At 70.0% G+C, this 53,314-nt stretch carries 70 protein-coding genes and 1 other RNA gene (1 of these 71 cut by a window edge); 22 read left to right on the forward strand and 49 right to left on the reverse strand.

Features of this window, described 5'->3' with window-relative positions; translation table 11 throughout:
* The 11 genes from ACFWGN_RS17770 to ACFWGN_RS17820 form a co-directional block, all read right to left on the reverse strand.
* Positions 1–344 (reverse strand): D-alanyl-D-alanine carboxypeptidase family protein (locus ACFWGN_RS17770; protein WP_377618709.1); only part of this gene is annotated, 344 nt, incomplete at its 3' end.
* Positions 345–408: 64 nt separating this feature from the next.
* Positions 409–795, reverse strand: coding sequence for a hypothetical protein (locus ACFWGN_RS17775; protein WP_377618711.1), 387 nt, complete (start codon positions 793–795; stop codon positions 409–411).
* Positions 795–1,424, reverse strand: coding sequence for a hypothetical protein (locus ACFWGN_RS17780; RefSeq protein WP_377618713.1), 630 nt, complete (start codon positions 1,422–1,424; stop codon positions 795–797). Before ACFWGN_RS17780 ends, ACFWGN_RS17775 begins: the two co-directional genes overlap by 1 nt.
* Positions 1,425–1,427: 3 nt before the next feature.
* The gene (locus ACFWGN_RS17785) at positions 1,428–2,333 is read right to left on the reverse strand and encodes a hypothetical protein (RefSeq protein ID WP_377618715.1); all 906 of its coding nucleotides are present in this window, start codon (positions 2,331–2,333) and stop codon (positions 1,428–1,430) included.
* Positions 2,326–3,501, reverse strand: coding sequence for a hypothetical protein (locus ACFWGN_RS17790; RefSeq protein ID WP_377618716.1), 1,176 nt, complete (start codon positions 3,499–3,501; stop codon positions 2,326–2,328). Before ACFWGN_RS17790 ends, ACFWGN_RS17785 begins: the two co-directional genes overlap by 8 nt.
* Positions 3,501–4,346: a hypothetical protein gene (locus ACFWGN_RS17795; RefSeq protein WP_377618719.1), complete on the reverse strand. Its 846-nt coding sequence runs from the start codon at positions 4,344–4,346 to the stop codon at positions 3,501–3,503. The genes ACFWGN_RS17790 and ACFWGN_RS17795 overlap by 1 nt, the downstream gene beginning before the upstream one ends.
* Entirely contained in the window at positions 4,346–7,177 is a 2,832-nt protein-coding gene (locus ACFWGN_RS17800) for a phage tail tape measure protein (RefSeq protein ID WP_377618721.1), read from the reverse strand. The genes ACFWGN_RS17795 and ACFWGN_RS17800 overlap by 1 nt, the downstream gene beginning before the upstream one ends.
* A 230-nt stretch (positions 7,178–7,407) precedes the next feature.
* On the reverse strand, positions 7,408–7,923 hold the full coding sequence (locus tag ACFWGN_RS17805) for a hypothetical protein (RefSeq protein WP_377618723.1): 516 nt from the start codon (positions 7,921–7,923) through the stop codon (positions 7,408–7,410).
* A gap of 3 nt (positions 7,924–7,926) precedes the next feature.
* Positions 7,927–8,697 carry a phage tail tube protein gene (locus ACFWGN_RS17810; RefSeq protein WP_377618725.1) on the reverse strand — a complete coding sequence of 257 codons (771 nt, stop codon included), beginning with the start codon at positions 8,695–8,697 and terminating at the stop codon, positions 7,927–7,929.
* Positions 8,698–8,702: 5 nt separating this feature from the next.
* Entirely contained in the window at positions 8,703–9,113 is a 411-nt protein-coding gene (locus ACFWGN_RS17815) for a minor capsid protein (protein WP_377618727.1), read from the reverse strand.
* Positions 9,106–9,459 (reverse strand): hypothetical protein, encoded by a 354-nt coding sequence (locus tag ACFWGN_RS17820; RefSeq protein WP_377618729.1) that lies wholly within the window; start codon positions 9,457–9,459, stop codon positions 9,106–9,108. Before ACFWGN_RS17820 ends, ACFWGN_RS17815 begins: the two co-directional genes overlap by 8 nt.
* Before the next feature lie 37 nt (positions 9,460–9,496).
* Between ACFWGN_RS17820 and ACFWGN_RS17825 the strand changes: the two genes are divergently transcribed.
* Positions 9,497–10,057, forward strand: a complete 561-nt coding sequence (locus ACFWGN_RS17825; RefSeq protein ID WP_377618730.1) for a hypothetical protein — start codon at positions 9,497–9,499, stop codon at positions 10,055–10,057.
* Here ACFWGN_RS17825 and ACFWGN_RS17830 read toward each other — a convergent pair.
* The 32 genes from ACFWGN_RS17830 to ACFWGN_RS17985 form a co-directional block, all read right to left on the reverse strand.
* On the reverse strand, positions 10,054–10,380 hold the full coding sequence (locus ACFWGN_RS17830; protein WP_377618732.1) for a hypothetical protein: 327 nt from the start codon (positions 10,378–10,380) through the stop codon (positions 10,054–10,056). The two genes, ACFWGN_RS17825 and ACFWGN_RS17830, sit on opposite strands and share 4 nt — an antisense overlap.
* Positions 10,377–10,781, reverse strand: coding sequence for a Gp19/Gp15/Gp42 family protein (locus tag ACFWGN_RS17835; protein ID WP_377618734.1), 405 nt, complete (start codon positions 10,779–10,781; stop codon positions 10,377–10,379). The genes ACFWGN_RS17830 and ACFWGN_RS17835 overlap by 4 nt, the downstream gene beginning before the upstream one ends.
* Before the next feature lie 18 nt (positions 10,782–10,799).
* Positions 10,800–11,192 (reverse strand): hypothetical protein, encoded by a 393-nt coding sequence (locus ACFWGN_RS17840; protein WP_377618736.1) that lies wholly within the window; start codon positions 11,190–11,192, stop codon positions 10,800–10,802.
* Positions 11,192–12,112 carry a phage major capsid protein gene (locus tag ACFWGN_RS17845; protein ID WP_377618738.1) on the reverse strand — a complete coding sequence of 307 codons (921 nt, stop codon included), beginning with the start codon at positions 12,110–12,112 and terminating at the stop codon, positions 11,192–11,194. The genes ACFWGN_RS17840 and ACFWGN_RS17845 overlap by 1 nt, the downstream gene beginning before the upstream one ends.
* 39 nt (positions 12,113–12,151) lie before the next feature.
* Positions 12,152–12,736: a hypothetical protein gene (locus ACFWGN_RS17850; RefSeq protein WP_377618740.1), complete on the reverse strand. Its 585-nt coding sequence runs from the start codon at positions 12,734–12,736 to the stop codon at positions 12,152–12,154.
* 80 nt (positions 12,737–12,816) lie between these two features.
* Positions 12,817–13,512 (reverse strand): hypothetical protein, encoded by a 696-nt coding sequence (locus ACFWGN_RS17855; protein WP_377618742.1) that lies wholly within the window; start codon positions 13,510–13,512, stop codon positions 12,817–12,819.
* Between the two features lie 2 nt (positions 13,513–13,514).
* On the reverse strand, positions 13,515–14,936 hold the full coding sequence (locus tag ACFWGN_RS17860) for a hypothetical protein (RefSeq protein WP_377618744.1): 1,422 nt from the start codon (positions 14,934–14,936) through the stop codon (positions 13,515–13,517).
* Positions 14,937–15,127: 191 nt separating this feature from the next.
* Positions 15,128–16,621, reverse strand: coding sequence for a terminase large subunit domain-containing protein (locus ACFWGN_RS17865; RefSeq protein ID WP_377618746.1), 1,494 nt, complete (start codon positions 16,619–16,621; stop codon positions 15,128–15,130).
* The gene (locus ACFWGN_RS17870) at positions 16,578–16,871 is read right to left on the reverse strand and encodes a hypothetical protein (RefSeq protein ID WP_377618747.1); all 294 of its coding nucleotides are present in this window, start codon (positions 16,869–16,871) and stop codon (positions 16,578–16,580) included. The genes ACFWGN_RS17865 and ACFWGN_RS17870 overlap by 44 nt, the downstream gene beginning before the upstream one ends.
* Positions 16,872–16,876: 5 nt before the next feature.
* Positions 16,877–17,221, reverse strand: coding sequence for a hypothetical protein (locus ACFWGN_RS17875; protein WP_377618749.1), 345 nt, complete (start codon positions 17,219–17,221; stop codon positions 16,877–16,879).
* A gap of 110 nt (positions 17,222–17,331) precedes the next feature.
* Positions 17,332–17,652 (reverse strand): HNH endonuclease, encoded by a 321-nt coding sequence (locus ACFWGN_RS17880; protein ID WP_377618750.1) that lies wholly within the window; start codon positions 17,650–17,652, stop codon positions 17,332–17,334.
* Positions 17,653–17,820: 168 nt separating this feature from the next.
* On the reverse strand, positions 17,821–17,973 hold the full coding sequence (locus tag ACFWGN_RS17885; protein ID WP_377618752.1) for a hypothetical protein: 153 nt from the start codon (positions 17,971–17,973) through the stop codon (positions 17,821–17,823).
* Positions 17,970–18,848: a hypothetical protein gene (locus ACFWGN_RS17890; RefSeq protein ID WP_377618754.1), complete on the reverse strand. Its 879-nt coding sequence runs from the start codon at positions 18,846–18,848 to the stop codon at positions 17,970–17,972. Before ACFWGN_RS17890 ends, ACFWGN_RS17885 begins: the two co-directional genes overlap by 4 nt.
* Before the next feature lie 56 nt (positions 18,849–18,904).
* Positions 18,905–19,063: a hypothetical protein gene (locus ACFWGN_RS17895; RefSeq protein ID WP_377618755.1), complete on the reverse strand. Its 159-nt coding sequence runs from the start codon at positions 19,061–19,063 to the stop codon at positions 18,905–18,907.
* Between the two features lie 117 nt (positions 19,064–19,180).
* Positions 19,181–20,140, reverse strand: coding sequence for an HNH endonuclease (locus ACFWGN_RS17900; protein WP_377618757.1), 960 nt, complete (start codon positions 20,138–20,140; stop codon positions 19,181–19,183).
* Positions 20,141–20,271: 131 nt separating this feature from the next.
* Positions 20,272–20,439 (reverse strand): hypothetical protein, encoded by a 168-nt coding sequence (locus ACFWGN_RS17905; protein WP_377618758.1) that lies wholly within the window; start codon positions 20,437–20,439, stop codon positions 20,272–20,274.
* Complete coding sequence (locus ACFWGN_RS17910; protein WP_377618759.1) at positions 20,436–20,714, reverse strand: hypothetical protein; 279 nt, start codon at positions 20,712–20,714, stop codon at positions 20,436–20,438. The genes ACFWGN_RS17905 and ACFWGN_RS17910 overlap by 4 nt, the downstream gene beginning before the upstream one ends.
* Positions 20,707–21,483 carry a hypothetical protein gene (locus ACFWGN_RS17915; RefSeq protein ID WP_377618761.1) on the reverse strand — a complete coding sequence of 259 codons (777 nt, stop codon included), beginning with the start codon at positions 21,481–21,483 and terminating at the stop codon, positions 20,707–20,709. Before ACFWGN_RS17915 ends, ACFWGN_RS17910 begins: the two co-directional genes overlap by 8 nt.
* Positions 21,480–22,067, reverse strand: coding sequence for an exonuclease domain-containing protein (locus ACFWGN_RS17920; protein WP_377618763.1), 588 nt, complete (start codon positions 22,065–22,067; stop codon positions 21,480–21,482). The genes ACFWGN_RS17915 and ACFWGN_RS17920 overlap by 4 nt, the downstream gene beginning before the upstream one ends.
* Positions 22,064–22,222: a hypothetical protein gene (locus ACFWGN_RS17925; RefSeq protein WP_377618765.1), complete on the reverse strand. Its 159-nt coding sequence runs from the start codon at positions 22,220–22,222 to the stop codon at positions 22,064–22,066. Before ACFWGN_RS17925 ends, ACFWGN_RS17920 begins: the two co-directional genes overlap by 4 nt.
* Positions 22,219–22,554, reverse strand: coding sequence for a hypothetical protein (locus ACFWGN_RS17930; protein WP_377618766.1), 336 nt, complete (start codon positions 22,552–22,554; stop codon positions 22,219–22,221). Before ACFWGN_RS17930 ends, ACFWGN_RS17925 begins: the two co-directional genes overlap by 4 nt.
* The gene (locus tag ACFWGN_RS17935; protein ID WP_377618768.1) at positions 22,551–22,985 is read right to left on the reverse strand and encodes a hypothetical protein; all 435 of its coding nucleotides are present in this window, start codon (positions 22,983–22,985) and stop codon (positions 22,551–22,553) included. Before ACFWGN_RS17935 ends, ACFWGN_RS17930 begins: the two co-directional genes overlap by 4 nt.
* Positions 22,982–23,359: a hypothetical protein gene (locus ACFWGN_RS17940; RefSeq protein ID WP_377618769.1), complete on the reverse strand. Its 378-nt coding sequence runs from the start codon at positions 23,357–23,359 to the stop codon at positions 22,982–22,984. Before ACFWGN_RS17940 ends, ACFWGN_RS17935 begins: the two co-directional genes overlap by 4 nt.
* Complete coding sequence (locus ACFWGN_RS17945) at positions 23,356–23,649, reverse strand: hypothetical protein (RefSeq protein ID WP_377618771.1); 294 nt, start codon at positions 23,647–23,649, stop codon at positions 23,356–23,358. Before ACFWGN_RS17945 ends, ACFWGN_RS17940 begins: the two co-directional genes overlap by 4 nt.
* Positions 23,646–24,677: a hypothetical protein gene (locus ACFWGN_RS17950; protein ID WP_377618773.1), complete on the reverse strand. Its 1,032-nt coding sequence runs from the start codon at positions 24,675–24,677 to the stop codon at positions 23,646–23,648. Before ACFWGN_RS17950 ends, ACFWGN_RS17945 begins: the two co-directional genes overlap by 4 nt.
* 29 nt (positions 24,678–24,706) lie before the next feature.
* Positions 24,707–26,272 carry a ParB/RepB/Spo0J family partition protein gene (locus tag ACFWGN_RS17955; protein WP_377618775.1) on the reverse strand — a complete coding sequence of 522 codons (1,566 nt, stop codon included), beginning with the start codon at positions 26,270–26,272 and terminating at the stop codon, positions 24,707–24,709.
* Positions 26,273–26,275: 3 nt separating this feature from the next.
* Positions 26,276–26,680, reverse strand: a complete 405-nt coding sequence (locus ACFWGN_RS17960; RefSeq protein WP_377618777.1) for a hypothetical protein — start codon at positions 26,678–26,680, stop codon at positions 26,276–26,278.
* A complete protein-coding gene (locus tag ACFWGN_RS17965) occupies positions 26,677–26,862 on the reverse strand; it encodes a hypothetical protein (RefSeq protein WP_377618779.1) in 186 nt (61 codons plus the stop codon). Before ACFWGN_RS17965 ends, ACFWGN_RS17960 begins: the two co-directional genes overlap by 4 nt.
* 125 nt (positions 26,863–26,987) lie before the next feature.
* Positions 26,988–27,338: a hypothetical protein gene (locus tag ACFWGN_RS17970; RefSeq protein WP_377618781.1), complete on the reverse strand. Its 351-nt coding sequence runs from the start codon at positions 27,336–27,338 to the stop codon at positions 26,988–26,990.
* The gene (locus tag ACFWGN_RS17975; RefSeq protein WP_377618782.1) at positions 27,335–27,991 is read right to left on the reverse strand and encodes a hypothetical protein; all 657 of its coding nucleotides are present in this window, start codon (positions 27,989–27,991) and stop codon (positions 27,335–27,337) included. Before ACFWGN_RS17975 ends, ACFWGN_RS17970 begins: the two co-directional genes overlap by 4 nt.
* Positions 27,988–28,200, reverse strand: coding sequence for a hypothetical protein (locus ACFWGN_RS17980; protein WP_377618784.1), 213 nt, complete (start codon positions 28,198–28,200; stop codon positions 27,988–27,990). Before ACFWGN_RS17980 ends, ACFWGN_RS17975 begins: the two co-directional genes overlap by 4 nt.
* An 86-nt stretch (positions 28,201–28,286) precedes the next feature.
* Positions 28,287–28,607, reverse strand: coding sequence for a hypothetical protein (locus ACFWGN_RS17985; RefSeq protein ID WP_377618786.1), 321 nt, complete (start codon positions 28,605–28,607; stop codon positions 28,287–28,289).
* A gap of 141 nt (positions 28,608–28,748) precedes the next feature.
* On the opposite strand from ACFWGN_RS17985, the gene ACFWGN_RS17990 reads away from it, so the two are divergent.
* From ACFWGN_RS17990 to ACFWGN_RS18000, 3 genes are read left to right on the forward strand one after another with little or no spacing between them, the layout of a single operon-like run.
* On the forward strand, positions 28,749–29,207 hold the full coding sequence (locus tag ACFWGN_RS17990) for a hypothetical protein (protein WP_377618788.1): 459 nt from the start codon (positions 28,749–28,751) through the stop codon (positions 29,205–29,207).
* Complete coding sequence (locus ACFWGN_RS17995; RefSeq protein WP_377618789.1) at positions 29,207–29,659, forward strand: ImmA/IrrE family metallo-endopeptidase; 453 nt, start codon at positions 29,207–29,209, stop codon at positions 29,657–29,659. Before ACFWGN_RS17990 ends, ACFWGN_RS17995 begins: the two co-directional genes overlap by 1 nt.
* The gene (locus ACFWGN_RS18000; protein ID WP_377618791.1) at positions 29,656–31,122 is read left to right on the forward strand and encodes a recombinase family protein; all 1,467 of its coding nucleotides are present in this window, start codon (positions 29,656–29,658) and stop codon (positions 31,120–31,122) included. Before ACFWGN_RS17995 ends, ACFWGN_RS18000 begins: the two co-directional genes overlap by 4 nt.
* Here the strand turns inward: ACFWGN_RS18000 and ACFWGN_RS18005 are convergent.
* Together ACFWGN_RS18005 and ACFWGN_RS18010 are read right to left on the reverse strand one after the other, a co-directional pair.
* Positions 31,119–31,937, reverse strand: coding sequence for a hypothetical protein (locus ACFWGN_RS18005; RefSeq protein WP_377618793.1), 819 nt, complete (start codon positions 31,935–31,937; stop codon positions 31,119–31,121). The genes ACFWGN_RS18000 and ACFWGN_RS18005 overlap by 4 nt on opposite strands.
* Positions 31,938–32,025: 88 nt before the next feature.
* Positions 32,026–32,871 carry a hypothetical protein gene (locus ACFWGN_RS18010; protein ID WP_377618794.1) on the reverse strand — a complete coding sequence of 282 codons (846 nt, stop codon included), beginning with the start codon at positions 32,869–32,871 and terminating at the stop codon, positions 32,026–32,028.
* Positions 32,872–33,180: 309 nt separating this feature from the next.
* Between ACFWGN_RS18010 and ACFWGN_RS18015 the strand changes: the two genes are divergently transcribed.
* From ACFWGN_RS18015 to ssrA, 14 genes are all read left to right on the forward strand, one after another.
* Complete coding sequence (locus ACFWGN_RS18015) at positions 33,181–33,378, forward strand: hypothetical protein (RefSeq protein WP_225220356.1); 198 nt, start codon at positions 33,181–33,183, stop codon at positions 33,376–33,378.
* A gap of 37 nt (positions 33,379–33,415) precedes the next feature.
* Positions 33,416–33,784: a TadE/TadG family type IV pilus assembly protein gene (locus tag ACFWGN_RS18020; RefSeq protein ID WP_377618795.1), complete on the forward strand. Its 369-nt coding sequence runs from the start codon at positions 33,416–33,418 to the stop codon at positions 33,782–33,784.
* A gap of 167 nt (positions 33,785–33,951) precedes the next feature.
* Complete coding sequence (locus ACFWGN_RS18025) at positions 33,952–34,347, forward strand: pilus assembly protein (RefSeq protein ID WP_377618797.1); 396 nt, start codon at positions 33,952–33,954, stop codon at positions 34,345–34,347.
* A gap of 32 nt (positions 34,348–34,379) precedes the next feature.
* Positions 34,380–34,838 carry a pilus assembly protein TadG-related protein gene (locus ACFWGN_RS18030; RefSeq protein WP_377618799.1) on the forward strand — a complete coding sequence of 153 codons (459 nt, stop codon included), beginning with the start codon at positions 34,380–34,382 and terminating at the stop codon, positions 34,836–34,838.
* A gap of 173 nt (positions 34,839–35,011) precedes the next feature.
* Positions 35,012–35,662, forward strand: coding sequence for a hypothetical protein (locus tag ACFWGN_RS18035; protein WP_377618801.1), 651 nt, complete (start codon positions 35,012–35,014; stop codon positions 35,660–35,662).
* A gap of 110 nt (positions 35,663–35,772) precedes the next feature.
* The gene (locus ACFWGN_RS18040; protein WP_377618803.1) at positions 35,773–37,014 is read left to right on the forward strand and encodes a WxL protein peptidoglycan domain-containing protein; all 1,242 of its coding nucleotides are present in this window, start codon (positions 35,773–35,775) and stop codon (positions 37,012–37,014) included.
* A gap of 76 nt (positions 37,015–37,090) precedes the next feature.
* Positions 37,091–38,215: a peptide chain release factor 2 gene (gene prfB, locus ACFWGN_RS18045; RefSeq protein ID WP_377618805.1), complete on the forward strand. Its 1,125-nt coding sequence runs from the start codon at positions 37,091–37,093 to the stop codon at positions 38,213–38,215.
* Positions 38,216–38,370: 155 nt separating this feature from the next.
* Complete coding sequence (ftsE, locus tag ACFWGN_RS18050; RefSeq protein WP_377618807.1) at positions 38,371–39,231, forward strand: cell division ATP-binding protein FtsE; 861 nt, start codon at positions 38,371–38,373, stop codon at positions 39,229–39,231.
* 4 nt (positions 39,232–39,235) lie between these two features.
* Positions 39,236–40,147, forward strand: a complete 912-nt coding sequence (ftsX, locus tag ACFWGN_RS18055) for a permease-like cell division protein FtsX (RefSeq protein ID WP_377618809.1) — start codon at positions 39,236–39,238, stop codon at positions 40,145–40,147.
* Between the two features lies 1 nt (position 40,148).
* On the forward strand, positions 40,149–41,513 hold the full coding sequence (locus tag ACFWGN_RS18060; RefSeq protein WP_377618811.1) for a peptidoglycan DD-metalloendopeptidase family protein: 1,365 nt from the start codon (positions 40,149–40,151) through the stop codon (positions 41,511–41,513).
* 118 nt (positions 41,514–41,631) lie between these two features.
* A complete protein-coding gene (smpB, locus tag ACFWGN_RS18065) occupies positions 41,632–42,102 on the forward strand; it encodes an SsrA-binding protein SmpB (RefSeq protein WP_056650441.1) in 471 nt (156 codons plus the stop codon).
* Positions 42,103–42,107: 5 nt separating this feature from the next.
* Complete coding sequence (locus tag ACFWGN_RS18070; protein ID WP_377618813.1) at positions 42,108–44,021, forward strand: DUF2207 domain-containing protein; 1,914 nt, start codon at positions 42,108–42,110, stop codon at positions 44,019–44,021.
* 115 nt (positions 44,022–44,136) lie between these two features.
* Entirely contained in the window at positions 44,137–44,550 is a 414-nt protein-coding gene (locus ACFWGN_RS18075; protein WP_191803615.1) for a hypothetical protein, read from the forward strand.
* 127 nt (positions 44,551–44,677) lie between these two features.
* Positions 44,678–45,046: a transfer-messenger RNA gene (ssrA, locus tag ACFWGN_RS18080) on the forward strand.
* Between the two features lie 118 nt (positions 45,047–45,164).
* Here the strand turns inward: ssrA and ACFWGN_RS18085 are convergent.
* The 4 genes from ACFWGN_RS18085 to ACFWGN_RS18100 all read right to left on the reverse strand — a co-directional run bounded on the left by ACFWGN_RS18085 (position 45,165) and on the right by ACFWGN_RS18100 (position 48,522).
* The gene (locus ACFWGN_RS18085; RefSeq protein WP_377618815.1) at positions 45,165–45,824 is read right to left on the reverse strand and encodes a DUF4440 domain-containing protein; all 660 of its coding nucleotides are present in this window, start codon (positions 45,822–45,824) and stop codon (positions 45,165–45,167) included.
* 98 nt (positions 45,825–45,922) lie between these two features.
* The gene (locus tag ACFWGN_RS18090; RefSeq protein WP_377618816.1) at positions 45,923–46,285 is read right to left on the reverse strand and encodes a hypothetical protein; all 363 of its coding nucleotides are present in this window, start codon (positions 46,283–46,285) and stop codon (positions 45,923–45,925) included.
* The gene (locus ACFWGN_RS18095; RefSeq protein ID WP_377618818.1) at positions 46,278–47,237 is read right to left on the reverse strand and encodes a DUF4349 domain-containing protein; all 960 of its coding nucleotides are present in this window, start codon (positions 47,235–47,237) and stop codon (positions 46,278–46,280) included. The genes ACFWGN_RS18090 and ACFWGN_RS18095 overlap by 8 nt, the downstream gene beginning before the upstream one ends.
* A 238-nt stretch (positions 47,238–47,475) precedes the next feature.
* Complete coding sequence (locus tag ACFWGN_RS18100; RefSeq protein WP_377618820.1) at positions 47,476–48,522, reverse strand: LLM class flavin-dependent oxidoreductase; 1,047 nt, start codon at positions 48,520–48,522, stop codon at positions 47,476–47,478.
* Positions 48,523–48,564: 42 nt separating this feature from the next.
* On the opposite strand from ACFWGN_RS18100, the gene ACFWGN_RS18105 reads away from it, so the two are divergent.
* From ACFWGN_RS18105 to ACFWGN_RS18120, 4 genes are all read left to right on the forward strand, one after another.
* The gene (locus ACFWGN_RS18105) at positions 48,565–49,530 is read left to right on the forward strand and encodes a PfkB family carbohydrate kinase (RefSeq protein WP_377618822.1); all 966 of its coding nucleotides are present in this window, start codon (positions 48,565–48,567) and stop codon (positions 49,528–49,530) included.
* Positions 49,531–49,694: 164 nt separating this feature from the next.
* The gene (locus ACFWGN_RS18110; RefSeq protein ID WP_056650467.1) at positions 49,695–50,855 is read left to right on the forward strand and encodes an ROK family transcriptional regulator; all 1,161 of its coding nucleotides are present in this window, start codon (positions 49,695–49,697) and stop codon (positions 50,853–50,855) included.
* Between the two features lie 130 nt (positions 50,856–50,985).
* Positions 50,986–52,275: an extracellular solute-binding protein gene (locus ACFWGN_RS18115; protein ID WP_377618823.1), complete on the forward strand. Its 1,290-nt coding sequence runs from the start codon at positions 50,986–50,988 to the stop codon at positions 52,273–52,275.
* A 156-nt stretch (positions 52,276–52,431) separates the two neighbouring features.
* A protein-coding gene (locus ACFWGN_RS18120) for a carbohydrate ABC transporter permease (protein ID WP_377618825.1) crosses the window boundary here: on the forward strand, positions 52,432–53,314 show its 5' portion. Its footprint extends 71 nt past the window's final position; only the first 883 of its 954 coding nucleotides appear in the window; its start codon is at positions 52,432–52,434; the stop codon falls past the right edge of the window.

The raw sequence follows: 53,314 nt of genomic DNA on the forward strand, positions 1-53,314 counted from the left end.
CCGAGGTCGAGGGCCAGGCCCCACCCGTGGTTGGAGGTGCCGGGCACGGCGGCGGCTGCGGTGTTCTTGCGCCGCCACCATCGCTTGCCCTTCCACGGGCCGCGTTGGTCGTTGACGCCCTGGTAGGTCGGGTGCGGGTAGCGGTCCTCGAAGATCTCGACCTGACCGTTCGTGCCCCACTTGGGTCGGTACGCGTCGGTGACCTTCAGCGGCTTGCCGAACTCCCGGGCGAACGCCGCGGCGAGAGCCTCGAACGCCGCCGCGGCGTCAGCTCGAAGCAGGTGCCCAGTCGAGGTTCGAGTGAGCGCCTTGTCGGGGATCTCGCCGTTCGGGTAGGTAGCCATCTGGTGCCTCCTGGCATGACGAAGGCCCCGACGCGGTGCGTGTCGGGGCCCGTGGATGGTGTGGTCAGTCGGCAGTCGTGAGGTGCTCGTCGAGGCGCTTGGTCAGGGCGGCGTGCTCACGGCGCTGCTCGGCATCGCGTCCCTCGACGCGGACGTCGAGGCGGGCGAGGGCGTCGGTCTGCTGGCTCTGCGTCTTGCGGATCCCGCGGATCTCGGAGTCGTGGCGCTTCTGCCCGGCCTCGAGGCGGTCGAGGCCCGCGGAAAGGTCTCCGCGCATGGCAGTGAGTTCGTCGCGCAGGTTGGGGTACTCGGCGTCCGCGTGCTCGTTCGCGGTCTGCTCGCGCGCCTCGCGTGCGTCGCGCCCGATCCGGTCAAGCTTGACCTTGCCCAGGATGACGGCCGCACACGCCCCCAGGGTGGTGATGAGCTGGATCACGACGGCGTCGCTCATCACAGGTCCCGGTACCAGACGGCGGGCTGGTCCAGGCGCAGGGTGCCGTTCGCGACCCAGGACTGGGTGGCGATCGGGGAGCGCAGCGAGATGGCCCCGGTCGAGGTGTCGAACAGCATCGTGATGGGCGCGGCGAGGTTCGTGCCGTCGGGCAGGGCCTGGGCTGTGAGGATCAGGTCGCTCTCGCCCACGTTGGCGCGCATGTCGGCGGGAATGGCGATCGTTCCGATGCCGACCCACCCACCTCCCAGGCTGAATGCTCCTGAGGTGCGGGTCAGGCGGCCACGCATGGTCATGCGCCACCCGGTGGCGGTGACCTCCTGGCGGATGCGCAGGGTCGAGGTCCACAGGGCGATATTGACCACGAGGTCCGTCAGTGGGCCGGCCACACGGGTCCAGGTCGACCCGCCCGTGTTGGTCTCGGTGACGCCCGTGTCCGTGCGGCGCACGGTCAGGGGCTCCGTCGGCGTCGGGGCTACGAGCGCGGCGAGCGCGTCGCGGTCGGCAGCATTCGCGACCGGGACGATGACGCGCCCGTCGAGGGAGCTCGCGAGGGTGCGCATGTCGCCGTCAGGGTCGAAGACGTCGGTGCCGGCCGGAACGGTCAGGCCGGTGGGTGTGGTCGCCATTGGTCAGCGCCTCCAGTCGAGCTGTAGCTGCCCGGAGGCAGGGTCGGCGTCGACACCGGTGATGCCGACGTAGGGGGATCCAGCGACGGCGATGCCGCCCCCGTTGATGAGGTCTTGGCCCCAGGCAGTGGGGATGGTCACCCACTGGGGGCCGGCGTTCGGGGTCAGGGTGATGTCGTGCGGCCCCGCGACTCGGGCGACGTCCCCGGCGGGGCGGGCGGCGTTGGTATGGCGGTACAGGTGCAGGGCCTGGGCCGCGTTGTAGGACCCGATACGCAGGCGTGCACCGAGGCGGATGCGGGCGCCGGTGATCGTGGCGCCGGCGAGCTGGGCGGCGCCGTTACCGTAGAACCATGCGCCGCGGTTCTCGCGCGCGGATCCGTACCGGTACTGGATGACGTCGTTCCCGGCCCACGCCCAGGTGCCCCCGACCTGCCAGGCCCCGGAGTCCGTGGCGGTGATCGTGAGCGTGCCCGACGTCGTGGTCGGCGGGGGTGGGGGTGTGCCGCCCCCGGGGTCGGGGGTCGGTGCCGGGACGGTCGCCGCAGCAGAGGGCCAGATCCACGGCGAGGTGGACTGCCAGTCCAGGCGGACCAGGGCGCCGATGGTTGGTGCGGTGCCGACGTAGCGGCACTGCAGGACCCCGGCGTCGGTGGTGACCGGCACGATCCCGGCGGTAGCGGCGCCCTGCACGGTCCCGGTCAGCGGTCGCAGCCCTGTGGTGATGACCGGGCCCATGACGACGGCGGACCCGTCGACCATCAGGACGCGTACCGCGTCGCCCGCGGTGGGGATGTACCCGGCGGGCCACGATACGGGCGGGGCGGCGCCGTCGACGTTGACCGCGAACCCCGCTCCGGCGGGCACGACGACGCCCGCGCGCAGCCTCACGACGGACTGGTCACCCACGGCGAACCCGGGCTGCGACAGCCTCCAGCGCCTGCGCGCTCACGCGCACGGTCAGGGTCATTTTCTTCGAGGGTGTCGTGCCGGAGTCGGACGTCGCAGAGGTCATGCGCATTCCTACGACCCTCCCTTCCAGCGGCAGCTCGCCCGCGGTGGTGGCGGCGATGACGGTCACGCGGTCCTGGATCTGCAGCCCGGGGTGGGTCAGGCAGGTCACGGTCAGGTCGACCTCGCCGGAGGCGACCCTGTTCGCAAGGAGCGTCTCGGCGTCGGCGTCGACCCCGGCCTGCGTGGTCGCGATCGACCGGTGAAAGATCGGGACCTTGCCGAACGGCCCACCCCACCGCAGCGGGCCGCTAAGGATGTACGCGCGCCCCACCAGCGGGCGCCCGTCCGGCGTCTCACCAGTGCTGATCGCGGCGTTGTAGACCCCGTCGTCGGACAGGGACCGGGCCAGGCCCACGAGCACCCCGTCCTCACCACCAGCCAGGGTCCATACCGGACCCACGCCAGCGGTCGGGACGAGCTCCATCGCACCGTCGGGGCCCATGCGGTAGGTCGCGCCGATCACCGAGAGCAGGTCGTCGACGGCATCCATGCGACCGTCGCCGTACACCAGCGACCCGGGCACCGGCCCGTCGACGACGTCGGGGTGCGCGACGACCGGGCAGATGTCCTGCATAAGACGCCGCACCTCCGCGACGCACGTCGCAGCACGGATGACCTCCGCGTCGAGACGGTCCATGACCGCGGACGCGGTCTCCTCGTCGGCCTGGATCGTGACCGACCCGCCACCCGCGATCCGCACCGCGCGCCCGTCGCCGAGGTTGTACGTCAGCCACGTCTCGCGCGGGTCCGGGCGACGGATCCGCCACCACCCCAGCGGGACCCGCGTCCCGGACAGGCCCGACACCCACGTGATCTGCAGGCGTGACCCGCCCGGCCCCAGCGGATCCGACATGCCCCACGGCGCGAGCGACCCGTCAGGGTCGCCGACCGTGACCGTGGCCTGCCCCTGGACCTGCCGGTCCGCGTCCCACCCCAGCGACCAGGCCGAGACGTCCAGGTGCTGCGCGACAAGCACGCTCTCCCGCCAGGCGTGGACCTCGAGGCGGTCGCCGGTCGTGGTACCAGCGATCTCCGCGTCGAGCTCCTCGGATTCGACACGCATCAGGGAACCTCCGGATCTCGGGACCAGTCGATGTACGTGTCGCCCGGACGGGTGGCCTTGACAGCGTTGTAAGTGCGGGGGGACCACAGGGCCCGGACCTGGTCGTAGGTCCACCACGGGATCACGATCCGCATCGACGTCGGACGCACCTGCGTCACCGTCAGCACCCACTCGCGATGCCCGACGACGCCGCCCACGACAGGAGATTCGTCCAGGTCTGGGATGGCGACGTGCGCGACAGGATCGAGCGGGATCTCGACGGGCAGGCCGCGGATCACGACCTGGCCAGCCGAGTCGAAGAGCTCGTCCAGCGCCCGCACGAGCGCTCCCTGCGCCGCTGCGAGATCTTGCAGGACGATCGGCACCTGCGACGGGGCTTGACGGCGCCCGATCGACGCGACCGGGAGCCTGGCGCCCTCTGGCGTCGCCAGGTCGACGGGTTGACGTCGGGTGAGTCGTGACGCCGAGGCCGACAGGAGGCGGATCGAGTCTTCGCCATGTGTCGGGGACACGCGCACAGCGCTGCGGGGATTGAGCGGGTCCTGGATCCACGCCCAGCTCGACGGGACCGTGACCGTCGCCTCGAGCGGGGACGGCGTCACCGCGCCCGAGTGCACGACCAGGCGATACGTCGCCGGGACGTTCAGCGGCGGGACGTGGTCACGGAAGAAGTCGCCTCCCGTGACCACGACACGCTCGGCGCCGCGGACCCCGTGCCACGTTCGGCCCGCATCCCACGACACCTGCACGCTCACGACCGACTCACCCGAGCCAGACAGACCCGTCACCGTCACACCGACCTGCGGCGCCCCAGCGTCGGGCAGGACCTCCACAGAGATACCCATCAGCGCACCCTCCCCACCGTCTGCCTGGACCCTGCGTCGGATCGGTCACGCGCCCCCAGGAGCCCCGAAGAGACCTGAGCGGCACCCGCAAGCACGACCAGGCCGACGCGCTCGGCGAGGTAGTCCAGGTCCGCGCGCGCCAGCCGCGTGGGCCCCAGGTCAGCGGCAAGGAACGCAGGAGATGGCGCCGTGCCGCCCGTGGTTGAGACGTTGCCGCCGTTGGCGTAGCCCGGGAGCCGGTCGTCGTTGATCGCTCGCAGGAGCGCGGCATGCTTGCGAGCCTGCTTGGTCTTGACGACGAACTCCTCGGGCATCGCCAGAATCGGGACCGAGTCCTTGCCCGGGATGCCTCCGGTGACCGGCCCGCCGTCGGCCATCGCGCGCGCGTTGTTGCCGACGGCGTTGAGCTGCTCACCGCGCTGGTTCATCTGCATGGTGAACGAGAAGACTTTGCCGTTGAGGGCGTGCACCTGTTGGGTGACGCCGTCGATGCGGTCCCAGGCGTTGCCGCCAGCGACGACTTGGATCGACCCGTCGGGCAGGTGCCGGACCTCGTAGGCCAAGCCGCCGATCTCGACCGTGACCGCGCTGGCGTTCGACGAGATCGCGGTATCGACCTTGCTTGGCACGGCGCCGTAGGTGTCGATCAGTGCCCACGCCTGGTCCTCGGTGAGGCCCATCTGCGTGAGCTGGGCGAGGAGGGCCTGGCGGCCGAGCTCGTACTTCCCGGCGAGACTCTCCTGGGTCTCCCCGGCCCGAGCACCTGCTGCGGCCTCCGCGTCGAGCGCGGCGACCGCGTTCTGCAGCTGCCCTTCGAGCGCGGCGCCGGTGGTGACCGTGCCGTCCTGCGCGACCGAGAAGGCGTCCACGAGAGCCGTCGCTCCGTCGGCGGCGAAACCGACCGCGTCCAGGGACTGCGCCGCGCGCAGCGAGGCGTCGTGCAGCTCGGCCTGCATGAGCTGCGGGATACCGAACTCGTTGAGCTTCTGCTGGGCCGGGTCGATCCCGTTCTCGATCAGGTCCCGGCGCATCGTGTCGGCGACGTTCGACGTGGTCTCGTCGAAGCCACGCATGTCCTCCGCGAGCTGGCGGAGCCCGGAGCCGTCCTGGGCGCCCGGGAGCCACTCGTCCATCGCGTCGATGATGCTCGCGAGCGATTCGATCAGGTCAGCGATCGGACCAGCGACGAAGCCACCGAAGGCCTCGGTCCCGGCAGCCGCGCCCTCGACCAGAGATCGGCCCGTGTCCAGGCCGGCGTTCGCGACGTCGAGCAGGAACCCGACCACGGCCTCACGGTTCTCCGAGACGAACTCCGCGGCGTCGCCGAGAGGCTCGGAGAACGCAGCCGCGAGCGCCCCCTTGATGCCGTCGGCTGCGACCTCGATGTTCCGCTTTGCGGACTCCATCTTGGTCGCGTCGTTGTCGGAGAGGGTGTCGAACATGCGCTGCGCGGAGCCGGTCACGCCGTTGAGCTGGTCGACTGCGGTCGTGAGGTCCATGGCGAACAGGGCCTCGCCGAGGTCCTCGGCCTGGGTGCCGAAGAGCGCGATCGCGGCCGCGTTGCGGGCGACTGGGTCCTCGATCTCGCGGAGCTTGTCGAGCACGATGTCGAGGCCCTCGCGAGCCCCCTCGCCCCCGGCGGCGATCTTGGTCGTCATCTCCTCGGCGTTCAGGCCGAGGGCCTTGAATCCTTCGGCGCTGGCCTTGGACCCGTCGGTCGCGCGGATCTGGAACTCCTTGAGGGCGTCCGCGGCGAGGTCGGAGTTGCGGGCGCCGGCACCGAGCCCCTGGTTGATGAGCCCGAGAGCCTCTGCGCCGGTCAGGCCGAGGCGCTGGAAGAGGGAGGGGTACTCGGTGAAGGTGTCGAGCAGGTCCTCCTGGGCGTTGACGCCCTCGCGGGCGCCGGTCGCGAGCAGGTCGAACGCCTCGTCTGCGGTCTTGGCGAGGCCGGTCTTGAGGAGCTGTGTCACGGCCACCGAGACGGGGCGGACGTCCTCGTCGAGGACGTCCGCGATGCCGGCGAGGGACTGGATGACCTGCTGCGACTGGCGGACGGTCAGCCCCGGGTCGAGCAGGCCGCCCTGCAGGGCGATCCGGGCCGTGTCCATGTTGGACTCGATCGACTCGCCGAAGGTCCCGGCGTAGGCCTCGCCGGCGGCGCGGCCGAACTTCGCTGCCTGGCCCTCGGTGACGCCGGTCAAGGCCTCGAGGCGGTCCTGGCGGACCTCGACCTGCAGCCCGTCGTTGACCCCGTCGACGATCGCCTCGCCGATCGACTGGCCGATCTTGATCACGGCGCCGGCGATCGGGATCGCGGCGAGCCCGGCGAGGATGCCGGTCACCAGGGCCTTGCCGCTGCGGTCGCCGCCGTCCTTGCCTGCGCCCTCGGCGGCGTCTGCGACGTCGTCCAGGGCCGCCTCGGCGGGCGAGGTGTCGGCGTCCACCTCCATGGTCGCCTGGGCCGAGCGCAGGCCCTGCAGGGTGCGGTCGACGCGCTGCAGCTTGCTCTCAGCGCGGGCGATGTCCGCGTCGACCTGCAGCTCGCCCTTCACCGAGTTGAGGTACTCGAGGTCGTCGCGGATCTTCTGCGACTCGGCCTCGGCCTGGGAGATGTCAGCCTCGACGCGGGTCATCACGTCCATGGAGACGAGGTTCTTCGCAGCGTCCTCGACCCGGTCCATGCCGGCGAGCGCGTCCGTGGGGTCCGCGTCGACCTTGACCTTCGCGGGATTCTTCTCGATCCGCTGGGCCGCGGCCTTGACGTCCTTCTCCGCCTTGGAGATCTGGCCGGTATCGGCGGTGAAGAGGAACTCGAGCTCGCCAGCGCGCATGGCCTGTTACCTCCTGGGGAGTGCGTGGTGCAGTCGGCTGCGCGGGTCGTGGACCAGGTCGAGGATGAGCCCGCGGATCCCGACCCACGGCCGCGCGAGCACGGCCGGGTCGAACAAGTCGATGCGGTGCAGCTCGGACAGGTCTGCGAGGAGCAGGCCCCAGTGCCGGGTGATCGCCGTCCACGAGTCGTCGACGACGGGCCCCGTGATACGGGCGGGTTGCGGGACGCTCAGGCGGGCGGGCGTCCGGTAGTCCGCGAAGATCGGGAGGCCCTGCTCGTCGACGTCGATGGGTTCGCCGACCCCGTACCGGACCCACTGTTCCGGCGTGAGGTCGGCGAGGCTTTTGGGCCGTCGACCTCGTCGTCCTCCTCGGCGCCCGCGCCCTCGCGTGGGGACCACAGCAGCGTCGCGTAGACGTCAGCCACGCCCTTGCCGCGCGACCAGTAGAAGACGGCGTAGTACGCCATGCGGTCGATCGTCGTGGGGTGCACGCCGTCGGCCACCATCTGCGCGTAGACCCCGGGCCCGAGGGCCGGGTGGTCGTCCGGGCCGATCGTGTCGAGCACGTCCTGCACGTCGCTCGCGATCGGCCCCTTGGCGACCCCGAGGTTCACCTCGGCGCGCACCGCGCAGGCCAGGAGCTTGCCCATGTCCACCACGCAGGGCGGCCGGACCGAGTAGGTCCGGTCGCCCAGCGTGAGGACCAGCGGGGGCACGGCCCACTCCGAGAAGCTGACCGTCACAGGTCAGGCTCCGCGGGTGTACGCGAACGCGAGCGAGACGCCGCCGGGCGTGGTGACGGTGACCGCCGCCGGGCCCGCGGCGCCCGCGGGGACGATCGCGACGATCGTCGATCCGCCGATCACCTCGAAGTCGCCGGCGGAGACCGCGCCGAACTTCACGGCCGTTGCGCCGAGGAAGCCGCTACCGGTGATCGTGACGAGCTCGCCTGCGGCCGCGGCTGCGGGCGAGACCCCGGTCACCTGGGGCGTGGTCACGCCCCACCCCGCGAACGGGTTGGCGATCTCCTTGCGCTGACCCTTGCCGGTCAGCGTGATGTTCGAGCGCTCGACGGCGCCGTCGGCCCCGGCGTTCTGCCGACCGATCGACACCGTCGCCAGCCCCTCGAACGCGTCGTCCGGGTCCGGGGTGCCGGTCTCGGGCTTGTGGAAGTACTGCACCCGCACGACGGCGTCCTCGCCCTTGGCGGAGGGGCGCGTCGCGTCGTGGAACTTCTGCAGCTCGGGCAGGTACTTGCCCGTCACGGACGACCGGTTGCCCAGGACCGTGAGCGTGATCCCGAACGACTCGGAGGTCTTGTCAGAGTTGGGGGCGCCGAAGTCGTCGTAGGTCTGCACGTCCTGCGTGACCGGCGTCGGGGTGGGCTGGAGTTCGGACATGCGACGCACGTCGACGAAGTTCTCGGCGCCGCCGGGGTAGCCGAGGTCGATGCGCATGCCGTACTCGTAGGACTTGCCGAGGGTGGTCCCTGCCGGGACCGAGGGAGAGGTGGTCATGAGGTTCAGGCCTCCGGGTTGTCGAGGATGATCTGGTAGTTGTCCGTCCGCTCTTCGCGGCCGGACCCGTCGGCGCCCAGGACTGCCCAGGACAGCCTGTGTGCGCCGTTGATGCCCTCCACGCGGGAGAGACCGTGGAGCGCCGCGAACGTCTTGTCCGCGAGCTTGTCCGCCCCGTCCGGGGCGCCCTTGGGGCCGCGGTGCCTGACCTGCACGCGACGGGTCTTGAGCCCGTCGACCAGGTCGTCGGTGCCGCCGTAGACGCGCACCCCGACCGCCTCGTCGGGCGTCGCGCCGATCGCGCCGTAGAAGGTCCAGACAGTCGCGGCCGGGTTGATGCCGCCCGGCTTCCACGCCCACCCGCACCGCTGCGCGAGCAGCCGGCACACCAGCTGCGTCAGGTCGGAGTCATCCACCGAGCTCCTCCTGGATCTTGCGCGCCATGATCTGCACGAGCTCGCCCTGCATGTCCTGGGCCGCGGACTCGAGGAACTTCGACCGCCCAGACTCGTGCTGGTAGTCGAGGTCCTCGTGCTGGCGCGCGATGTACGGGTAGCGGTTCTTGCGGCCCGGCCGCTTGGGCGTCGTGTAGGACACGGCGACTTGCATGTCGTCGACGAGCACCTCGCCGGCGTCCTGCAGCGTGCCCTCGTCGAACGGGGCCCGAGCGTTCGACTCCGCCAGGAGCGCCTCGCCCGCCTTGCGCAGACCGGCCTGGCCGGCCTGCTCGACGGTCGAGAGCACTGGGAGGTAGAACTTCATCCCCTGACCTCCGTCCGCTATCGGTAGATTCAGGGCCATGCGAATCGAGAAGCTCGTGGCCACCTTCGTCGTCCTTGCTGCCCTGACCGCCTGCAGTCCCGGTGACGTTGAGGTGACTGCAGAGGAAACGCAGACGACGGAGACGAAGGTGACGATCACGACGCCGGAGCCGAGCGAGCCGGAGCCACTCGCGACTCGCCCGCCCCAGGAGTGCGGGACGCCCACGCCGCGCGGAAGTGATTCCCCGGTGGCGGATGCGGCAGCGACCGCGGTTCTTCCCGAGACGGTCACGCTTCGCCTCGGTACCCAGGTCATCGACTCGATCGACGAGGCTGGGATGGTCGAGGCCGTCGCGAGGATCTGCAGCGAGCCGCTCAGTAAGGACGAACTGACAGCCATCGCGACGACAATTGCCCAAGCGATCTACGCCGACCCATCGCACGAGACCGTTGCTCTGCTTAAGGTCTCGTCCTGGGTGCCGGTGTCCGATGGCAGCGATGCGCTCACCGAGGACCAGAGTCTTGACACCGACTACCAGACGTATCTCTGGGATGCGGACCCGTCGCTCCTCCCGAGCAACTGGACTCACAACCCCTAGGCGAGGGCCAGCGTCTGATACGCCGGCCAGCCGGGAGCCTCGTGGCGCCCGATCGCCAGGACCGCTGCCTCCCGCTCGCCGGTCATCCCCGGCCACACCGTGACGAGCGAGCCGAGCGGCACGACCTCGTCGAAATTGATGGTGACCTGAGAGGTCGAGACGACCTCGGCCCCATCGCTGGTGATGACGAGCTTCTGCTCGTCCTCCGCGAACGCGCGCACCTCGCGCGGGTCCCCGTGACCCGAGCCCATGCCCGCGTTCTCGACGAAGTCGCGGACGCGGATGGTGTGCGGGGTGAATCTCTCGGGGAGCCGTTGGGTCACGAGAGCCACCACAAGGGATCTGCGGGAGCCTCAGGCGCCATGCTGATAGTGAACGCCTGCTGCTTGCCGACTCCGAGGAGCTTGCGTTCGGCCTTGGTCAGGTAGAGATCGCCGGTCGGGTTGGCGTAGGTGACCGACTCAGCGAAGGGCCCGAAGGTCTGGGACCCCTGGGTAACCCCGGCCCGGGACCCGTCCGCCTTCATCGCTCGCTCGACCATGGCGCACGAGATCATCCGCCGGGCCGGCAGGTCGGTGACGTCGCCACCGTCACCGACCACCGGCACCTTCTCTGCGTCGAGGTGCACGGCAGCGTCCTCGAGCAGCGTCTGGGCTCGCTGGTGGGACTCCGCAGGGAGGCCCGGCCAGCGCAGCAGCAGCTGTTCAACGGTTGCGTATGCCATGGCCGGGCCTCCCGTCGCTCACCAGTCGGTCTCGGTGGCCACGGCCGGGGTGTCGCCCTCGTCCGTGTCCTCGTCGTCCTGGTCGCCGTCGCCCTCGTCGTCCTCGTCGCCGAGGTCGTTGTCGGCGTCGACGTGGTCGCCCTCGTCGCCGAGGTCGTCGTCCGCGTCCTCGGTCGCTGCCGCGATCGCCGTCTTGATGGCGTCGCGCTTGGCGCCCTCCGGGACCTCGACGCCGAGCGCCTCGGCGTAGGCAGCCCAGACCTCGGCGCGCGCGTTGCCCCGCGGCACCGCGAGCTCGCCGTCGGCTGCCTTCGTCTCCTCGGCGTCGCGCCACTCAGGGCCAAGGCCCTGAGCGGTCTCGTCGTCCACGTTCACGATGACGCCCGTTCGGGCGTTCACGAGGCGGCCCATCAGACGACCTTGTCCTCGATGACCGCGAAGCGGTTCGTGAAGACGTACCAGCCGTAGACGATCTCGAGGCGCAGGGCGATCTGGTTCTTGCGCTTGAGGTCGCCCTGGCCGTCCGGGTCGCCGAAGCGGATGATCTCGACGGGCAGCTCTCGCTGCACGCCCCACCGGATGCCGTTCTGGAAGTCGCCGACGATGGCGCGGACCTTCGTGTCGACGGCCTCGGGGGTGCCGGAGACGGTGTCGCCCTGGGCGACGGGCACGCCCATGAAGTCGGAGACGTTGGTGCCGAACCCGAGCTGCGGGTAGCGCTGGTCGCTGGTCTCGCCGGACCCGTCCTTCTTCTTGAGGTCGGCCAGCGCCCACGCGAACTTCGGGTCGATGGCGACGCCGTTGACCTGGGAGGAGGGCGTGCCGTTGATGAGCAGGCCGACGGCGGCGCGGAAGTCCTCGTCGGCGTCGGCCGTCGCCTGCTCGACCCGCTTGGTCGTGGCGGTGACGTAGTTGTCCCACCCGGTGATGACGCTGCCGGTCAGCGGGTTGATCCGGTGGTACAGGCCGAGGTCGAGGCCTCGCGAGAGCGCGACCTGGCCGGCGTCAGCGACCTCGGTCAGGATCCCGAGCTGGTAGTCCTCGTCCGCCCACTGCACCTCTTCGTTGAAGCGGAGCGTGACCTGGCCCTTGTGAGGCTTGGCCGTGACCGAACCGAAGCCGGTCGAGGTCGATGCCTTGTTGGCACCCTCCTCGACGTACTCCATCTTCGGGAAGTCGTTGAAGGTGATGAAGTCGACCTCACCGAAGCGCATCGGCTCGCGGTTCGAGAGGCGCGCCACAGTGGACAGGGACTTGGACTGCTTGATCATGCCGTCCGCGATGGTGCGGGGCATGAGGACCTTGGCATCAGAGCTGCCGAAAACGGTCATGGTCAGAGCCTCTTCTCAGAGAGTTGATGGAACGTGCGGTCAGTCGCCGGTACCGAACAGGCGACGCGCCGCAACGCGCGCCTCGTCGTCCCCGGCGGGGGTGGAAGGGGTGTCTCCCTGTCTGGGGATGACCGGCCCGCGGTGGGCCTTGGTGACGAGCGGCTTGAGCTCCTCGAAGTGGGCCTGCAGCTCCTCGCGCGTGGATCCGCGCAGAGCGGATGCCGGCACGGCGGAGTCCTTGACGATCTCGCTCGCCCAGGTCGCGGACTGTTCGCGGGTCTTGTACCCGTCGAGCTCCTTCTGCGCGGCGGCCAGGGCGTCGGCCTGCTTCTGGGCCTCGGTCTTGGACGCCTCGGTGAGCTTGTCGAACTCGGTCGCCTTGGTCTTGAGGTCGTCGTAGTCCGCGTACTGCGCCTTGGTGCGCTCGACGCGGGCCCCGATGATCTTGTCCAGGTCGGCCTGGGTGGCGGGCGGCGTGTACTTCGCGCCGTCGCCCTCACCGGAACCGCCCTCGCCGCCACCTTCGCCGGCGGTCATGAACCGCAGACCGCGGAGGTTCAGGTGCTTGGGGACGCCGATGTTCGGCGCCTGATAGCGAGGGAAGGTGCTCGTGTTGCTCGTCATGCTTGGTTCCTCCGTTAGCCCGTCGGCATGCACCCCGATTGACCGCTCGGGTAGGCGTATGACCCGCGGTTGCGGGTGGCTTAGTCGTCGACGAACGCGTCGACGGCGTCGCGCAGTTTGGCCGTGTGCTCGGCACGGTCGGCCGCCGACATGGCCGACGTCTTGCGCGAGGCCACGTAGGCCCGGACGTCGACCTCGGGCGCGTCCTCGTCCCAGGACGGGACGGTCGCGCAGTTGCAGTGACCATGAGAGGCAAAGTCGGCGACTCGCTCCCGATAGACGGCCCCCCGCTGGGCGAGGAACCGGCAGAACTTGCAGCCCCCGGATCGCGTCACGCGCTGCCACCCGACGGCCCGCGGGTCGCGCTCGGTCGCGCGCATGACCGTGAACCGAGCCGGCACGAGCACTCGCTTGCTCGAGGAGTCGAGCAGCGAGGGCAGCGCCAGCGCCGGCGTCGCGGTGTAGAGGTGCCCCGCGGAGAACCGCACCGAGGCCTCGACGACGTCTGCGGGCACCGGCTCTGCGACCTCGGCGCGGTAGCGACCCGGCACGCGCTCCACGGCACGCACGTCGTCGTACCAGTCGGCGGCCGCCGCAGCGCCGGCGTCGCCGTGCTGCGCGACCAGGAGCGGCAGGTACTCGAGGAGAGCATCGCGGGCGACGTCGGGCTTCTCGAGATCCAACGAGGCGAAGAACGCAGTGAGACTCTCGGAGAGCAGCGCCAGAATCCCCGCTTGCGCCTGACGCAGCTGCGCTACTTCGGCCTGCCCGACCATGGCTACTTCTCCTCGAGGCCCGCGGCCTCCGACTCGGGCATGCGGAGCGAGACTGGGACTGCGCCGGTGAACTCGATGCCTGGCAGGCCCACACGGGAAGCCACATCGTTCGGTGCGACACCAGCGCGGATTCCTGCGCCGAGCGCGTCGAACCTGATTTTGAGCAGTGCCGGGTCTTCCCCGCCGGAAGGCGGGACAGGTTCCGACGCGGGCGCTGTTGTGGATGCCCCCTGCCCGAGGGCAGCGAGTGCTTCCAGCCGGTTGCCCGCCTGAGCGCGCCGCTTGTCCGCGAGTAGGCGCGTGATCTGGGCGGAGGTGAAGCCGGCCATCTCGAGGCCGACCTCGGACTCACTGATCCAGGGAAAGACGGCCGAGACCTTGACGAGCGCGTCGGCCGCGGCGCCGGGCGACGTGAACTCGGGGTTGACCCAGTTGCAGTCGATCCGTCGGAGCTCCTCGGTGCCGTCGCCTCCGTCGCGTAGGCGAACGATCCGGCCGGCGACTCGTCGCAGGGTGGCCGACATGATCCGGTTCTGCCGCTTCGCGGTCGTGGTCAGGCGTCGGTCTGCTGCGTAGATCGACTCGGCGCTCGGCGGGTTCTCCGTGATGATGCCGAGCGAGTCGATCGGTACGCCGGTCGCGCCGGAGAACTGCGAGGCGTACATCCGGTACTGGTCTGTGAGCGGCTGCATGGTCATCTGCTGCAGCTGCTTGACGTCCGGGGCGTTGCCTTCTTCGTCTGCTGTGAAGCCGGTGATGCGGTCGACGGCCATCTGCCACTTGCCGCGCGCGAAGGCGTCCTCGGCGACGCGAGTGATGATGATCTTCGGGAGGGTATAGAAGTCAGCGCCGATCTCGCCGCGGACGATCGCCGAGAGTGCGTGATCGGTGATGTTCATGACTGTGCGCGAGATGCGTGAGCGACCGAAGGGGCGATCGAGCTGGGGGTCGAAGGCGAGCGGCTCGACGAGCACTTCGCGCAGCGGGTTGGGGCGACGGTCGACGGTCCAGGAGCCGGACGGCCGTCGCGTGCAGATCAGAACGACGTCCGGCAGGTAGACGTCCATCGCGGAGGGGCGCCCCTCTTTGTCGGTGTCGGTGATCGCCAGCGCTGCACTCACGGCACGGCGGCGCTTGTCCCAGATGGCGGTCGACCACTCGGCTGAGCGCGCCATGAGGGTGACTTCCGGCTCGCCGGCCGCCGTGTCACCTAGCGCCGTCGTGAGGAACGCGCACGAGTGCTTGTACGCCGACGTGATCGCCTGCGGGAGCTCGAGGTCGAACCGGTTCGCGTCCAGGATCGCGCCCAGCTCGAACGGGTCCTGCTCGCCGCCAGGCGAGACGAACGCATCGAAGATCGACCGTTCTGCGAGCGCGCTGACCGACTTCTCCGGCCAGTCAACAACCGCGCGGATGCGCGACATGGCCTCAGCCGGGATGTTCCCCGACGGCTTGAGCGGCATCTTCGCGTCGTAGTAGACCGAGCGGAGACGGTTCCGCGGGTACTTCGCCCGCCACTCGATGAACAGCGTTCGGATGACGTCGAGCTCCTGCTCGCTGACGTCGGTCATGATCCGGGGCACGCCATCGAGCGCGTTGGAAGGAGCAACGGTAATCACAGGGCCACCTGAGTCCTTCCTGGTTTGCGCTTGCTGGTCTTGGCGCCGAAGTGCGCCAGGCTCACAGCCTCGGTCGGGGTCTCGTCGCCGTCGCTTGTGGTGGCCTGCCAGCCCCAGGAGCCGCTCGTGCCGCGCTTCTTCTTGTCCGAGATCGCGACGCTGTCGTCGAGCGCGGCCTGCCCGTCAGAGGCGAGGTGGGTCGCGGTCCGCGCGCGAACCGCTTCGTGGAAGAGCGAGCACGCGCCGAAGTACTCCGTGGTCGTGGCCATCTTGATGAGCCGGTCAGGGACCCCGCGGGTGCGCAGAGCGTCGTAGAGCGCGACGGCGCCCGCACGTCCCGAGATCACGATCACGGCCGCCGAGCGCCAACGGAGAGCGAGCCAGTCGGCGAGCGCTCCGAGGCCTGCCTCGACTCCGCCGGACATGGCGTCGATGAGCTCGACGTGCACCCCGGTCTCGTGCTTGCGGGCGCCGGCCAGCGCGACGCGGTCGCCGTTCATCGAGAACGCGACCCCGAAGCTCTTGATGCCCTCGGGCGCGACGCGCACGCCGGTCGCTTCCCACTGGTCGGCGGGGATCAGTCGTGAGCCCGTCGTGTCGTCGTCCCAGATCCCGAGCGCCTCGCGCCGGAAGGACGCGTCGTCGGTCAGGTTCTCGCGCATACGTTCCATCGACTCGACGGGCGTGCGCTTGGGGAAGGAGACGTTGGCCTTGCGCCACTGCTTGTGGTCGTCGAGCGAGGGCCCGCCGTCGCGTCCGGTCTTGGGGTCCGCCGAGAACTCGACGTAGACCATGTTCTTCGCCTTGCCGGCGAGGGCCTTCTTGCGACGGTTCGCGAACTCCTCGCCGGGGTCTCCGGGCCGGGGCGGGGTGCCCATGAAGAACAGGAGCGCGCCCGCGGGCTGCCGCGACTGGTTCGTCGCGGCGACCATGTCCTCGAGCGCCTTCTCGGTGAGGATCTGCGCCTCGTCGAAGACCTCGACGTCGACCTCGTCGAAGCCTCGGCCGAAGCCCTGTTCGCGAGCGCCGAACATGATGACGGACCCGTTGCGAAACCGGATCTCCTGCTCGCCGTTGGTGTTGCGGGCCGGGAGCATGTGGGGGCGGATCTTCTTGCGCGAGGTCATGCCCTTGAGCGACCCGAACGTCTTGGTCGAGGTCTTGGTGCGGTGAGCCGACCACAGGACCGTTAGGCCCGGGTTCAGCAGGCACAGCGCGATCACGATCATGCCGACGAGGAACGTCTTGCCGACCTGGCGGGGGATGCTCAGGACGACGCCGCCTACCGTGGCCGCGTACTTCCCGTCCGCGCGCTTGCCGAGGGCGAGCGAGCCGATGCCGTGCTGCCACAGGTCGAACGCCACGCCGAGCTCGGAGCACTTCGCGACGACGCGGGGCCATGCGGTCGTGACGATCCCCTCGGGGAAGATGACGTGACGTGCGACCTCAGACAGCCGTGGGGTCGAACTCTTCGTCGTGGACGTCGCCACCGCCGGCCCCCTTGCCCTCGCCGCCCTCGCCCTCCTGCGCGGCCTCGGCTGCCTTGACGTCCCGGTCGATGTCGACCAGGCGGCGCGAGAGCGCTGCCAGATCCCGTGGCGAGGTGTGTTCGTTGTCGACGGCCTTGGCCAGGCGCAGCCGAAGAGCTCGCAGCATCTCGAGCGAGTCGCCGCTCTCCGCGGCGCGAGAGATCGCCGTAGCCGGGTCAGTCGATGCCTCGTCCGTAGGGGCGTCCTGCATGCTCATCAGTCGAGCTGCATGCGGACGATCGCCGCGCCCGTCGCGACAGCCGGCTCGAGTTCGAGCTTGACCCGGTCGCTGAGGTGGGCGTCGGCGTCGAGGATCACGACGTCGGGCGTGAGGCCACGGATGGCTCCCCACCAGGCAACCGAGGCGGGCAGGAAGCGGATGCTCCCGCCGGCCTCGAACCGCACGCTCTCGTCGCCGAGGGTCCAGGTAATGCGGCGCAGCTGCTCGAGGTTGCCAGCGGCCAGAGTCTCGAAGACCTGCCGAGACCGGGCGTGGGTCGCGGCGATGACGAGGACGGTCTTGCCCGTCTGGGCCAGGGGGACGAAATCGGCGAGGTTCATGCGTCCTCCCAGGTCAGGTGGCATTTCCGTGTGGAAAAAACGGACGGGGGGAGATTGGACGTATCCCCCCGGGGTGTCCTCCCCCCAGGGGGGAGGGGGTCCTCCCCGGGTCACCATCCGGGTGAGGCGACGATCTCGGAGCGCGCCTTGACGATGCCGGCCTTCTTCGCTCGAGCTTCGGCGAGCGTCATCGTCGACTTCCATCGGTTGCAGCCGCGGTGCATGAGTCGAAGGTTCGAGCGGTCGTACTCCGGGCCGCCGCGGTGGAGAGGGATGTCGTGGTCGATCGCCGCGGAGAGCGGGTCGGTCTTGCGGTCGAGGCTCTTGTCGACGTACTGGTCGCAGAGCGCGCAGTGCGTCTCCTCGGCAAGCACCCGTGCTTCGAGGGACCGCCACCTGCTCCCGTTCTTCTTGCGGAGGGGGCTGGGCAAGTTGACCTCCCGCCATCGCCGGTGACCCGTGCCGCGATCCCGTGGTCGATGTGTCGCACGGTCCGGGCGATGGCGGGAGGGGCTGGGTACGCGAAAGGCCCGGCAGCGTGAGCTACCGGGCCTTCGTGTCTGATTCTGGGGTCGGCGATAACACCGAACGGTGACAGCCTAGATCACAACGGTGTGGTTCGTCATCTCGACCGGCCAGGCGTGTCCGCACCAGCACCAGGCCTCGACGCGGCCTCCGACCCAGTGCATGGTCTGCCAGCGCGTGTGACGGTGCAGGCCCAGCCGCAGCAGCAGCCGATCCCAGCGGCTCACGATGCGAGCTCTTCGCGTGCCGTGCTCGCGAGGGCGGCGATGTCGGCCAGGACGTACAAGGCGCGGCCGCGGTGGTCGAGTCCCCAGAAGCGGATGCGTGGGGCGAGGGGCACGGCCATGGCGCGGTCGCGCTTGAGGACCTGGTTGATGGTGTTGCGCTTCACCGCGGGGCAGATTGCTCGGGCCTCCTCGAGCGTGACGACGACGTCGGGGTAGGTCTTGGGCAGGGTGGCCACGTGCCAGCGGTTCACGGCTTCGAGCTGTCGCCGGCTGCGCCACGTCATGCCGCACCCGGTGCACACGGCCTCGTCCGCGAGCCCCTGCACGGTCCACTCGTGGACGATGCTCCCGCCGCAGTGGACGCACGGGGCGGGCTCGCGCTCGGGGGCCAGGCCAGCGAGGCGCCGAACGACGGCGCGCGTCTCGCGGGCCTCCTGCAGGTACACGTCCCACGCGGGGTGGTTCTGGGCTGCCCACAGGGTGTGTGCCTCGAGGTAGGTGAGGGTGTCGTAGCCGCCGGGGCTGTAGCCAGACAGGGCGACCCAGTCCTGGACCCACGACTCGAGCAGGCTCAGGGTGCCGGCCTCGGTGCGCAGCGCCGAGGGTCCGTTCACGCTGATGCTGTCCTCGGCGACGTCGAGGGCGAAGGGCAGGCGCGAGTCGTCGACGACGGACGCCGGCCCGCTGACGTCGTAGCGGATCGCGCGGAGCCCCATGACCTCGCGGGTGACGTCGGGGAGCTGGCGCAGGTAGTCGCGGATGTCGGCGATGACCTTGCGCGCGGCCGCGAGGCACGGGTCGCAGATCGTGAGCACCGTGGTGAGGATGCGACCGCAGTCCTGGCAGCGGGCGAGCGGAGCAGGTGCGTCGGACAACGGGGACCTCCTGGTGGTGAGGGCAAGCTGATCGGCGGTGGCGGTGTTGGTGCGGGTCATGACATGCACCGGCGGCAGGGCTGAGGCAGGTGGTGCTCGGCGCAGTGGTTCTCGTCGCCGAGCGGGGAGGCGGGGCCGGTGTAGGCGTGCCAGGGCGAGCCGAAGGTGCCGGCGACCGGGACGCGGGGCGCGGGGCCGGCGTTCATCGGATCCACGGGGACAGGCTCGGGCCGGGGTTGGGCAGGAGCGGGCTTCGGTCCACCCTTGCCTCGGGATCGCTTCCGACGTCGAGTGCGTGAGCTGGACGAGGAAGACGGGCTGGAAGGGCGGGCTTAACCCAGGTGAGTCCCAACGTCTAACCCAACCCCAGCCCCTGCCCCTGACCCTGCCCCGGGCGCACCCACGCCCGCGCCCTCGTGCGCGCGCCCGAGGACACCTTTCGGAGCCTGGTCGACCACCTGGTTTCCACGTGGTCGACCAGAGGTGGTCGCCGAAGTGGTCCGCGCGGCGGTCACGGCAGGCTCCTCGGCCGGCGAGATGGTGATCTCTGCAGTTGCCGGGATGCCTGCGGCCTGGGCCTGCTCGACGGTCAGCGAGACTGGAGTCCCAGCGGTGACCGGAGCGGGCTCGGTGGCAGCGAGCGCCGTGGTGCGTGGTGCGGGTCGGAGGGTCATTTCGGCTTCGGTGGGGGTGCGCTTGCCCTTGCGGCGGTTGCAGTCGCCGCAGGCGACGACGAGGTTGGTGACGCCCTTGGCGGAGGTGGGGTCGACGTGGTCGAGGGTGGGGCGGTCGAGGGGGTCGGAGCGGGTGTCCTTGCGCTTGACGGTCTTGTGGCAGTAGCGGCATCGGGCGATGCCGGGCTTGGCGGGGTCGATGCAGTCCCGTGCCCAGACCGCGGCGACCATCTCGACGTCCTGCTGCTCCTTGCGCTTGGCGCGGGTCTCGCGGACGACGTCGCCGCGGTCGTACCCCAGGGCCCACCAGTCGTGGAAGCGCCAGTGGTTGGCGGGGACGGGCTCGCAGCGGGGGCAGTCGTGGCCGTTGGCGTGCCAGAGCCCAGCGTCCTCGAGGAGGAGGGCGAGCTTCCGGGCGACGGTGATGTCGTAGACCTTGGAGATCAGGTCGTGGATCGAGACGAGCCCGTCGGTCAGTGCCGCCTGGACGGAGGAGCCCGCCAGCGTCCACAGGCCGATCGCGGCGAGACCGTGGAGGTCGCCGTCGAGGACTGGGGCGGTGAGCTTCTTGACCTTGCGGTTGATGAAGAGCTGGTCGTCGACCATGAAGAACGGCACGGGGTGGACTCCTGGTCAGTCGGAGCAGCCGGCGCACTCGCCGGTTGCCGGGTTGATGGGCTTGTCGCACGCGGTGCAGCGCTCGAAGGGCGGGCGCTGGCGGGGCGGGAGGTTGAGGTCGGGCATCGGGTTCACCTCCCCTCGGTCGTGGGGTGGGTCGCGCGGTGCTCGGCGAGCAGCGAGGCGTGCACGTGCGCGGCCCCCTGCTCGTCGACCCGGCACCGGTAGGTCACGAGCGCGTGGCAGGCCGCGCACCACAGGGCCACGGACTCGATCGGCGGTGGCTTCGGCTTGCTCACTCGTCGCCCGCCGCGGGCATCGTCGGGGCGATGCGGTACTTGTCGTCGATGTAGTCACCGAGCCCGCGTGAGACGGTGATCATCTGCCCCTCGGGGCAGAACGTGATGACGCCGGCCCGTTGGGTCCGCTCGAGCTCGATGGAGGTCCACTCGGCCGCGATGATCCAGCCCTGGACGTAGAGCCCGTCCTGGTCGGGGTTGCTGGACTCGCAGAGCAGGGTCAGGCCCTTCGCGATGAGCTCCTTTGCGGCCGCCTCGGACTCGGTGTCAGCCACGGTCGTCCTCCTGCCCCTCGGAGGAGGCCGCGAGCGCCGGGGACGACGTGAGGTGCGCCTTCACGGCCCCGCCCGCGACGAGCGCACCGAGGGCGTTCTCGACAGCCCTCGCGCGCCGGAGCACGGCGTGCTCGTCGACGGCCTCCCCGCGGCCCGGGCCGACCCAGCCGTCGAGCCCGACCGCGTTGCCGTCGTCCCACACGTCGCCCAGCACGGCCGCGAGCGCCGCGAGGCTGAGCGCAGGGTCGGACGTCTCGTCCACCACGGGCGGGGCAGGGAGCACGGCCAGGACGCGTAGTGCGGCCTGGCGCGCCTCCTCGCGGTCATGGTCCGTCGTCGCGCCGGGGTTGATCGCGCGGGCCAGCGCCTCCACGTCCTCGCGTCGGGTGTCGGACACAGGGGCGGGTGCGGTGGCCACGGCTGCCGGGACCAGGAGGACGGCGTCGGCCTGCGCGATCGCGAAGGAGGACGGGAACGTGGTCCCGTCGGTCGTCACCCAGGAGTTCGCGCCGAGCCCATACCCGCCGAGCTTGAGCGCGAGGGAGGTACGCATGCCACGTTCGGTGGTGCAGCGGACAGCGGACCCGGGGGGCAGGGCGTCGAGCTGGGTCGCGGTGAGAGGGACTGGAGTCGGAGCGGCGTGGTCGGCCGCGTGGCCGATGTGGTCGTGGGTGACCTGCAGGCAGGTCTGGCACTGCAGGGTGCCCTTGCCCACGGTGAGGAAGCGGATGCCGCGGTACTCGATCGTGCGGCCGTCATTGGTGGTCATCTGTTCGTTCCCATCACTCGGTCGTAGATGTCGCGGGCCCAGCGGGCGTCGCCCATGGCGGTGTGGCGCTCGTCGGTGGTGGGCTCGACGCCGATCGCGCGGGAGAGCTCGTCGGAATCCCAGGGCAAGGCGGGAATGTCGAGCGGCGGCCAGGCGCCTACGCGCGCGAGGCCCGCGAGGTACCCGACGGCGAGGTTCTCGATGTCGATCAGGTGGTAGTGCCACTGCGGGCCGAAACCGTTCAGCTTGAGTAGCCGCTCGATCTTCGACGTGTCGAAGTCGGGGACGGCGCCGACGATGTGCGCCTTGCCGGCGTCGAAGTCGGGGGCCAGGAAGCGGGCGATCTGCTCGGCTGCACCGGCCTGGGTCCAGACGTGCTCGGCGTGGTTCGGCCACCGACGCTTGTGGTCTGCGAGGAACGAGTCCGGGAGGTCGGCGCACTTCTTGGCGTCGTGCTCGATGAACAGGTGCAGCTCGATCTCTTCGCCGGTCGAGTGGCGGCGGATCGCGGCGAACTCCCAGATGTCCGCGTCGAGGCCGAGGCCGGTCGTCTCGGTGTCGAGGAACACCAGCGGGGCGGTCATCGCGCACCACCGAACGGGCCGCTCGTCGCCGACAACCTTGCGTTGGGCGACGCCTGGTCAAGGTTGTCGTGCTCAACCTTGACCAGCGCCACGGCCGAGGCCGCGAGCGCCACGATGAGGAACAGCGCGAGGACACCTGCTGTGGCGCGGTTCACGCGGTCACCTCCACGCGGGTGAAGGGGACGTGGTTACGGTGCGACACCTCAAGGTCGCCGCGCTCGAACTCCGCGAGCATCCGGGCGCACTCCGAGGGGCTGTAGGTGCCGTCGCCGTACCCCTGCCCGATGAGGTTGCAGGGCCCGCGGTCGTTGTTGTGCCAGTCGAGCACCGTGTACTGCAGGGTGCCCTTGGGCTCGAACGGGGCCTGCTGGACGAGGACCGTGAAGTTCTTGCTGACGGCCTGGACCGTCCAGGTCTTGCGGGCGTCGTCGACGCGCACCTTCTGGCCCACTTCGGCGTTAGCTGGGGTGGTGAGGATCTTGCTCATGCGGTCAGAGCTCCTTGGGTGAGGGGGTACTCGCGGCCGACGTCGGCCGGGGAGAGCGGGATGAGGACGAGGCGGATGCGCAGCGGCCCGTTCGGGTAGGTGCGGTGCAGGTGGGGGCCGTCGAGCAGGCCGTCGCAGTCGTCGACGAGGACGCCGGCGTCGACCAGGCCGTCGACGAGGGCCTTGACGGTCGGGTAGAGGTTCCCGGTGTCGCGGCGGTGGTTGGTCGGGAAGCGGAACTCGGCGAGGACCCGGACGGGGACCAGGAACGGGCGCGGGAGACCGCTTGCGGGGCGGCCAAGCTCGGCGCCGAGCGCACGCCACGGGCGAGCACGACGACCGAAGACCTTCGTCTGACCGCGCAACGCGTTCATGTTGAGGAGGTCACCGGGCCACATCGCGCGCGGGATCTCGATCGCGTGGACGGTCACTCGTTGGCCTCGCGGACAGCGGTGCAGATCGGGTCCGTGCAGTACCGGTAGGGGCCCGCGTGGCCGGCGTCGTCATGCGCGCGCTCGACCGCCTGGTCGATGCCGTCGACCGTGCGCCACGCGTCGTCGTCGCAGGTGTGGGTGCAGCAGTCACCGTCGCAGTCGTCGCAGTGGTCCTTGGCGCACGTCGGCTCGCAGTCGCCGTTGCAGAGCGTCGCCTCGGGCCACGACGTCGAGAGGGTCCGGACGCCGCCGCCGATCCGGCGGGGCAGGACGTGCCCGGCGATCGTGATCGTGTCGTCCGTGACGGCCTCGACGGTGCCCTCGACGTACACCGCGAGCGCCGCGGGCTCGCCGGGCGTGTAGCCGGTCATCGTGTACCTCCGAGGGTGGTGTGGCGGCGGCGTCTGCTCTGCATGGCTGCGCGGCGGCCGGTGGTCAGTGCGGGTGTGTCGCCGAAGCGGGCGATGATGTCGGGCAGCATCGCCTCGGCCGCGGCGCGGGTCTCGGCGACGTCGTCGGGCGAGTGCTCGGCGCGAAGCTGCGCGAGGCGGGCGCGGCGATGGCGGAGCGCTTCGGCCTGCTCGTGGGCCAGTGCGGCGGCCTGGCGGCGGACCGCCAAGGTCATGTGCTCGTAGTCCTGGACGGACGGCAGCCGCTTCACGAGGCGGTCCGCAGCGGCTTGAGGACCAGGTGGCGCTCGGCGATCAGGCGCATCACGTCGCGGCGGCCGCGACGCTGGGCGACGGTCTGGACCGACGCGAGCTGGACACCGAGCCGGGCTGCGGCCCGCTCTTGGTCCTCGCCGGCCAGGACCAGGTGCAGCCACTCGTCGAGGTCTACCCCGGTGCGCTGCTCAACCGCACGGGTCGGCTCGGGTGCGGCCGGGTCGTCGATCGCGCCCTCGTCGAGGTCGAGCGGCATGGGCCAGCCGTGCTCAGTGGCCAGGTTGCGGGCGCGGGTCGCGGCGGCGCGCTCCCACTTCGTGCCGGACGGCGGAGCGACGTTCCACAGGGCGTCGAACGCGTCGCGCACCAGGCGTGCGTTGCGCGCGAGGAGCTGTTCGTGGCGGCCCTCGATCGACTTGTAGAGGGACTGCTCGTCTACGCCTGACCGCTCTCCGATCGCCCGGACGGACCAGCCGACCGAGTGCAGAGCCCGCAGGCGTCGTGCCGTCCCGTGGACCGGGACCAGGGCGCCGTCGGCGATGTCGTCCAGCGTCGGATACGGGACCGCGAGGAGCGCGGCGACCGTGCGAGCCCGAGCCTTGGTGCGCGGGGCGCCGCCGTTGCGGTCGGGGCGCCCGTACAGCAGCGGGTACACGAGCGAGGTGTCGAGCCCCGCAGCCTTCGCGACGCGCTTCCAGCCCATGCCTGCCGCCATCAGCGCCCGCACGTGCGAGGTCGCGGCTGTCGCGTCCACGTTCACGGGGGCCGAGATCGTGCGCAGCTCGTACTCCTTCGACGCGCGCGACGACGCGGCCCGGCACGGCGCGCACCGGCACCGATCCAGCCGCGCCCGGGCGTTCGTGCCGTGCTCGTGGTGGGTCTTGTGCGTGCACTCGCGCGTGACCCCACGAGCCTCGTAGCGTTCGGCCGCGGCCGCGGTGCGGGCAGCCGCCTGCAGGCGCTTCTCGCACGAGTGTCGGCGCATCGCGTACTCGACCATCCCCGCGGTCCGTGCCGTCGACACGAACCCGCACGTGGCGCACCCGGCGGCCATCAGGCAGCCGCCCCGGGCAGGAGGCCGGCGAGGGCCTCGCGCTCCTCGGTGGAGACGGCGTAGCCCAGCGCCTCGAGCAGGACGTACCAGGCCCGCACGGGCCACCGGTCCTCCTTTGTGACCTCGCGCCACTTCCACGCCGTGATCGGCTCGACCTGGGCCGCGAGCGCCGCGAGGAGCTTCTGCGGGGCCGTGGCCTGGCCGAGGGCCGTGGTCATGGCGTCGTAGAGGGCGTCGTCGGTGTCCGAGCCTGCGGCCTCGGCCGCGGCGACGAGGGCCTCGAGGTCGAGGCCGAGCCAGGGGCCGAGCTCGCCGGGGTCGACGTAGTCGCCGCCGAGGCAGACGTCCCACGCGTTGGTCGCGGCGGCCGCGGTGAAGGCAAGGATGGGGTCGAGCTGCGTGCGGATGAGGTTCTTCATCGCGAGGATCTTGAGGAGGTGCTCTCGGCGCCCGTCGGCGGTGGTCTCGACGAACTGCTTGATCGCCTTGGCGTGCTCGGCGTGCTGGGCGACCTGTGCGTCGCGCTCGGCCTGCTTGCGCTGGAACTCGGCGTCACGTGCTGCCAGTGCGGCGGTGCGGGTGTCGTGCTCGGCCTGCTCCTCGGGCGTGCGGGGGCGGTACAGGGCGACGCCCGAGGCGTTGGCGCCGCGGCGCACGAGGACGAACCCCGTGGTCTCGGGCGTCATGCCTTCGTAGCTGGCGAGGACCTCGGCAGGGTCGGCGGCCAGGCGGTCGACGTCGATGTACTGGCCGCCGCTCACCATCGTGAGGTCCTCGACCTCGGCGGGGCGGGTGTAGCTGTGCGGGTCGGCGACAACGAGCGAGCCGCCGTGCGCCTCGAGGTACTCGGTCAGGCGCGCTTCGCTCTCAAGGCGACGGATCTGCAGCCGGGCCGTGCGGGCGGCCTGGTCGAAGTCCGCGGTGCCGAACGCGGCGATGACCTTCGCGTGCTCCTCGGGGTGGGCCTCGAACTCGGCGATCGCCTCGACGTCCTCGAACGTCGCCGGGACCGGCGCGGCCGCGAGCGCCGCGAGGACGTCGTCGCCGGCGCGGGCGACCTTGGCGCGGCGCGAGACCCAGGTGTCGGAGCGGCCCAGGGTGGCGGCGAGGGCGTGCTGGGTTCCGGCGCCGGGCAGGTCGAGGATGCCCTGGACCATGACGGCTTCCTCGACGAGAGTCAGGTCGCGCCGGTTGAGGTTCGCGGAGAGCAGCAGCGTGGCGGCCTGGGCGTCGGTGAGGTTCCGGACGACGACGGGGACCAGGAGCATGCCGAGGTGCTGGGCTGCGGCCAGGCGCCGGTGCCCGGACAGCAGCTCGTAGGTGCCTTCGGTGGTGGTGGGGCGCACGACGAGGGGCTCGTGGATCGTGCCGTCGGCGCGGATCGCGGCCGCGAGCTCCTCGTCGACCTCCGAGCGGCCGGCCGGGTTCAGGGGGTGATGCACGAGGGAGGTGACGGGCAGCTGCGTCGGCGCGGCCGCGGGGCCACCGGTCAGGGCCGTGAGCGCCGGGCCGCCGTCGGGGACCACGGACAGGGCGGGCACGCTGGTGCGGATGATGGGAGCCATGGGTCAGGCTCCGAGGTTCTCGAGCGCGAGCTCGTAGTCGGCGTGCAGGGTGTCGAGACGGGCGATGTCGCGCTCAAGCTCGTCGGCGGCTTCGACGAGCTCGGTGATGGTGCCTTCGACGTAGGTGCGGCGTCGGGCCTGGCGTGTGGCCTCGTCGCGGAGCTCGGCGACGGCAGCGGCGGGGCCGCCGACGAGCTCGAGGCGGTCAGCGGACTCGAGGAGCGCGTCGCCGTCGTCGGGCAGGTTCTCGTAGGTGGTGTTCTCGAGGGCCAGGCTGGACCATGCGCTGCGCAGCGCGACGTGCTTGGCGAGGCGCGCCTGGTCGGTATCGAGCAGGCACAGGCGCAGGCGGGCGATCGCCACCGTGTGCGAGAGCAGGGGGGTGGGCTGGTCGGTCGTCAGGGTCACGGTGTCGTCCTCAGGTCGTCGGAGCAGGTGGGGTGCGTGGCGTGGTGGATCGTGTAGCGGCGTTCGGTGGTGGGGTCGAACGGGCGCTCGGCGGTGATGAGCCGGCACCCGGGGACTGCGGCGTCGACGGCGTAGTTCGCGTACTCGTCGGCTGGGTCGCGCGGGGTGGCGTCGAGCGGCATCAGCGCTCCGAGGGTGGGGTTCGCGGCGCCCGGGGCGGGCTTCGCGTACCGCTTCCACAGGAGCCGGCCACCGCACGAGGGGCACCGTCCCGGGCCGGGGCTCGGGACACCCGACCGACGCCGGCTCATGCAGGCGTCTGGGGTGCGATGCGCTGCCACACGTTGACGCGGGCGCGGTGCGCGGAGCGGCCAGTCGAGCGGCGGGTCTTGGGCGAGTACTCCTCGTCGCCGTCGTCGAACAGCACCTGCTCGATCAGGCCCTCACGGGCGGCCGCGGCGAACAGGGTCGCGCGCGGCGCCTCGGGGACGTTTGCGTCGTCGAGCTGGGCGCGCAGGTCGTTGATCGAGAACTGCGCCCCGACCGGCAGGGCGACCACGAGCGAGCGGAACAGGGCGCGGTGCTCGGGCGTGAGCGCACGGGCCGCGAGCGCCTGCCCGGTGGTCTTGAGTGCCTGGCCCTCGGCGACGGCGGTCACGCCGTCACCTCAAGCCCGACGTCTTCCTCGTCCTGCTCGGCGGTTGCGGGCGTGTGCGTGAGGCCCCAGACCGCGACGATGCACGACCCGGCCGCGGCAGCGTGACGCCCGGTGTGACCCGAGCGTCGGGTGCACACGTAGCCACGTGCGCTGCCATCGGGGTACCACCGGACGTCGCAGCTCTTGTGCCATCGACCGCAGGTCAGATCCCGGATCGGGTGCGGGGCGGGCTCGCCGTAGACGCGTAGGCCGTTGAGGTGCCACTCAGTCGGCGGCGCACCCCAGTACGTGTGCCCGGTGAAGACGCCCTCGGCGGCGTACTCGGGCGGGGCGAGGACCGGCGCGCTGTGCATCCCCTCGTGCCCCTGCGGCAGGCCGCACGTGCGGTGAAGCGACCAGTGCGGGTACGCGCACCGCACCGGATTGCCGGGCAGGATCACGCTGAGCGCGGCGAAGCCTTGTGCGTAGGTCTGCAGAAGGTCAGAGTGATCTGTCAGGTCTTGCTCGAACTTGATCTGGCGTGGCCTCACCTCCATGGCCACAGCCAGGAGATCGCGGCGGGTCTTGCGCTGCTCGGAGGTCAGCAGACGGTCGATCTCGTCCAGTGGGCCGGGCGCGGAGCCCAGGCCTGGCTGGGCCATATCGAGGCTCATGCGGCCACAGCCAGGCCACGATGGGCGCGGATCATGTCCTCAAGCTCGGAGAGCGAGGGGCCGCCGAACTCCGGGCGGTAGGCCGCGAGCGCCGCCGCTTCGACCGTGCGGGCGGCCTGAGCCGCACGCTCGTCGGCGAGGGCCTTACCAGCGCGGCGGATGCACTCGTCCTTCGTGCGTCGGACGGGCGTTGGGTTGGGTACCGTCATGGGTGCCATCTCCTATCGGGTGTGGTGAGGCCGGTCCCGCGCGCGTTCTTGGTGGAGTGAGCGCGGGGCCGGCCGTGGGGCGGGTGCTAGGCGGTGAGCGCGACGGGGCGCTCGTGCGAGGAGCCGGATGCGTGACCTGGGTCCGGCTCGTCGGATGCCGAGCGGGCGTCGTCTTTGGCTTCGTCGCCCTCGCGGTCGACGACGACGAAGACCTCCTCGAACGCGACGGGCACGTTCCTCAGGACGGCCGCGATGAACTTGTTCCCTGGGTCGGACTTGCCCGCGAGAACGCGTGAGATGGTCCCGTCGTTGAGTCCGAGGACCTTTGCAACTTCGACGTTCGTGTTCGCTCCGACGTCGTGGAGCCGCTCGGCGAGCACCTTGCCCCTGAGCGCAATCGCCACCATGGCAACTCCTCTGCCTTGTGCAGACCCCGAATCGGTTCTGCGTTAGAACCAACGTAGAGGAGGTTCTGCGCAGACGCAAGAGCGACTCTGTGTTGTAACAGACCACTTGCGGTCTGCGTCTGCGCAGAGTTAGATGTACCCATGGCTCAGAACAGATGGTGGGACTACGTCAGCGCGGCGATGGGTGACATGTCAGCCCTCGAGGCGGGGCGCAAGGCCGGCTTCGACTCCTCTGCCTTCACGCGCTGGAAGAAGGGGGCGAGCCCGGATGCAGCCTTCGTCGTGAAGTTCGCGCGTGCCTTCGACCTCAACGTCGTCGCGGCACTCGCCGCTGCTGGGGTAATCACCGACGACGAGGCCGGGCTTCGTGAGGTCGCTGTCGGTGCTCGCGACGCAGTGCGTCGCGCGTCCTCTGACACGCTCCTCGACGAGGTCGGTCGACGCGTCCGGGTAGGCGAGGCGGCCGAGCAGGCGGGCCGGGTCATCGAGGGCCGATTTGGTCAGATGGGCAGTGGCCGCGACTTCTCCGAGCAGGCCGTCGCGCACCATAGCGAGGTCTCGATCTTCGACGAGCAGAACCAGTCGGGAGAGACTCCGTAGTGCGCGAGCTGCTCCATCACGCACACGAGCAGGGCGTGTACGTGGAGTGGAGCCGGGCCATGGGGGAGAACCTGCGAGGCGTCTACGAGCACGACGTCCGGACGGTCACCATCAACGCGTGGCTCAACGGTGAGCAGGCGCGTTCCACCCTCGCGCACGAGCTCGGGCACGCCTGGTACGGGCACACGTGGACAAGCGCACCCCACGATGACAACGAACACGAGCGTCTTGCCAACGAGTGGGCGGCGAAGTTCCTCATCGACGCCCACGCCTACGCGACTGCTGAGCGAGAGGTTGGACCGCACCCCGGCGCACTCGGGGCCGCCTTGAACGTCACCGCGGACCTGGTCGTCGTGTTCCAGCGCATCGTCCGCCGCTCCGCGAACGTCCACGCGATCGGCTTTCCCCGGCCCTGGGTGGCGAACTCCTACCGGAAGGCTCGAGGAGCATGAACCACCTCCGCGCCGTACCTGACCGCCCTGCACGCGCCGTCCTGTATTTGCGCCAGTCGACTCACCGTGAGGAGTCAATCTCACTAGAGCTGCAGGAGACCGCCGGCCGCGAGTACTGCATCCGTCGCGGCTATGACGTCGTCGCCGTCGAGGCTGATCCCGGGATCTCCGGTCGAACCTGGCAGCGGCCAGCGGTCCTGCGCACCATGGCCATGGTCGAGGCACGTGACGCGGACGTCATCGTCGTCTGGAAGTGGTCGCGCCTCAGCAGATCGCGCCGCGACTGGGCGGTCGCCGTCGACAAGATCGAGGCGGCCGGTGGGCGCCTTGAGTCCTCCACCGAGCCTGTCGACACGACAACGAGCACCGGACGATTCACCCGCGGCATGCTCGCCGAACTCGCCGCGTTCGAGTCCGAACGCATTGGTGACACCTGGCGAGAGACGCACGCTCGACGGCGCAAGCTCGGCCTGCCTCACAACGGCTCGCCGCGTCTCGGGTACGCCTACGACCCCGCGAGCAAGTCCTACGCGCCCGACCCTGAGACGGCGCCGATCGTGCGCGAGCTCTACAACCGGTACGCCGCGGGGGAGGGGCTTGCCACCCTGGCAAAGTGGACCCGAGACCTGGGTATCGAGTCGCCCCGCACGCGCAAGCCTTGGACGCACCGGGGGATCGCCTACATGCTCGACGGGGGATGGCCCGCCGGATTCATGTACGTTCACGATCCCGACTGCACCGAGCCGCCCCGTAGCGGCGGTGACTGCCCGAACCGCGTGCACGTTCAGGGCTCGCACGAGCCGATCATCACCGAGGACGTTTGGCACGCCTACCAGGCAGCTCGCGCGCAACGCACCACGCTCGCGCCCCGACTGCACAACGCCGTTAGCGCACTCTCGGGCGCCGTCTTTTGCTTCGCATGTGACTACCGCATGGCGCTGCACCGCGGCAAGAACCAGACGCCCCGCTTCCGGTGCGCCAACAAGCAGTGCACCATGCCCGTGAACATCGCCTACCCCAAGGTCGAGGACGCGATCCGGGCGTGGTTGCCCACGGTGGCCGACCTCGTCGCACAGGCCGCTGACGCGCAGCCGGCTACCGGCGCGGCCGCCGCGATCGAGCGCGCCCGGTACGCACGGCAGATCACCGAACTCGAGCGCACCCTCACTCAGCTCACGATCGACCACGCCCAGCGGCTCGTACCGAGCAGCGCCTACACCGCCGCCCGTGACCAGCTCCTCACTGAGCAGCGAGCCGCGAGCGCCGCAATGGACGCACTTGACCGGGCGACGAGGGCGCTCGGAGGGTACGCCGCCTCGGCCGCAGGTCTTGTAACGGGATGGGACGTCATGACGTCGGCCGGGATCTCGCGCGTGCTGCGCGAGCTCTGCGTCGCGACGGTGTCCCGTGTGCCGGGCGTGCGCGGGGCGACCGTCGTCGTGCGAGGGGCCTGGGAGCGCTAGGGGCCGTCAGGAGCAGCAAACCCAGAGGTTAGCCGCTCGACGTCTTGAAGCAGCGCGGGGCGTCGATGAGCGCGCCAGGTGAGTTGTGAGGGGACCGGAGTCCAGATTGTCGACCACTCCTTCCCAAGCGTTGCCAGCTGTCCGAAGTAGCGAGTGTCGGTCGCAGCGCGAACGGTGATTGCGACGTATCCGACGAGCAACACTGTCACACCGAACCGATTGGGACGACCAACGCCGCCATAGGCGCCACCCATGCTGTGTGGGCCCTGTTGAGTCTTGTCAGTCCATCTGGCGAGCGAGACCGTGGTCAAGGCGGGCGGGCGACCGGCCACGCGAAACCGTTGAAGCTGTTCCGCGGTCCACGCGAGCGAGGCAGGGTCCTGGGACTGGTACAGGATGGCTGTCTTGACCGCCCAGGTCGCCAAAGACACGAGTGCCTCTTGCTCGAACGTGGCGTCGGTGCCTCGGATGAGCGCGAGAAGACTTGGCTTGGCGGAGTCCTCAAGCGCGCTCATCCACCCGTTATTGCATGGGCCACAGACGGACCTTGCGACTAGGTCCCCCAGGAGCTTGGCGCCCCCGACGGTCTCGACCTCTTGGTGGGCATGTTGACGGTCGGCGGTGATCCCGACGAGCCGTACCTGGTGGGGGGCGCCATCAGGGCGGTCGAGGGTGAACCCGTGCTGCTGCAGTTCTGCTGACAGCCACTTCGGCCACACGTGCTCACGGGTGAGAGGACGCCCGGCGCAGAAGATGCATGATCGGGTGCCCTGCGGCAGGTCCTCCTTCGTGGCCTGCCTCAGGATGCTCGTCATGCGGACGAGGCTACTGCCTGGAGCATCGATTCTGTGTGGTTCCGTCGGGTGATCACTACGTGCCACGAGGCTCGGCACCAGCAACGGTTCATGTGGCCTTGAGCAGGTCCAAGGCATCGGCCGTGCGTTCTGCACGCCTGCGTCCGAACGAGGGGTGCCGCAGCTGCGAGAGGGCCTGCTCGATCGCGTTCCCCGCGTACTCCGGCACCTTGGCCCGCAAGGCCTTGGACAGCAGAAGTTGCTGCTCCGCAAGAGCTGGGTTGTCCTCGACAGGCTCGGAGCTCTCAAGAGAAGCGATGTCACGAACCAACCTGATCAGCTTGGCCTCCGTGCCTGACAAGTCAGCGAGCTCGAAGTCCGTCGAGGTGTGTCGCATCGCTACGAGTCGGGAGTCGATTGAGTCGAGCCTCGCCATGATCTCGGCGTTCACCCGATCGCCGAGGTTTTCGCTGTCTGCGCTTTGAGCGGCAACTCGACCGCGGTCAACTGGCGTCTGCACGCTCTTGGGATCCGTGAGGGCAAGGCTGGCTGCTGCCTCGACAGACTCCGCACACTTTCGGGCATCGGCGACGTCGAACGAGTAGTCGAACACCCGAACGTCCTTGATGTCGAACGGGAGCCGGTCCTCCGTTGCCAGGCGGATGTGGACGACCGGCTTTCCGAAGGCATGAGCGAGGGCAACCTCGTAGTAGACGTTGGGGTTGGAGCCTGTCAGATCTGCAACGATCAGATCGCTCTCCAGGATGCTGGCGATCATGGTTGCAGTGATCTCGCCAGGGTTCGGACTGTGGTCCGCACGCTCGATCGACGACACGACCGTCGGTACAAGTGCAGGGGTCAGGATGTGCGCGAGGACCTTGTCGCTTCGTTCGCGGGTTTCAGACCCCTCGGCCCCGATCGGAGTGACGAAGAACGCGTGCAGTGGCTTGGTCATGCTCCGAGAGCGTAGTGGGTGAACTGATGCCTCTGAGGCAGGCAGCCCGGTGGTCCTTTTAGGCACGACGGTGTTCGCCATCTATCCGTCGATCGTGACCCTGCAGATCGGCCTCTGATCGTGGCCGACCGGGAGAACGGATCCCGAGAGTCTGCCGCTCCAGCGCCGGGCGCCCTGCCGAAGCCCCGGGTGAGGCATGCCGTCCCGGTACGTACCAGCCACGCCGATCGAGGGTGCCGTCGACGTGAACACTCGTCCTGGACGCCCGTCCAGGTGAGGAACCGAGAAGAGAACGAACGAGGAGCAGCCGTGCCACAGCAGGTAAAGGACTGGACGAGCAGACTGGTGCGCCGTGCCGGGGGCCGAGGCGCGGAGCGGGGTGACGTCCCGGGATGGGTTCTGGTGACACTCATGACGGCCGGGCTCGTCGTCGCCCTCTGGGCGGTGGCCGGACCCGCGCTCACGAGCACCTTCAGCGACGCGATCAGCAGCGTCAGCGGTCCCTGAGATGGGCCGAGACGCCAACCCGAGGGCGGCACGAGGGGTGGAGGACGGTTCTGCCGTCGTCGACTTCGTGCTGGTCTCGGTCCTCGTGGTGGCCCTCCTCCTCGGCGTCGTCCAGGTGGTGCTCGCGCTCCACGTGCGCGCCGTCGTGATCGACAGCGCGGCGGAGGGCGCGCGCCTCGCGGGGCGCGCTGACCGTACACCGGCGGACGGCGTCGAACGCACGCAGCAGCTGATCGATGCGGCGCTCTCCGACCGGTTCGCGCAGGACGTGACGGCGCGCGAGGTCGAGCTGCACGGTCTGCCGGTCGTGGAGGTGACCGTGACGGCACCCTTCCCGGTGGTCGGTCTGCTCGGTCCGGCCGGGACGCTGACGGTGAGCGGCCATGCGCTGGCGGAGGAGCCGTGAGATCCCGGGCGGGCTCGGTCCACGAGGGGTGCCCGTGCGGAGTCGCGAAGGCTGTCCGCTGCGGTGCCCACCCAAGGTCGGATCATGTCGACCGGGTGAATTTACGCCCTCGGTCAGGGGCCCGGGCGAGCGTCGACGCAGGAAACGCGCAGGTCGAGTTCCTCGGGGTGGCACTTGTCCTGATTCTTCCCGTCCTGTACCTGGCCCTGACCCTCGGTCGGATCCAGGCGGCAACCTTCGCGGTCGAGGGGGCCGCGAAGGAGTCCGCCCGGGCGTTCGTGACCGCGGACTCGGTGGCCGAGGGGCAGGCGCGCGCGGGGGTGGCCACCTCGTTGGCGCTCTCCGACCAAGGTTTCGAGGACGTCCTGCCCTCGGGCGTGCTCGAGCTCTCCTGTTCGACCGCCCCCTGCCTCGCCCCGGGGAGCGAGGTCGTGGCGGTCGTGCGCTACGACGTCGCACTGCCCTTCGTCCCCTCAGGAATCCGTTCGTGGGTCCCGCTGTCCATCCCGGTCCAGGCCGTGCACACCTCGCCTGTCGACACATACGCGGGGGCTCGGTCGTGAGGTGTTCCTGGGACGTCCTCGGACGTGGGCCTGTGCACGAGCGAGATGGTGAGCGCGGCCAGATCATGCTCCTCACCAGCATGTTCGTCGCGTTCGCGCTCGTCCTCGTGGCTGTCGTGGTCTCCGCGACGGCGGTCCACCTGGACCGTAAGCAGCTGTTCGACCTGGCCGACGCCTCGGCGCTCGACGCCGCCGACGCGATGCCCGCGGAGACCGTCTACCAGGGGGGCCTGGCGGACCCGGTCGAGGGAGGCGTCCTGGTCCTGAGCGACTCGGACGTCGAGTCGTCGGTCCGGTCGTTCCTCGGCTCTCACCCGGCCATGCTCGCGGGGCTGGACGACGTCGCGATCGTCGAGGCCACCACACCCGACGGGCGCACGGCGAGCGTCCATCTGGCGGCACGTTCTCGCCCGGTTCTCATCAGCTGGGTGACGCAGCTCTGGTCTGATGGCATCATCGTGCGTGCAGAGTCCAGTGCGCGAGCTTGGTGATCCACCCTCCCTTCCAACGAAAAAGTGTCGGGCGAGTGAACATGACAGAGTTAGCGCTAACATGATCGTTAACTTTCTTAACGAAAGGTGCGACTTTTGACTGGGGGCTGCCAAAACCGCTGGTTCGCCGCTATGGTGATCCGGTCCGACACCCTCCAACGACGGAGACTTACATGAATGCACGTGCAAGGAAGCAGTGGATCGCTGGCGGAGCGCTCAGCGCGATGCTGCTCGGGACCATCGCGATGGCGTCGTCGGCCGCGGCTGACGTGAACCAGGACGAGGACGTTCAGATCCAGGTCTCGGTCACCCCGGTCGGAGCGCTCACGCTCACGGTCGCCAACCCGTCCGTCACGCTGACCGAGTCCACCAGCGACGACGTCTGGGCCGCGGGCAACCGTGAGTTCACGGGCACCCTCGACGGCGTCAGCGTCTCCGACGACCGCAACGACGTGGGTGCCGACGCAGCCTGGAACGTCAGCGGACAGGTGAGCAACTTCGTGGCCGCGGGCCTGCCGGAGATCGAGTCCGCCAACCTCGGCTGGGTCCCCGAGTTGGCCAACCCGATCCCCGGCGACTTCAACGTCACGCCGGGCCAGCCGATCGCCGGTGAGCTCCAGGAGGTGCCGGCCGGCGAGGGCCCCGGCGGTGACTGGCTCACCGGTGGTGTGCAGGTCGGTGACCTCCTGGTCTCGGCCGGTTCGTCCGCCGAGGCCAACGGCCAGTCGTTCGGCGTCAAGGCCGGGCTCAACCTGACCGTGCCGAAGAACACCCCCTCCGGTGCGTACGCGTCGACGCTGACGCTCACGCTCATGGAGAGCTGACCGCTTCTCGCGATCAGTGTCACGGACGGTGACGACACAGGGCCGGCGGTTCTCCGTCGGCCCTGTACCGTCTCCGGAGCAGGTAGACCGTTCGAGGATGATCGGAAGTCGTGGTGAGCAAGGTGGTGCAGAAGGTGTCCGGTGGTGTCGCGACGTCCGCGGCAGGTCGTGGAGCAGGTCGGCTCCGCAGGAGCGTCCTGGGGTTGAGTGCCCTGCTGCTGGCACTGGCCGGCGGGATCAGCGTCGCGCACGCTGACGCGAAGGACCCGGGCGAGGTCAGGTTCTCGGTCACGACGGCGACGTCCGACGGACCGGACAAGCGACGGATCTTCGACTTCGTCGCAGAGCCGGGAGAGCAGATCCAGGACCAGGTGGCCGTGTCGAACCACGGGGCGGGACCGGTGACGTTCACCATGGTCGCCAACGACGGCCTCTTCACGCCCATGGGCAAGTTCGACATCCGGACCTCGGACCAGGAGCCTCAGGACTCGGGCGGGTGGTTCGAGGTCCAGCCGACCGTGGACGTGCCTGCGGGCGAGACCGTGGTCGTGCCGTTCACCATCACGGTCCCGGAGAACGCGACCCCTGGAGACCACCCGGCCGGCATCGTCGCCACCATCACGTCGGCGTCCACCGCCGCAGGCCCCGGGGTCGGTGTCGAGAGCCGGGTCGGTGTGCGCGTCAACCTCCGTGTGCCCGGTGAGGTCACTCCCTCGCTCGCGCTCACCGACGTCAGGGCGACGTACGAACCGTCGTGGAACCCGTTCTCGCCCGGCTCCGTACGGGTTGCGTACGGCGTGACCAACGACGGCAACCTCCGTGTCGGCGCCGACCAGCAGGCCCACGTGACCGGCCCGTTCGGCATCGGCGACACCACCATCGACCGGGGGACCGAGGACGTCGAGGAGCTGATCCCGGGGACCTCCCGTTCGACCGCGTTCGCGGTGGCGGGGATCTGGCCCGTCGGGCCCGTGACGACCGAGATCACCGTGACCCCCGTGCCCGTCGGCACGGGAGGGGCCGTGGACGTCCCGGTCGAGGCTCCGCTCGAGCCGGTCACGGTCACCGTGACGACCTGGGCGATCCCGTGGGTCCAGATCCTCCTTCTCGCCGCGGCGGCCGTCCTGGTGATCGGGCTGCGCGACAACCGCAAGCGCAAGAAGCAGCGCCTCGAGGCGCTGCTCGCCAAGGCGCGCGCCGAGGGGCGGGCTGCTGCTGGATCGGCAGACGTCGGCAAGGTGCCGAGCGGCGCCACCGCACCTTCGGCGGCGGTGCCGGCGACGTCCTCGGCCGGGACCGCAGACCACGGGGACACCTCGGTCGGGCCGGACGCTCCGTCGTCGGGCGCGTGACGTGACGGGTCGCTCGGCGCCCGCCACGGCGGGCACCGAGCCACGTGAGCCCCCGCGTCGCGTAACCTAGACGACCGTGGCCACCATCGACTTCCCGCACGAGATCCGCGCCCTCCGTACGACGCTCGGCACCATCAGCGCCGTGAGCAACCCGGACGCCCTGCGCGTCCAGATCGCGGAGCTCTCGGACAAGGCGTCGGCTCCCGACCTCTGGGACGACCCCGACGCCGCCCAGAAGGTCACGACGGCCCTCTCCCAGACGCAGTCCGAGCTGGACCGCATCACGAGCATGAGCGACCGGATCGACGACCTCGAGACGCTCGTCGAGATGGCGAACGACGACGACATCGACGACGCCGACCGCGCCGCGACGCTCGCAGAGGCCGCGGCCGACCTCGAACGGATCCGCACGGACCTGGGCGTGCTCGAGGTCAAGACCCTGCTCACGGGCGAGTACGACGCCCGCGAGGCCGTCGTGACGATCCGTGCGGGGGCAGGCGGCGTGGACGCGGCCGACTTCGCAGAGATGCTCCTGCGCATGTACCTGCGCTGGGCCGAGCGTCACGGCTACCCGACCCAGGTCCTCGACACGTCCTACGCGGAGGAGGCGGGCCTCAAGTCCGCGACCTTCGAGGTCAAGGCCCCCTACGCGTTCGGCAACCTGTCGGTCGAGGCCGGCACGCACCGCCTCGTGCGCATCTCGCCGTTCGACAACCAGGGACGTCGGCAGACGTCGTTCGCCGCGGTCGAGGTCATCCCGCTCATCGAGCAGACCGACTCGGTCGAGATCCCCGAGTCGGAGATCAAGGTCGACGTCTTCCGCTCGTCGGGCCCGGGCGGCCAGTCCGTCAACACGACCGACTCGGCCGTGCGCATGACCCACATCCCCACGGGGATCGTCGTGTCGATGCAGAACGAGAAGTCGCAGATCCAGAACCGTGCTGCCGCGCTGCGCGTCCTCCAGTCACGCCTGCTGCTCCAGCGTCAGGCCGAGGAGAGCGCGGCCAAGAAGGCCATGGCAGGCGACATCAAGGCGAGCTGGGGCGACCAGATGCGCTCCTACGTGCTGCACCCGTACCAGATGGTCAAGGACCTGCGCACGGAGTACGAGGTCGGCAACACCTCGGGCGTGTTCGACGGCGACATCGACGGCTTCATCGAGGCCGGCATCCGCTGGCGACGGGGCGCCGAGCAGGCCTGAGGCCCCCGGGCTCCGCGTGGAGCCGGCGAGGCGTCGCCCTGCCTGATCCGGGCGAGCCCGGCGTGTCAGCGGTGTCAGCCCTGTGGGGCGTGCCTACTCTCGTGGGCGACCAGCGAACGAATTCGCTTCCCCCACCGAGAGACTGGTCAACTGCTGTGATCCGATTTGAGAACGTCTCGAAGGTCTACGCCCGTGGCGCCAGGCCTGCCCTGGACGACATGTCCGCCGAGATCGAGCGTGGTGAGTTCGTCTTCCTGGTCGGTGCGTCCGGCTCGGGGAAGTCGACGTGCCTGCGCCTGGTGCTGCGCGAGGAACGGCCCACGCGGGGCAAGGTGTTCGTCGCGGGCCGCGACCTCTCGACCCTGTCGAGCTGGAAGGTCCCGTCGCTGCGTCGGCAGATCGGCGTCGTCTTCCAGGACTTCCGGCTGCTCCAGAACAAGACGGTCTTCGAGAACGTCGCGTTCGCGCTGCAGGTGACGGGCAAGCCGCGTCACACGATCGCCGTGACGGTTCCCGAGGTCCTCGAGATGGTCGGTCTGCAGGGCAAGGAGAAGAGGCGCCCGCACGAGCTCTCGGGCGGCGAGCAGCAGCGAGTCGCGATCGCGCGAGCCTTCGTCAACCGCCCCTCGATCCTGCTCGCCGACGAGCCGACGGGGAACCTCGACCCGAACACCTCGCTCGGGATCATGAACCTGCTCTCGCGCATCAACGGCACGGGGACCACCGTGGTCATGGCGACGCACGACTCGGGGTTCGTCAACCAGATGCGTCAGCGAGTGATCGAGCTCGCCTCGGGGGTCGTGGTCAGGGACCAGAAGGACGGCGTCTACGGCGCCGGCGTGCCCCTGTCCGACGACGACGCGCTGCGCGAGCCGTCGGGTCACCTCGCGGGGCGGGCCGGGTCGCACCTCGGGCCCCGCACGACGACGCTCGTCGCCCCGGGCGAGGACGTCACCGGGCGGCCCGGCGAACCCGAGCCCGCACCAGCGCAGTCCTCCGCCCGAGGGGAGTGGTAGTCCGGTGCGCGCTCAGTTCATCCTCGCCGAGATCGGGTCCGGCCTGCGTCGCAACCTGGCGATGACGATCTCGGTCGTCCTCGTGACCTTCGTGTCGTTGACCTTCGTGGGTGCGTCGGCGCTGCTCCAGATGCAGATCGACAAGCTCAAGGACGACTGGTACGACCGGGTCGAGGTCTCCGTCTTCCTGTGCCCGATCGACTCGCCCAACCCGACGTGCGCCGGGGGCGAGGCGTCGCCCGAGCAGATCGAGGCGCTCGAGGGTGTGTTCGCGGGCGAGCTCGGCGACGAGGTCGAGACCGTGTTCTTCGAGACCAAGGAGGAGGCCTTCGCCGCCTTCCAGGAGCGGTTCCCCGACGGGTTCAACGGCACCCAGCTCACGGTCGACGACATGCAGGCCTCGTTCCGGCTCAAGCTCACCAACCCGGAGAACTACGAGGTCGTCAACGACGTCGTCACGGGGAGGCCGGGGGTCGAGGACGTCGAGGACCAGCGCCGCATCTTCGACTCGCTCTTCCTCGCGCTCAACCGCGCCTCGCTCATGTCGGGCGGGCTTGCGGTCGTGATGATGCTTGCTGCGGTGCTCCTGATCACGACGACGATCCGCCTGTCGGCCATGAGCCGGCAGCGCGAGACCGAGATCATGAAGCTCGTCGGGGCGTCCAAGCTCTTCATCCAGCTGCCGTTCATCCTGGAGGGGGCGATCGCCGCGGTGACGGGTGCGCTCCTCGCGGTCGGCGGGCTCTGGCTGGGGGTCAAGTACCTGGTCACCGACTGGTTGCAGAGCTCCGTGAGCTGGATCGCGTACATCTCCGAGACGGACGTGCTGCGCATCGCGCCGCTCCTGATCCTGATCGCATTCGTCCTGGCGGCCATCTCCTCGGTCGTCACGCTCAGCCGCTACACGAGGGTGTGACATGTCCCAGCTGACCCGACGTCTCGCTGCCGCGGGAACCGCGCTGATCCTTCTCCTCGGGACGGCGGTCGTCGCGACCGCCGACGACCTGGACGACCAGCGTGCGGCGGCCGAGCGTCGCCAGTCCCAGGCGCAGCAGGACCGTGAGGGGCTCGAGTCGCAGCTCGAGGGCACCGACGCCGAGCTCGCGCAGGCGATCCTCGACCTGCAGACCATCGAGGCGCGCCTGCCCGTGGCGCAGGCCGAGCTCGACCAGGCCGAGGCCGAGCTCGAGCGCACGCAGCGCGAGGCCGCTCAGCTCGCGGTCAGGCTCCAGGACGCGCAGGTGGAGGAAGCGGCCATCAGCGAGGAGATCCAGGAGTCCGCGGGCAAGGTGAGCACCGCGAAGTCCAGCATCGCCGAGATGGCCCGGCAGGCGTACCGGGGGCAGGGCGAGGTGAGCGGGCTCGGGATCGTCACGGGGGCGCAGAGCACCGACGACTTCATCGAGCAGTACGCGATGTCCTCGACCGCCGCGCGGACGCAGGCCCGCACCCTGACGGACCTGCAGGAGGCCGAGTCGATCGCGCGCAACCGTGAGGCCCGCCTGACGGCGATCCGCGAGACCATCGCGGACCTCAAGGTGCAGGCCGACCAGAACGTCGTCGCGGCCGACGCCGCCCGCAAGGCGGCAGCCGACCGGAAGGCCGAGATCGAGGGCCTGATCGTCGAGCAGGAGGCCAAGAAGGCCACGATCGAGTCGCGCAAGGAGGCGGCCCTCGCGCAGATCGCGGCCAACGAGAAGGCACAGGCCGACCTCACGACCGAGCTCAAGGGCATCATCGCCGCGCAGACCGAGCGCGACCGCAAGGCCGCCGAGGAAGCGGCCAAGCAGCCCCCGCCCGCGACAGGCGGTGGCGGCGGTGGTGGTGGCGGTACCTCCGGCGGCGGAGGGGGAGGAGGCGGTGGAGGTGGCGCGTCGACCGGCAAGTTCCTCGCGTACCCGACCGCGGTTCCTCACATCACGTCGAAGTACGGGATGCGGCACCACCCCTTCCTGCCCGGGATCTACCGTCTGCACGCCGGGACGGACCTGCGCGCCTACTGCGGTACCCCGATCTATGCGGCGGCCGGGGGAACGGTCCTGTTCGCCCGCAGCTACGGTGGCCTCGGCAACCAGGTGATGATCAACCACGGCACGGTCGGTGGGGCCAACCTCATGACGAGCTACAACCACCTGTCCCGTTTCGCGGTCTCGCCCGGACAGAGCGTCGCGCAGGGGACCCTCATCGGGTACTCGGGCACGACGGGGACGAGCCGGGTCTGCCACCTGCACTTCGAGGTGTACGTCAACGGCAGCACGGTGGACCCCCAGACCATGCTCTGAGGTATTCACCTACAGGTCGGGGGCAGGTTTCGCGTAGCCTGGGACGTCGCGCCGCACGGCGCGGTCGGGTCCTTCCTGGACCCCTCACCAGAGCTCGAGCAGATCGGACGACGTACCCATGGCGAAGGAGACTGGCCGCAAGATCATCGCCAGCAACCGCAAGGCCCGCCATGACTACCTCATCCTGGACGTGCTCGAGGCCGGGCTGGTGCTGAGCGGCACCGAGGTCAAGGCGCTGAGGCAGGGCCGGGCGTCGTTGCTCGACGGCTACGTCGCGGTCGACGGCGGCGAGGCGTGGCTCGAGAACGTCCACATCCAGGAGTACTCGCAGGGCACGTGGAACAACCACGCCCCGCGGCGCAAGCGCAAGCTCCTGCTGCACAAGGACGAGATCCTGCGCCTCGAGGCCAAGCTGCGCGAGAAGGGGTACACGATCGTCCCGCTCGCCCTCTACTTCCTCGACGGCCGGGCCAAGGTCGAGATCGCGCTCGCCCAGGGCAAGCGGGAGTACGACAAGCGTCAGGCGCTGCGAGAGCAGCAGGACAACCGTGAGGCACAGCGCGCCATGCGCCACCGGCAGAACCGGTGACACGAGTGCGCGCGAGGAGTGCCGTCGTCGGCCCGCGCGCACGGGGCGTGAGCCTCGCGGTCGCCGCGACCGCACTGGGCGGCCTGCTCCTCGCCCCGGTCGCCACCGCGGACGTCTCGGACCGCGTCGTGACGCGGTACGACGTCGCAGCCCAGGTCGAGCGGGACGGGACCATGGGCGTGTCGATCGACATGGACTACGACTTCCGCGGTGACGAGGGCCATGGGCCCACGCTCGAGATCCCGACCCTGTTCGAGATCGACGGGGACCCTGACCACCTGCGGCGCTACGAGGTCTCGGACGTCCGGGCGTCGAACTCCTCGGGCGCCGCAGCCGACGTCGAGGTCGCGGACCAGGGCGGAGGAGACCTCCTGGTGCGTGTCGGGTCCGCCGACGAGACGTACGACGGGCTCGAGCAGTACACGATCACGTACACGCTCCGTGGTCTGGTGAACCCGGGTACCGGCGCCGACGGCCAGGACGAGATCTACTGGAACGTCCTGCCGGACACGTCCGAGATCGACATCGAGAACGCGAGCGTGACCCTCGACGGTCCCGGGGACGTGTCGCGCACGAGCTGCTTCGCCGGGGCCGCGGGCGCCACCGACCCGTGCACGACCCACTCGGCGGCCGGGACCGTCGCGAGCTTCACCCAGGCCGACGTGCCGGCCGGAACCTTCTTCACGGTGCTCGTCGAGTACCCGGCGGGTACGTTCGAGGGCGCCGAGCCCGTCGTGGTCGACCGTGCCGAGGCCACGGGCGAACGCCCCTTCGAGGTGACCCCGGTGTCGGGCGGGCTGAGCGCGCTGCTCCTCGGTGGTGGCGTGTGGTTCATGGCGCACCGCGTCAGGCAGCGCGGACGGGACGAGCAGTACCTGGGCCTGACCCCGGGGGTGCAGCCCGTGTCCTCCGGCGCGGCCGACGGGACCGGCGAGGCGCTGGTCGGCCCCCGCGACCGTCGCCTGCCCGTCGCGGTCCGGTTCGCGCCGCCTGCCGCGAGCAGACCAGGGGAGATCGGGACGCTGGTCGACGAGCGTGCGGACCCCCACGACGTGACGGCGACGATCGTCGACCTCGCGGTCCGCGGTCACCTGCGGATCGTCGAGGTCGAGCCACCGAACAAGCGGGGCAAGGGCGGCGACTGGCGGCTGGACCGGCTGGCGGGACCGGACGAGGACCTGCTCGGCTTCGAGCGCACGCTCCTGGACGAGATCTTCGCGGGGCGGGAGAGCGTGACGCTCTCGGACCTCCGGACGACGTTCGCCGCCTCGATGGCCCTCGTGCAGTCCGAGCTCTACGAGGAGGTCACGCGGCGCGGTTGGTTCCGCGCCAACCCCAAGACGGTGCGCGACCACTGGTACGTCGCAGGTGGCGCACTCGTCGTGGTCGGTGCGGTGGTGGCGATCGCGCTCGGTGCGATCTTCGGCCCGACCTGGGCGCTGGTCGCCGCGCCCCTGCCGGTGCTCGGCGTCCTGGCGTTCGTGCTGGCGTCCAGGGCCCCTGCGAGGACGGCCGAGGGGACTGCGATGCTCGCGCAGACGCTCGGCTTCCGGCGCTACCTCGAGACGGCCGAGGCCGGGCAGCTGCGCTTCGAGGAGGGCGAGGACGTGTTCTCGCGGTACCTGCCCTACGCGATCGTGTTCGGCGTCGCAGACCGGTGGGCAGGGATCTTCTCACGGCTCGCCGCGCAGGGGCAGTCCCTGGCCGAGCCCGCCTGGTACGTCGGCCCCGGGTACGGACCGGGGATGTTCTGGGTCGGGTACTCGTCGTTCGGTTCGTCGCTCGACGCGTTCTCGGACGCGGCCACGACGTCGATCTCGGCCGCGACGCCCAGCTCCTCGGGCGGCTCGGGGTTCTCGAGCGGGGGCGGCTTCTCGGGCGGCGGTGGCGGTGGCGGCGGAGGCGTCGGTGGCTGGTGACGGTTCGTCGCGACGCGGTCGGGGCCGTGCGGAGACACGCCGGGCGAGGATGCATCCTCCTGCCCGACGACGTAGCGTCTCAGGGTAGTCGCCGTCACCCTGCCGAGGAGGCCCCATGGTCAAGCTCCGTCAGTACATCCCGCGCGTCGCCGCGGGCGCGTTCATCCTCAACTCCGGGCTCACCAAGCGGAAGGCCGACGAGGAGACCGCGCAGGGGATCCACGGCATGGCCGCGGGGACGTTCCCGTTCCTCGCGGACCAGGACCCTGTGCAGTTCACCCGCACGCTGTCCACGACCGAGATCTCGCTGGGCACGGCCTTGCTCGTGCCCTTCGTCCCGACGGGCGTGGTCGCGCTCGGCCTCGGAGCCTTCTCCGCGGGCCTCGTCGCGATGTATCTCAAGACGCCGGGGATGACCGAGGCGGACGGGATCCGTCCCACGCCGCAGGGGATCGGGCTCGCGAAGGACGTCTTCCTGCTGGGTATCGCCGGCGGGCTGCTGGTCGATGCGCTGAGCCGGAAGAAGTAGCCGCGGAAATAGGTTCGCCCACGGTGGTGTTGATCCCGTAGGCTGGTACTGCTGACCCGGTGACGGACCGGGCGGACGCCTCGGCGGACGGACGGGACGGAGCGGGTCGGTGATTGACAACTGCACAGGGGGTGATCGGTTTCGACGGTGGTCGTGCTTCGAGGAGAAGCGGGCCGAGGATGCAGACTTATCTCGTAAACGACGTCTGCAAACCAATAGGTGCCGATTCCAAGCGCACCGACTTCGCACTCGCCGCCTGAGCGAGTCTTCGAAGTCCGTCAGCCCGGGGTTGCTCTCGCCCCGGTTCCTGGCGTCAGCTAGAGAGCCACTGCTTACGACGCTCGTCACCGGCGGCGTAGGGACTCTTAGATGACTGAGCCCGTCAGCACCTTGTCTGTGTGAGTGCTGGGGCCGAGAAAATCAACAGCAGACTGCGCCCGGAGAAGACCTGGATTTGCGTCACCGGACCGGGGTTCGATTCCCCGCACCTCCACCACGTCGCCCGTCAGGGCGGCGCATCACCCCAGTTGTCACTGCGAAGGGCCGCCCACCGGGCGGCCCTTCGTCGTACCCAGGATCTCCCCGCACGGTCCGGAAGGCTCGTGCCCGTGCCGCTACTCCTGGGTGGGCCGGGGGAGGTCGCCGAGTGCCGAGGTGCTCTCGTGGACCGCCGACCATCCGTCCTCGTGACGCTCGTACACGACGGTCGTCCGGACCGGATGCCGGAACACGCCGACCCCCGCGACCGCGATGTCGACGTCCGACTCGTGCTCCACCACCGCGGTGCGTCCGTGGAGCCGCACGAGGATCTCGCTGGTCGGTTCGAACTGCCGGAAGTCCAGTTCCCCCGACGCGAGATCGTCGAGGTACTGGGGTCTGGGGGTCTCGTCCCCGGTGACGTCGACCAGGAGGAAGTCCTCGCCGAGGTGTGCGGCGAACGGTGCGGCGTCACGGTCTGCTGCGACGAGGTCCGTGAGGCGCTCCATCTCGACCCCTCGCAGCTCGGCGACGGTCGTGGACCCGGAGATCTCGCGTTGCTGGGATGCCACGAGCTGGACCGCGGCGACGGTTGCGCCGCCCACGAGGAGCCCGCCCAGTGCGGCGAGCGCGATCTGCCGGCGTGGGTGGGAGGGGCCAGGCGGTGGCCGGCGTCGTGGGGCCGACGTGCCTGGCGCGGTGGAGACCGTGAGGAGAGTGTCGTCCTGGTCGTCGTCCAGCGCCGGGGTCAGGTCGATGGAGACCTGCGGGTCCGGCCGTCCTCGTCGCCGATGCATGGTCGTCACCCTTCGGGGAACGTTCGCCTTGCTCGTGCCGTCCCCGTCAGGCTACGTCCGCGACCGGCTCGGGGCACTGCGCTCGAACAAGGGACGGACTACCACCCGTTGCTCGCCCAGGCCGCGTCGGCATCCGGACCGTCGAGCCACTCGATGCGCAGGATCTGCGTGTCGAGCTCGAGGACGCCCGCCTCCCAGGCGTCGGTCTCGTGCCCGCGCAGGAGGTCGACGCACCGGTCCTGGTCGTCGCTGAATGTGTCGGGGCGAGCCGGGTCGTCGAAGTGGACCCTCCACTGGAGGCGTTCCTCGGGGTTGACGTACGTCGGGAACGAGTGGGGGCCCACGGTCTCCCAGTGCGTGCAGACACGGGTGACGAGGTGACCGACCGGTCCGTCGGCGCCGTGCAGGCGGCCGATCCGGCGGCGGTACGTCTCGAGGCGGTCGCCTCCCGCGTCATCCACGGCGGTCGCCGGCCTCGACGAGCGGCTGGGTCTCGTGGGGGGAGCCGCCGGGCCCGGTGTCAGGACCGGTGAGCGGCGCGCGCCCGGTGTCGGTCGGGCTGCCCCCTGCCCGACGGCGGCGCGTACGTCGGACGACGATCCTCACCACGAGGGCGACGAGGGCCGCGACGGCGATCCAGGGGAGCAGGACCCCGAGGACGACCACGAGCCCGTCGATCGTCGTCAGGAGTGCGCTCCAGCCGCGGTCCAGACCTCCCAGGAACCCGGCGGGCCGGATCGTCGCGGTGGGGGCCTCGGCGACGACCTGGACGTGGAGGGTCGACATGTCCACCCGGTCGGTGAGCGAGGCGCGCTGCGACTGGAGGCTCTCGAGCTCGGCCTGGCGCGCGGTGAGCTCCTTCTCCGCGGCCAGGAGGTCGGCCGTGGTCGCCGCCTGGCCCATGAGGGCCTCGAGGCGCGCCACGGACGTCCCGAGGGCCTGGACCCGTGCGTCGAGGTCGATGGCCGTCGCCGTGACGTCCTCGGCGTCGAGGGAGACGTCCTGGACCTCACCCACGCCGTCCAGCGCGTCGACGGTGGCCGTGACCTGAGCCGCGGGTACACGGACCGTGATCTGCCCGGATGCGTCGGAGCCGTCCTGTGCCGAGTGCTCGGACCGGCTCTCGACGCGGCCGCCTGACGACTCGACGAGCTCGGCGATCGCCTGCACGGCCGTCCGGGGGTCGCCGGCGACCAGGGTCAGGCTGCCGGTGGTGATGACCTCGCGGAGGTCACCTTCGACGGCGCCGTCGAGCCGGATGCCGGCCGCCTCGGGTGCGACGTCGGCCGCGCTGTTGGCGCCCGCGGAGTCCGAGAGGGACTCGTCGCCTCCCGATCCGGTGCAGCCGGCGAGCAGCAGGACGGCCAGGAGAGCGGTCCCGAGGACGCCCGACGTGCGAGAGGAGGTGCGCATGCGACGACCCTAGGCGCGGGTTCGTCCGGAGGGTGGCGGTTCGGGCAGATCGTGACCGTGTTGTGAACTGGCCGTCACCGCACCGTCATCGGACCTCGTTCGCCGGCGGGCGCCAGGTCCGGGACGTCCACGGACGTCCCGGACCTGGGGGAACGCTTCCACCCGTTGGCCCGGTGACCCGGTGCGGTCGGCGTCGTCCGGTCTCGGCGGGCCGCCGCCGCCGACGACGGAGCCAGACCTAGCCGAGCGCGGCCCGGACGCGGGGAGCCACCTCGGTCCCCAGGAGCTCGATCGCCCGCAGCGACTCCTTCTGGGGAACTCCGGAGAGGTCCATCTGGAAGATCTGGCGGTCGTGCCCGAGGGCTCCGTGCAGCTCGACGATGCGGTCGGCGACCTCCTCGGGCGACCCGATGAAGTAGGCGCCGCCGCGAGAAGCCGTGGCCTCGTACGAGATCCGGTTGGGCATGGGGAAGCCGCGCTCGGCGGAGATCTTCTTCATGTTCTGCAGGTAGTACGGGTAGAAGAAGTCCCTGGCCTGCTTGCCGTCGTCGGCGAGGAAGCCCATGGTCGACACCGAGACCTCGAGCGCGGCGGCGTCGTGACCCGACTGCGCGGCGGCCCGCCGGTAGAGGTCGACGAGGGGAGCGAACTGCGCGGGCTTGCCACCGATGATCGCGTAGTTGACCGGGAGGCCGAGCACGCCCGCGCGCACGGAGGACTGCGGGTTGCCGCCCGTGGCGATCGCGATGTCGAGGTGCTCGCCACGACCGGGCTTGTCGAACGGCCGGGGGAGGATCACGGCCTCGTCGAGCGCAGGGCGGAAGCGGCCCGACCAGGTGACGGGGTTGCCCTCGTCGATCAGCCGCAGGAGGACGATCTTCTCGTCGTAGAGGGCGTCGTAGTCGTCGAGATCGGCGCCGAAGAGCGGATAGGACTCGATGAACGAGCCACGCCCGGCCAGGAGCTCGACGCGTCCGCCCGAGATCTGGTCCATGGTCGCGAACTGCTGGTAGACGCGCACGGGGTCCTCGGTCGAGAGGACGGTCACGGCGCTCCCGACCGTGATGTTCTCGGTCTGCGCGAGAGCAGCGGCGATCATGGTCGCCGGGGAGGAGATGGCGTAGTCCGGGCGGTGGTGCTCGCCGATGCCGGCGTAGTCGAGGCCGACCTCGTCGGCGAGGCGGATCCGCTCCAGGACGTCGCGCAGACGCTGGGAGACCGGCATCTGCTCGCCGGTGGTCGGGTCGGGGGCGTTGTCGCCGAAGGTGTAGAAGCCAAGTCGCATGTGTATGCAAACGCATGGAGCGGATCCTTATTCCCCGGAGAGATGAGCAAGGATGAGGCTGTGCTGATCTGCTGCGGACTCGTGACCCTCGACCTGACCCAGGTGGTCCGTGCGCTCCCCGGGCCGAACGAGAAGGTCGTGGCGGTCTCGCAGAGCGCGACCTTCGGAGGTCCCGCAGCCAACGCGGCAGCGACGGCCGCAGCGCTCGGCGTCCGGACCCGACTGGTGACGGCGGTGGGCTCCGGTGTGCTCGCGGACGTCGTGCGGGCGGAGGTCGCCGCTGCGGGGGTCGAGCTGGTCGAGCCCGCGAGCGAGGACCGCTCGGAGCCTGCTGCCCGACCGGACGGAGCAGATGGCCCGGCCGTGTCCACGGTGCTCGTGACGGCGGGGACCGGCGAGCGGGCCGTGGTGAGCACGAACGCGGCGAACCGGCCCGTGGCGCTGCCCGACGGGTCGCTGCTCGACCGCACGTTCGGACTCCGGCCGAAGGGGCGCGACGCGGGGGAGGTCCTGCACCAGGGGCGGGACGTGCTGCTCCTCGACGGGCACCACCCGGCGCTCGCCTCGGCCGTGGCACGCCGAGCGCGCGAGGGCGGGTACGTCGTCGTGCTCGACGGCGGGTCGTGGAAGGACGGGACCGCGGACCTCCTCCCGCTGTGCGACGCCGTCGTGCTCTCGGAGGACTTCCGCGTCCCGGGCGAGCCGGCCGAGCGGGTGCTCGACGCGGTCGCTGCGTTCGGTCCGTCCTTCGTCGCGCGTTCGCGCGGGGCGAGGTCGCTCGAGCTGCTCGACGCGGGGACCAGGTCGACCGTCCCGGTCCCGGCCGTCCACGCGGTCGCCGACACCCTGGGGGCGGGCGACGTGCTGCACGGCGCGTTCGCCGCCAGGATCGCCCTCGGGGAGGCGTGGACGAGCGCACTCGAGCACGCAGCCGCGGTCGCCTCGCGTTCCGTGACCTTTCCGGGCGCCAGGGGCTGGGTCGGCGCGAGCGGGACGCGACGCCGCTGACCTGGGTCGCGCGGTTCGCGGAGGAGGCTGCAAGCGGCTCCGTGCCGCGGGTCGGCCACCCGCTGGCGCGGCATATCGCGGGAGTGTGAACGAAGTACAACGGTTTGGACACGACGCGCTGAACGGGTTGACATGCGCTTAGTAAAGGAGGTCTACTAACAAACATGACAACGGCAGTCACGAGAAGTGCAGCAGCACGGAGGGGGCTGAGCACAGGCCTCCGACCCACCTCCAAGGTGCTCCCCGAGCACGCTCGTGCGCACAACCGGTCGTTGGTCCTCCAGCACCTGTTCCACGAGGGCCCCACCTCGCGCGCAGACCTCGCCCGCGCCACCTCGCTGACGAGGGTGACCATCTCCGACCTGGTCTCGGTGCTCATCGCCGAGGGCCTGGTCGAGGAGCTGGGCATCCGTCCCGGCCAGCGTGTGGGCAAGCCCGCGATCCTCATCGGGATGCGGACGAGCGCCTACCAGATCGTCTCGGTCGACCTGACGGACGACGCGCTCATGCGCGGCGCGGTCATGTCGCTCACAGGCGACTTCGTGGTCCGCCAGAGCCTCGCGATCGAGGGCCGTGCCGGCACCGAGCTGGTCGACCTCCTCACGCGCTTCTGCCGCGGGCTCATCGCGGTCGCGACGCGACCGGTCCTCGGCGTGGGCATCGGTTCGCCCGGTGTCGTCGACACCGCGGGCCGTGTCATCGAGGCCCCGAACCGCCGCTGGTACGACGTGCCCCTCGCCGAGCAGCTCGCGGAGAGCCTCGCACTTCCCGTCCACGTCGCGAACGACGCGAACATCGCCGCGCTCGGCGAGTTCACCTTCGGTGGCGCGGACGGCACGGGACTCATGGTCCTCACGGTCGGCGAGGGCGTCGGGGCCGGCATCATGCTCGACGGGTCCAGGGTGCGCGGCGCGGTCGACGCAGCCGGTGAGCTCGGGCACGTCACCGTCGTCGACGACGGACTGCCCTGCGCCTGTGGACGCACGGGCTGCCTCGAGACCATCCTGTCCGTGCCGGCTCTCCGCCGTGCGGTCGAAGGGCTCGACAAAGAAGCTTCCGATGCCGTCCTGGCGTCGGTCGGCAGGCTCCTGGGCATCGCCCTCGCTCCTGTTGTCTCAGCGCTCAACCTCGGCGAGATCCTCATCAGCGGTCCCGCGGACCTGCTCGACGGTCCTCTCCGTGATGCGGCGATCGACACCATCAACGCTCGGACCATGCCGGCGATCAACGCCGGTCTCGAGCTCCGGATGGCTTCGCTCGACGAGGACGTCGTCCTCGCGGGGGCAGCCGTCCTCATCCTGTCCGGCCAGCTGGGCGTCTCGTGAGCTCGACTCACGGCCGTCGGGCTGACCCGGTCCTGCAGTAATCCCAGTAGCAGTACCGCAGTACCTCCCGTATCACCTCAGGTGGTGTCATCGACGCCGCCACTTCGAATTACCGAGAGGAAGTACCCCAGTGAAGAGGAACCGCCTCGTCGCCACCACGGTGGCTTCGACGATCACCCTGGCGCTCGCGCTCACCGCGTGTGGCTCCGGCGACTCCGGCTCCGACGGCGCCTCGGGCGACGCTGCCAAGACGGGCGACATCCGCGTCTGGCTCGTCGGCACCGACACGCCCGCGGACGCTCGCGAGTACCTCAAGACGACCTTCGAGAAGGAGAACCCCGGTTCTACCCTCACGATCGAGGAGCAGTCCTGGACCGGTCTGGTCGACAAGCTCACGACCTCGCTCGCCAGCTCCGACAGCCCCGACGTCGTCGAGGTCGGTAACACGCAGGCCGCCGCCTTCACCTCGGCCGGCTTCTTCACCGACCTGACGGACAAGTACGAGGCGCTCGGCGGCGACGACCTGCTCCCCGGCTTCGTCGAGGCCGGCACGTACGACGAGAAGTTCTACGCGGCCCCGTACTACTCCGGTGCGCGTGCAGTCTTCTACTCGCAGCAGATCGTCGGCGACGGGTTCGTCGCCCCCGAGACCCTCGACGACTACGTCGCGCAGGGCAAGGCCCTCACGACCGACACGCGCTCGGGCATCTACTGGCCCGGCCAGGACTGGTACAACGGCCTCCCCTACATCTGGGAGAACGGTGGCTTCATCGCCGAGAAGAAGGGCGACAAGTGGGAGGCCGGCTTCTCCTCCGAGGGCGGCATCAAGGGCCTCGAGCAGATCCAGGACGTCATGCTGACGGCCTCGAAGGCTCCCAAGGACGGCCAGGAGACCGACCAGCAGATCCCCTTCTGCGAGGGCAACATCGGCTTCCTCTCCGCACCGACGTGGGTTCAGTGGTCCATCAAGGCTGAGGAGACGGCCGACGCGCCTGGCTGCGCCACGACCTACGGCTCCGACCTGCACGCCTTCGCCCTCCCGGGCAAGGAGGCCGGCAAGGCCGCCCAGGTCATGGCCGGTGGCTCGAACATCGCCATCGCGTCGAAGTCCAAGAACCAGGAGCTCGCGCTCAGCGCTCTCGAGATCATGGTGAGCGACGGCTACCAGGAGATCATGGCCACCAACGGCCTGATCCCGGCCAAGGTCTCGCAGGCCAAGTTCCTGCCGGACGACGAGATCACGCAGGCGGGTGCCGCTGCCGCGGCCGCTGCCAAGCTGACCCCGGCTTCCCCGAAGTGGGCCGACGTCGAGGCCAAGAAGTACCTCCAGGACGCGTTCGTCCAGCTCGCTCAGGGTGGGGACGTCCAGGCGATCGCCACGAAGCTCGACGAGCAGATCGAGTCGACGCTCAACAGCTGATCCCAGGTGATCCTCCGTGAGGAGGATCACCGACCTGGTGCCGCAGGGGTGGGAGTTCCGCGGAGCTCCCACCCCTCGGCATGACTGGACACCCTCGCACCACCTGCCTCCGCACGGTCCTGCTCGAACCGTGCAAGCCCTCGACGGAGTGAGAAAATGAGCTCATCCACCCTCGAGTCGTCCCCAGCGGTCGAGCTGAAGGACACTCTCAAGCCCCCGAAGAAGCGGTCATCCAAGCTGCCCTGGCTCTTGCTGGCCCCTAGCCTCCTGGTCCTGGCCATCATGGTCGGGTACCCGTTGGTCAACCTCTTCATCATGTCGTTCCAGAAGTACGAGCGCGCCCAGCTCATGGGAGTCCCCGCCGAATGGGTGGGCTTCCAGAACTACACCGACACGCTCACCGACCCGGTCTTCTGGACGGTCCTCGCCCGCAGCTTCGCCTTCATGGTGGTCTGCGTGTTCCTCACCATGGCGATCGGCATCCTGCTCGCCCTGCTGATGATGCGCCTCAACAAGTTCTTCCGTCTGCTCGTCTCGATCGGCCTGCTGCTGGCCTGGGCCATGCCCGCCCTCGCCGCGGTGATCGTGTGGGGCTGGATCTTCGACACCCAGTACGGCGTGGTCAACAACGTGCTGACGAAGATCACGGGGGACAACTGGATGGGCCACTCGTGGCTCATCAACCCCCTGATGTTCTACATCGTGGCTGCCTTGATCATCGTCTGGCAGAGCGTGCCGTTCGTGGCGTTCACGATGTACGCCGGCCTGACCCAGGTTCCCGGTGAGGTCCTCGAGGCCGCTTCGCTCGACGGTGCGACGCCGGCCCAGCGCTTCCGACTGATCATGGTCCCCTACGTGCGCAGCATCATCGTCGTCCTCATCATCCTGTCGATCATCTGGGACCTGCGCGTCTTCACCCAGATCTTCGTGCTCCAGGGCATCGGTGGCATCGCCGAGAAGACCAACACCATCGGCGTGTACATCTACCAGATGGGCATGGCCCAGGGGCACTACGGCGCCGCGAGCGCCATCGCCGTCA

The sequence above is a fragment of the Oerskovia sp. NPDC060338 genome (assembly GCF_042726295.1).
Lineage (GTDB): Bacteria > Actinomycetota > Actinomycetes > Actinomycetales > Cellulomonadaceae > Oerskovia > Oerskovia merdavium.

What these genes read in the sequence shown, in the direction of transcription:
- ACFWGN_RS17775 (WP_377618711.1), bottom strand. Translation starts at nt 795, where the DNA reads ATGAGCGACGCCGTCGTGATCCAGCTCATCACCACCCTGGGGGCGTGT.
- ACFWGN_RS17780 (WP_377618713.1), bottom strand. Translation starts at nt 1,424, where the DNA reads ATGGCGACCACACCCACCGGCCTGACCGTTCCGGCCGGCACCGACGTC.
- ACFWGN_RS17790 (WP_377618716.1), bottom strand. Translation starts at nt 3,501, where the DNA reads ATGCGTGTCGAATCCGAGGAGCTCGACGCGGAGATCGCTGGTACCACG.
- ACFWGN_RS17795 (WP_377618719.1), bottom strand. Translation starts at nt 4,346, where the DNA reads ATGGGTATCTCTGTGGAGGTCCTGCCCGACGCTGGGGCGCCGCAGGTC.
- ACFWGN_RS17800 (WP_377618721.1), bottom strand. Translation starts at nt 7,177, where the DNA reads ATGCGCGCTGGCGAGCTCGAGTTCCTCTTCACCGCCGATACCGGCCAG.
- ACFWGN_RS17810 (WP_377618725.1), bottom strand. Translation starts at nt 8,697, where the DNA reads ATGACCACCTCTCCCTCGGTCCCGGCAGGGACCACCCTCGGCAAGTCC.
- ACFWGN_RS17820 (WP_377618729.1), bottom strand. Translation starts at nt 9,459, where the DNA reads ATGAAGTTCTACCTCCCAGTGCTCTCGACCGTCGAGCAGGCCGGCCAG.
- ACFWGN_RS17825 (WP_377618730.1), top strand. Translation starts at nt 9,497, where the DNA reads ATGCGAATCGAGAAGCTCGTGGCCACCTTCGTCGTCCTTGCTGCCCTG.
- ACFWGN_RS17835 (WP_377618734.1), bottom strand. Translation starts at nt 10,781, where the DNA reads ATGGCATACGCAACCGTTGAACAGCTGCTGCTGCGCTGGCCGGGCCTC.
- ACFWGN_RS17840 (WP_377618736.1), bottom strand. Translation starts at nt 11,192, where the DNA reads ATGGGCCGCCTCGTGAACGCCCGAACGGGCGTCATCGTGAACGTGGAC.
- ACFWGN_RS17845 (WP_377618738.1), bottom strand. Translation starts at nt 12,112, where the DNA reads ATGACCGTTTTCGGCAGCTCTGATGCCAAGGTCCTCATGCCCCGCACC.
- ACFWGN_RS17850 (WP_377618740.1), bottom strand. Translation starts at nt 12,736, where the DNA reads ATGACGAGCAACACGAGCACCTTCCCTCGCTATCAGGCGCCGAACATC.
- ACFWGN_RS17855 (WP_377618742.1), bottom strand. Translation starts at nt 13,512, where the DNA reads ATGGTCGGGCAGGCCGAAGTAGCGCAGCTGCGTCAGGCGCAAGCGGGG.
- ACFWGN_RS17860 (WP_377618744.1), bottom strand. Translation starts at nt 14,936, where the DNA reads ATGTCGCGCATCCGCGCGGTTGTTGACTGGCCGGAGAAGTCGGTCAGC.
- ACFWGN_RS17870 (WP_377618747.1), bottom strand. Translation starts at nt 16,871, where the DNA reads ATGCAGGACGCCCCTACGGACGAGGCATCGACTGACCCGGCTACGGCG.
- ACFWGN_RS17875 (WP_377618749.1), bottom strand. Translation starts at nt 17,221, where the DNA reads ATGAACCTCGCCGATTTCGTCCCCCTGGCCCAGACGGGCAAGACCGTC.
- ACFWGN_RS17915 (WP_377618761.1), bottom strand. Translation starts at nt 21,483, where the DNA reads ATGACCACCAATGACGGCCGCACGATCGAGTACCGCGGCATCCGCTTC.
- ACFWGN_RS17920 (WP_377618763.1), bottom strand. Translation starts at nt 22,067, where the DNA reads ATGACCGCCCCGCTGGTGTTCCTCGACACCGAGACGACCGGCCTCGGC.
- ACFWGN_RS17930 (WP_377618766.1), bottom strand. Translation starts at nt 22,554, where the DNA reads ATGAGCAAGATCCTCACCACCCCAGCTAACGCCGAAGTGGGCCAGAAG.
- ACFWGN_RS17940 (WP_377618769.1), bottom strand. Translation starts at nt 23,359, where the DNA reads ATGACCGGCTACACGCCCGGCGAGCCCGCGGCGCTCGCGGTGTACGTC.
- ACFWGN_RS17955 (WP_377618775.1), bottom strand. Translation starts at nt 26,272, where the DNA reads ATGGCTCCCATCATCCGCACCAGCGTGCCCGCCCTGTCCGTGGTCCCC.
- ACFWGN_RS17965 (WP_377618779.1), bottom strand. Translation starts at nt 26,862, where the DNA reads ATGCCGCTCGACGCCACCCCGCGCGACCCAGCCGACGAGTACGCGAAC.
- ACFWGN_RS17975 (WP_377618782.1), bottom strand. Translation starts at nt 27,991, where the DNA reads ATGAGCCTCGATATGGCCCAGCCAGGCCTGGGCTCCGCGCCCGGCCCA.
- ACFWGN_RS17980 (WP_377618784.1), bottom strand. Translation starts at nt 28,200, where the DNA reads ATGACGGTACCCAACCCAACGCCCGTCCGACGCACGAAGGACGAGTGC.
- ACFWGN_RS17985 (WP_377618786.1), bottom strand. Translation starts at nt 28,607, where the DNA reads ATGGTGGCGATTGCGCTCAGGGGCAAGGTGCTCGCCGAGCGGCTCCAC.
- ACFWGN_RS17990 (WP_377618788.1), top strand. Translation starts at nt 28,749, where the DNA reads ATGGCTCAGAACAGATGGTGGGACTACGTCAGCGCGGCGATGGGTGAC.
- ACFWGN_RS18000 (WP_377618791.1), top strand. Translation starts at nt 29,656, where the DNA reads ATGAACCACCTCCGCGCCGTACCTGACCGCCCTGCACGCGCCGTCCTG.
- ACFWGN_RS18005 (WP_377618793.1), bottom strand. Translation starts at nt 31,937, where the DNA reads ATGACGAGCATCCTGAGGCAGGCCACGAAGGAGGACCTGCCGCAGGGC.
- ACFWGN_RS18010 (WP_377618794.1), bottom strand. Translation starts at nt 32,871, where the DNA reads ATGACCAAGCCACTGCACGCGTTCTTCGTCACTCCGATCGGGGCCGAG.
- ACFWGN_RS18035 (WP_377618801.1), top strand. Translation starts at nt 35,012, where the DNA reads ATGAATGCACGTGCAAGGAAGCAGTGGATCGCTGGCGGAGCGCTCAGC.
- ACFWGN_RS18060 (WP_377618811.1), top strand. Translation starts at nt 40,149, where the DNA reads ATGTCCCAGCTGACCCGACGTCTCGCTGCCGCGGGAACCGCGCTGATC.
- smpB (WP_056650441.1), top strand. Translation starts at nt 41,632, where the DNA reads ATGGCGAAGGAGACTGGCCGCAAGATCATCGCCAGCAACCGCAAGGCC.
- ACFWGN_RS18075 (WP_191803615.1), top strand. Translation starts at nt 44,137, where the DNA reads ATGGTCAAGCTCCGTCAGTACATCCCGCGCGTCGCCGCGGGCGCGTTC.
- ACFWGN_RS18085 (WP_377618815.1), bottom strand. Translation starts at nt 45,824, where the DNA reads ATGCATCGGCGACGAGGACGGCCGGACCCGCAGGTCTCCATCGACCTG.
- ACFWGN_RS18095 (WP_377618818.1), bottom strand. Translation starts at nt 47,237, where the DNA reads ATGCGCACCTCCTCTCGCACGTCGGGCGTCCTCGGGACCGCTCTCCTG.
- ACFWGN_RS18100 (WP_377618820.1), bottom strand. Translation starts at nt 48,522, where the DNA reads ATGCGACTTGGCTTCTACACCTTCGGCGACAACGCCCCCGACCCGACC.
- ACFWGN_RS18105 (WP_377618822.1), top strand. Translation starts at nt 48,565, where the DNA reads ATGAGCAAGGATGAGGCTGTGCTGATCTGCTGCGGACTCGTGACCCTC.
- ACFWGN_RS18110 (WP_056650467.1), top strand. Translation starts at nt 49,695, where the DNA reads ATGACAACGGCAGTCACGAGAAGTGCAGCAGCACGGAGGGGGCTGAGC.